This window comes from Prevotella veroralis (assembly GCF_018127765.1).
GTDB lineage: Bacteria > Bacteroidota > Bacteroidia > Bacteroidales > Bacteroidaceae > Prevotella > Prevotella veroralis.
This window is the reverse complement of record NZ_CP072331.1, coordinates 57,672-115,342: the sequence shown is the minus strand read 5'-3', so window position 1 is coordinate 115,342 and position 57,671 is coordinate 57,672. Positions and strand designations below refer to the sequence as shown.

At 39.9% G+C, this 57,671-nt stretch carries 39 protein-coding genes, 4 pseudogenes and 1 CRISPR repeat array (2 of these 44 cut by a window edge); of the genes and pseudogenes, 21 read left to right on the top strand and 22 right to left on the bottom strand.

Annotated elements, in window-relative coordinates; translation table 11 throughout:
- The 6 genes and pseudogenes from cas9 to J5A55_RS12365 form a co-directional block, all read left to right on the top strand.
- On the top strand, window positions 1-2,400 hold the 3' portion of the coding sequence (gene cas9, locus J5A55_RS08655; RefSeq protein WP_004383236.1) for a type II CRISPR RNA-guided endonuclease Cas9. The gene continues 2,091 nt to the left of window position 1, outside the view; the window shows 2,400 of its 4,491 coding nt (coding positions 2,092-4,491); the start codon falls outside the window, past its left edge; the stop codon is at window positions 2,398-2,400.
- Between the two features lie 18 nt (window positions 2,401-2,418).
- Window positions 2,419-3,351 carry a type II CRISPR-associated endonuclease Cas1 gene (cas1, locus tag J5A55_RS08650; RefSeq protein WP_004383237.1) on the top strand — a complete coding sequence of 311 codons (933 nt, stop codon included), beginning with the start codon at window positions 2,419-2,421 and terminating at the stop codon, window positions 3,349-3,351.
- A 12-nt stretch (window positions 3,352-3,363) separates the two neighbouring features.
- Window positions 3,364-3,705 carry a CRISPR-associated endonuclease Cas2 gene (gene cas2, locus J5A55_RS08645; protein ID WP_024985837.1) on the top strand — a complete coding sequence of 114 codons (342 nt, stop codon included), beginning with the start codon at window positions 3,364-3,366 and terminating at the stop codon, window positions 3,703-3,705.
- Window positions 3,706-3,847: 142 nt separating this feature from the next.
- Window positions 3,848-5,509: an IS1182 family transposase gene (locus tag J5A55_RS08640; RefSeq protein ID WP_211802951.1), complete on the top strand. Its 1,662-nt coding sequence runs from the start codon at window positions 3,848-3,850 to the stop codon at window positions 5,507-5,509.
- Between the two features lie 156 nt (window positions 5,510-5,665).
- Window positions 5,666-15,227: direct repeats of the CRISPR family, unit length 47 nt; unit sequence GTTGTTGTTGCTACCACAAAGGTACATATTTTCAAGCAAATCACAAC.
- A gap of 872 nt (window positions 15,228-16,099) precedes the next feature.
- On the top strand, window positions 16,100-16,306 hold the full coding sequence (locus J5A55_RS08635) for a helix-turn-helix domain-containing protein (protein ID WP_234396101.1): 207 nt from the start codon (window positions 16,100-16,102) through the stop codon (window positions 16,304-16,306).
- 283 nt (window positions 16,307-16,589) lie between these two features.
- A pseudogene (locus J5A55_RS12365) lies at window positions 16,590-16,881 on the top strand (transposase); the annotation flags it as partial.
- Window positions 16,882-17,425: 544 nt separating this feature from the next.
- Here the strand turns inward: J5A55_RS12365 and J5A55_RS08630 are convergent.
- The 9 genes from J5A55_RS08630 to J5A55_RS08590 all read right to left on the bottom strand — a co-directional run bounded on the left by J5A55_RS08630 (window position 17,426) and on the right by J5A55_RS08590 (window position 29,482).
- A complete protein-coding gene (locus tag J5A55_RS08630) occupies window positions 17,426-18,316 on the bottom strand; it encodes a helix-turn-helix domain-containing protein (protein ID WP_039851618.1) in 891 nt (296 codons plus the stop codon).
- A 75-nt stretch (window positions 18,317-18,391) separates the two neighbouring features.
- Window positions 18,392-19,588 (bottom strand): AGE family epimerase/isomerase, encoded by a 1,197-nt coding sequence (locus J5A55_RS08625; RefSeq protein ID WP_039851638.1) that lies wholly within the window; start codon window positions 19,586-19,588, stop codon window positions 18,392-18,394.
- Between the two features lie 2 nt (window positions 19,589-19,590).
- A complete protein-coding gene (locus J5A55_RS08620) occupies window positions 19,591-20,991 on the bottom strand; it encodes an MFS transporter (RefSeq protein WP_004384723.1) in 1,401 nt (466 codons plus the stop codon).
- Complete coding sequence (locus tag J5A55_RS08615) at window positions 20,988-22,151, bottom strand: glycoside hydrolase family 130 protein (protein WP_004384722.1); 1,164 nt, start codon at window positions 22,149-22,151, stop codon at window positions 20,988-20,990. The genes J5A55_RS08620 and J5A55_RS08615 overlap by 4 nt, the downstream gene beginning before the upstream one ends.
- A gap of 26 nt (window positions 22,152-22,177) precedes the next feature.
- Window positions 22,178-23,275 (bottom strand): glycoside hydrolase family 26 protein, encoded by a 1,098-nt coding sequence (locus J5A55_RS08610; RefSeq protein ID WP_039851614.1) that lies wholly within the window; start codon window positions 23,273-23,275, stop codon window positions 22,178-22,180.
- A gap of 1 nt (window position 23,276) precedes the next feature.
- Window positions 23,277-25,592 (bottom strand): glycoside hydrolase family 3 N-terminal domain-containing protein, encoded by a 2,316-nt coding sequence (locus tag J5A55_RS08605; RefSeq protein WP_004384720.1) that lies wholly within the window; start codon window positions 25,590-25,592, stop codon window positions 23,277-23,279.
- A 7-nt stretch (window positions 25,593-25,599) separates the two neighbouring features.
- Window positions 25,600-26,877, bottom strand: coding sequence for a glycoside hydrolase 5 family protein (locus J5A55_RS08600; RefSeq protein ID WP_004384719.1), 1,278 nt, complete (start codon window positions 26,875-26,877; stop codon window positions 25,600-25,602).
- Window positions 26,878-26,897: 20 nt separating this feature from the next.
- Complete coding sequence (locus J5A55_RS08595; protein ID WP_004384718.1) at window positions 26,898-28,181, bottom strand: acetylxylan esterase; 1,284 nt, start codon at window positions 28,179-28,181, stop codon at window positions 26,898-26,900.
- Between the two features lie 68 nt (window positions 28,182-28,249).
- Complete coding sequence (locus tag J5A55_RS08590) at window positions 28,250-29,482, bottom strand: glycoside hydrolase family 27 protein (protein WP_004384717.1); 1,233 nt, start codon at window positions 29,480-29,482, stop codon at window positions 28,250-28,252.
- Between the two features lie 648 nt (window positions 29,483-30,130).
- Between J5A55_RS08590 and tssD the strand changes: the two genes are divergently transcribed.
- The 7 genes and pseudogenes from tssD to J5A55_RS08555 all read left to right on the top strand — a co-directional run.
- Complete coding sequence (tssD, locus tag J5A55_RS08585) at window positions 30,131-30,529, top strand: type VI secretion system tube protein TssD (protein ID WP_004383461.1); 399 nt, start codon at window positions 30,131-30,133, stop codon at window positions 30,527-30,529.
- 175 nt (window positions 30,530-30,704) lie between these two features.
- The gene (locus tag J5A55_RS08580) at window positions 30,705-32,561 is read left to right on the top strand and encodes a type VI secretion system Vgr family protein (protein WP_004384714.1); all 1,857 of its coding nucleotides are present in this window, start codon (window positions 30,705-30,707) and stop codon (window positions 32,559-32,561) included.
- A 72-nt stretch (window positions 32,562-32,633) separates the two neighbouring features.
- Complete coding sequence (locus tag J5A55_RS08575; protein WP_039851634.1) at window positions 32,634-33,704, top strand: DUF2931 family protein; 1,071 nt, start codon at window positions 32,634-32,636, stop codon at window positions 33,702-33,704.
- Window positions 33,705-33,708: 4 nt separating this feature from the next.
- Complete coding sequence (locus tag J5A55_RS08570) at window positions 33,709-35,154, top strand: T6SS phospholipase effector Tle1-like catalytic domain-containing protein (protein ID WP_004384712.1); 1,446 nt, start codon at window positions 33,709-33,711, stop codon at window positions 35,152-35,154.
- Window positions 35,155-35,199: 45 nt separating this feature from the next.
- Entirely contained in the window at window positions 35,200-35,940 is a 741-nt protein-coding gene (locus tag J5A55_RS08565; protein WP_004384711.1) for a hypothetical protein, read from the top strand.
- Complete coding sequence (locus tag J5A55_RS08560) at window positions 35,922-36,347, top strand: PAAR-like protein (RefSeq protein ID WP_004384710.1); 426 nt, start codon at window positions 35,922-35,924, stop codon at window positions 36,345-36,347. Before J5A55_RS08565 ends, J5A55_RS08560 begins: the two co-directional genes overlap by 19 nt.
- 16 nt (window positions 36,348-36,363) lie before the next feature.
- A pseudogene (locus J5A55_RS08555) lies at window positions 36,364-36,800 on the top strand (phage baseplate assembly protein V); the annotation flags it as partial.
- Window positions 36,801-37,290: 490 nt separating this feature from the next.
- Here J5A55_RS08555 and J5A55_RS08550 read toward each other — a convergent pair.
- From J5A55_RS08550 to J5A55_RS08530, 5 genes are all read right to left on the bottom strand, one after another.
- Window positions 37,291-38,352: a relaxase/mobilization nuclease domain-containing protein gene (locus J5A55_RS08550; RefSeq protein WP_004384708.1), complete on the bottom strand. Its 1,062-nt coding sequence runs from the start codon at window positions 38,350-38,352 to the stop codon at window positions 37,291-37,293.
- The gene (locus tag J5A55_RS08545) at window positions 38,336-38,767 is read right to left on the bottom strand and encodes a plasmid mobilization protein (protein WP_004384707.1); all 432 of its coding nucleotides are present in this window, start codon (window positions 38,765-38,767) and stop codon (window positions 38,336-38,338) included. Before J5A55_RS08545 ends, J5A55_RS08550 begins: the two co-directional genes overlap by 17 nt.
- Before the next feature lie 361 nt (window positions 38,768-39,128).
- Window positions 39,129-39,587 (bottom strand): DUF3408 domain-containing protein, encoded by a 459-nt coding sequence (locus J5A55_RS08540; protein WP_004384706.1) that lies wholly within the window; start codon window positions 39,585-39,587, stop codon window positions 39,129-39,131.
- A 4-nt stretch (window positions 39,588-39,591) separates the two neighbouring features.
- Window positions 39,592-40,572, bottom strand: coding sequence for a toprim domain-containing protein (locus tag J5A55_RS08535; protein WP_004384705.1), 981 nt, complete (start codon window positions 40,570-40,572; stop codon window positions 39,592-39,594).
- Between the two features lie 211 nt (window positions 40,573-40,783).
- Complete coding sequence (locus tag J5A55_RS08530) at window positions 40,784-42,148, bottom strand: virulence-associated E family protein (protein WP_004384704.1); 1,365 nt, start codon at window positions 42,146-42,148, stop codon at window positions 40,784-40,786.
- A gap of 352 nt (window positions 42,149-42,500) precedes the next feature.
- Here J5A55_RS08530 and J5A55_RS08525 point away from each other — a divergent pair, with 352 nt between their 5' ends.
- From J5A55_RS08525 to J5A55_RS08505, 5 genes and pseudogenes are all read left to right on the top strand, one after another.
- Window positions 42,501-42,788 carry a helix-turn-helix domain-containing protein gene (locus J5A55_RS08525; protein WP_025067269.1) on the top strand — a complete coding sequence of 96 codons (288 nt, stop codon included), beginning with the start codon at window positions 42,501-42,503 and terminating at the stop codon, window positions 42,786-42,788.
- 12 nt (window positions 42,789-42,800) lie between these two features.
- The gene (locus tag J5A55_RS08520) at window positions 42,801-43,091 is read left to right on the top strand and encodes a helix-turn-helix domain-containing protein (protein WP_004384701.1); all 291 of its coding nucleotides are present in this window, start codon (window positions 42,801-42,803) and stop codon (window positions 43,089-43,091) included.
- Window positions 43,092-43,303: 212 nt separating this feature from the next.
- Window positions 43,304-44,974 (top strand): helix-turn-helix transcriptional regulator, encoded by a 1,671-nt coding sequence (locus J5A55_RS08515; protein WP_004384700.1) that lies wholly within the window; start codon window positions 43,304-43,306, stop codon window positions 44,972-44,974.
- A 213-nt stretch (window positions 44,975-45,187) separates the two neighbouring features.
- Entirely contained in the window at window positions 45,188-47,497 is a 2,310-nt protein-coding gene (locus J5A55_RS08510) for a TonB-dependent receptor domain-containing protein (RefSeq protein WP_394357758.1), read from the top strand.
- A 51-nt stretch (window positions 47,498-47,548) separates the two neighbouring features.
- Window positions 47,549-47,913 (top strand): annotated as a pseudogene (locus tag J5A55_RS08505) (HlyD family secretion protein); the annotation flags it as partial.
- A 174-nt stretch (window positions 47,914-48,087) separates the two neighbouring features.
- On the opposite strand, the gene J5A55_RS08500 reads toward J5A55_RS08505, so the two are convergent.
- Complete coding sequence (locus tag J5A55_RS08500; RefSeq protein ID WP_025067267.1) at window positions 48,088-48,504, bottom strand: hypothetical protein; 417 nt, start codon at window positions 48,502-48,504, stop codon at window positions 48,088-48,090.
- 277 nt (window positions 48,505-48,781) lie between these two features.
- Here J5A55_RS08500 and J5A55_RS08495 point away from each other — a divergent pair.
- A pseudogene (locus J5A55_RS08495) lies at window positions 48,782-49,546 on the top strand (IS982 family transposase); the annotation flags it as partial.
- 11 nt (window positions 49,547-49,557) lie between these two features.
- Here the strand turns inward: J5A55_RS08495 and J5A55_RS12565 are convergent.
- Entirely contained in the window at window positions 49,558-49,746 is a 189-nt protein-coding gene (locus J5A55_RS12565; RefSeq protein WP_026284626.1) for a DUF6734 family protein, read from the bottom strand.
- Between the two features lie 11 nt (window positions 49,747-49,757).
- Complete coding sequence (locus J5A55_RS08490) at window positions 49,758-52,094, bottom strand: TonB-dependent receptor domain-containing protein (RefSeq protein WP_249118611.1); 2,337 nt, start codon at window positions 52,092-52,094, stop codon at window positions 49,758-49,760.
- Between the two features lie 451 nt (window positions 52,095-52,545).
- Between J5A55_RS08490 and J5A55_RS08485 the strand changes: the two genes are divergently transcribed.
- Both J5A55_RS08485 and J5A55_RS12360 read left to right on the top strand, forming a co-directional pair.
- Entirely contained in the window at window positions 52,546-53,223 is a 678-nt protein-coding gene (locus tag J5A55_RS08485) for a transposase (RefSeq protein WP_004384694.1), read from the top strand.
- Window positions 53,224-53,309: 86 nt separating this feature from the next.
- On the top strand, window positions 53,310-53,471 hold the full coding sequence (locus J5A55_RS12360; protein WP_004384693.1) for a hypothetical protein: 162 nt from the start codon (window positions 53,310-53,312) through the stop codon (window positions 53,469-53,471).
- 220 nt (window positions 53,472-53,691) lie between these two features.
- On the opposite strand, the gene metK is transcribed toward J5A55_RS12360, so the two are convergent.
- The 5 genes in view from metK to J5A55_RS08460 are tightly spaced (at most 23 nt apart) and all read right to left on the bottom strand, a layout consistent with a single transcriptional unit that may run on beyond the window.
- Window positions 53,692-54,951, bottom strand: a complete 1,260-nt coding sequence (gene metK / locus J5A55_RS08480) for a methionine adenosyltransferase (protein WP_004384692.1) — start codon at window positions 54,949-54,951, stop codon at window positions 53,692-53,694.
- Between the two features lie 19 nt (window positions 54,952-54,970).
- Window positions 54,971-55,588, bottom strand: coding sequence for a GTP cyclohydrolase II (gene ribA / locus J5A55_RS08475; protein ID WP_004384691.1), 618 nt, complete (start codon window positions 55,586-55,588; stop codon window positions 54,971-54,973).
- A gap of 8 nt (window positions 55,589-55,596) precedes the next feature.
- Window positions 55,597-56,673, bottom strand: coding sequence for a radical SAM protein (locus J5A55_RS08470; RefSeq protein WP_004384690.1), 1,077 nt, complete (start codon window positions 56,671-56,673; stop codon window positions 55,597-55,599).
- A 20-nt stretch (window positions 56,674-56,693) separates the two neighbouring features.
- Window positions 56,694-57,476, bottom strand: coding sequence for a HesA/MoeB/ThiF family protein (locus J5A55_RS08465; RefSeq protein WP_004384689.1), 783 nt, complete (start codon window positions 57,474-57,476; stop codon window positions 56,694-56,696).
- A gap of 23 nt (window positions 57,477-57,499) precedes the next feature.
- Window positions 57,500-57,671, bottom strand: the final stretch of a protein-coding gene (locus J5A55_RS08460) for a hypothetical protein (RefSeq protein ID WP_004384688.1). The gene runs 521 nt beyond the window's last position; the window shows 172 of its 693 coding nt (coding positions 522-693); its start codon lies off the right edge, out of view; its stop codon occupies window positions 57,500-57,502.

The following is a 57,671-nucleotide window of genomic DNA, read 5'->3' as shown; positions in this document are numbered from 1 at the left end:
AATGGCTTTAAACAGCATTCTCTTCGTAATCCGATAGTTGAACAGTGTATTTTAGAGACGCTTCGAACAGTACACGATATTTGGAAAGAAGTAGGACATATAGATGAGATTCATGTGGAATTAGGTCGAAATATGAAGAGCACTGCCGACCAACGTGCCCGTATCTCTGAGAATGTTCTGCGTAATGAGAATACGAATCTCCGAATTAAAAGTCTACTATTGGAGTTGAAAAATGATCCTAATATTAAAGATGTGCGCCCTTATTCCCCAATGCAACAGGAGAAGTTGCGTATCTATGAAGAGGGAGTTTTACAGGAATTGACCAAGGATGATAAGGACTTTACAGAGATAACAAAGATATCAACCATGGCTCAACCTTCTGCGAAGGAACTCCAACGATATAAGTTATGGCTTGAACAGAAGTATCGTTCACCTTATACAGGTAAGTCGATTTCTCTTACAAAACTTTTTACTTCAGCATATCAAATAGAACATGTTATTCCACAAAGTCGTTATTTTGATGACTCCTTTAGCAATAAAGTTATTTGTGAATCAGAGGTAAATAGTCTGAAAGATAACATGTTAGGATATGAATTCATAAAGAATCATGGTGGAGAGATCATTCATTGTACAATGTTGGGTGATGTAAAGGTTCTCAGTGAAAGTGAATATAAGGCTTTTGTAAATGACCATTATGCGCACAATAAACGTAAAAGAGAGAATCTTCTACTGGAGGATATACCACAAGAATTCCTTAATCGCCAGATGAATGACAGTAGATATATAAGTAAGGTGGTAAAGGCTTTGCTCTCTAATATTGTTCGCGCAGAAGGAGAAGAAGAAGCAACATCAAAGTTTGTCGTGTCTTGTTCGGGAGGTATTACAGATAGATTGAAGAAAGACTGGGGATTAAATGATGTTTGGAACAAAATAGTATATCCTCGTTTTGAGCGTTTAAATAGACTTACGGGTACGGAGGCTTTTGGACAATGGGAGAATAAGGATGGTAAAAGAGTCTTCCAAACAGCTGTTCCATTAGAGCTACAACGTGGGTTTAATAAGAAACGTATCGATCATCGTCATCATGCAATGGATGCGCTTGTGATTGCGTGTACCTCTCGCAACATAATAAACTATCTAAATAATGAGTCTGCAAACAATCCTAAGAAGCGTGAGGACTTGCGGCAAAAACTTTGTGATAAGAACAGAACTATTCGTAAACCTTGGGAAACATTCACACAAGATGCTACTGCAGCATTAGAAGATGTGATAGTTAGTTTCAAGAATTATGTTCGTATTATTAATAAAGCAACGAATTATTATGAGCGATATGACGTAGAAGGAAAGAAGGTTATAGCAGAGCAGAGAGGCGATGATATGTGGGCAATAAGGAAGCCTATGCACGAAGCAACATATTATGGGCGCGTTAATTTGAGACGGAAGAAGAAAGTTAATTTGAGAGTTGCCTTGGAGAATATATCCTCTATCTGTGATAATAAATTGCGAATATATATAAATGGTTTAGTAGAAAAAGGATTTAACACAAAGCAAATATTGGACAAATTTAAGAATACGAACGACCATTTTTCTATGCAAAAGATAGACAAAGTAGAGATATGGCAGTTTACCAATGAAGAAGAAAAATTAGTTGCAACAAGAAAACCTCTTGATACATCATTTGATACTAAAAAGATCGCATCAATTACTGATACTGGCATTCAGACCATCCTACTGAACTATCTCGAAACAAAAGGTGGAGATTCTACTATTGCTTTCACACCAGAAGGAATTGTTGAGATGAACCAGAATATCTCTAAATATAATAATGGGAAAGAACATATGCCAATATTAAAAGTTAGGTTATATACTAAACTTGGAAAAAAGATCCCTGTTGGACAGACTGGGTGCAAAGCTAAACAATTTGTTATCGCAGAGGCTGGAACGAATCTTTATTTCGCAATCTATGAAGATGAAGAAGGAAAACGTAGTTATAGAACGATACCTCTAAATGAAGTTGTTGAACGCTTGAAGCAAGGGCTTAGTCCTGTTCCAGAGAAGAATGACAAGGATGTACATCTTAAGTTTTACCTTTCACCGAATGACCTTGTATACGTGCCAATAGAAGACGAGCATGAGAGCTTAGCTAAGGATCATATATATAAATTTGTTGATTCTAGTGGCACAACAGCCAACTTTATTCCTCACAGATCCGCGAATGTCATTTTTGAACTGAATAAAAAAGATGCTGAAAAGTTTTGTAGTGGCTCTATTATTCAAAATGAGTATGGTGTAGGGAGTTCTCAGTCTAAGAATCAAAAAGCAATAACAGGTGAGATGATCAAGGCTGTCTGCAGGAAACTTGAGGTAGATCGTTTAGGGAATGTCATCAAAGTTATTTAGTAACAATCTTATTTGCTTATGATAAAGAAAACGCTTTGTTTCAGTAACCCTATCTATCTGAGTCTCCGTAATGAGCAGTTAGTATTGCATCTACCAGAAGTAGAAGTTAACGGAAATTTGCCCGAAGTTATGAAGAAGAAAGCTGAGCGCACCATCCCGATAGAAGATATCGGGGTGGTGATACTTGATAATCGGCGTATAACAGTTACCTCTGGTGTACTTGATGCTCTCTTGGAGAATAATTGTGCTGTAATAACATGTGATTCAAAAAGTATGCCTGTTGGATTACTACTTCCTTTATGTGGTCATAAAACTCAAAATGAACGATTCCGTTCCCAACTTGACTCTTCACTTCCATTGCGTAAACAGTTATGGCAACAGACTGTGAAGCAGAAGATCCTTAATCAAGAATGTGTCTTACGAACTAATACTAACAAGGAAACGAATTGTATGTGTGTATGGGCAAATGATGTGCGTAGTGGTGATCCTGACAATCTTGAAGCAAGAGCTGCCGCTTATTACTGGCGTAATCTTTTTCTTGACTTTCCTGATTTTGTACGTGATAGAGAGGGGACTCCACCCAACAACCTCTTGAATTACGGGTATGCCATTCTACGGGCTGTTATTGCAAGGTCTTTAGTTGGGAGTGGATTATTACCGACTCTGGGTATACACCATCATAATCGTTACAATGCCTATTGTCTTGCTGATGATATTATGGAGCCTTACCGTCCTTATGTTGATCAACTGGTTATTGATATTCTTCATCGATTTGACAATGTCTCTTCTCTTTCAAAAGAGTTAAAGATGGAGTTATTGAGTATCCCAATGATAGATGTTGTCGTGAATGGTAAACGTAGCCCATTGATGATAGCAGCTCAGCAAACTACAGCTTCGCTTGCTAAATGCTTTTCTGGGGAGACTCGTCGTATTAGTTATCCAGAGATGTAACATTTATTTATTATGGTCAGCTTTTACCGCTTTAGTGAATATCGAATTATGTGGATTCTCGTATTCTTCGATTTACCAACAGAAACAAAGAAAGAAAAGAAAGCATATATTGACTTCCGTAAATCATTGATGAAAGATGGTTTTACAATGTTTCAATTCTCCATTTATGTCCGTCATTGTGCAAGTGTGGAGAATGCAGAGGTGCATATAAAGCGTGTGAAAGCTTGCCTCCCTAAACACGGAAAAGTCGGAATATTGTGTATTACTGATAAGCAATTTGCTAATATCCAACTTTTCTATGGTGAGAAGCCTAAACCACCCAATGCTCCAGGACAACAGCTAGAACTATTCTAATACAGAATTTATAGAAAACGAACGAGGGTGTGTCAAAATAGCCACACACTCTTTTTTATGCACAAAGCCCCGACTTTCTCAAGCCAGGGCTTTGCTATTTCCTAAAGTTTTTGTACCTTTAGGCATACAAAAAAATCTCATTATGACAAAGGTACACTTTCGTTCTTACATACACAAGAAAATGATTCTTTTTCCTCAAAGAATCGATAAGGATATCGCAGAAGATGATCCTGTTCGTCTTTTAGACGCCTTGGTGGATAATCTTATGTTGGATAATGTCTACAAGCTTTATAAGCCCAGTGGTCGCAAGCCTTATCATCCACAAATGATGCTCAAGGTGATTCTTTACGCCTATATGAATAATATCTATTCCTGCCGTCGTATAGAGTCGCTTCTCAAGCGTGACATTCATTTCATCTATCTGGCAGGATATGAGCAGCCTGATTTTATTACCATCAATCGTTTTCGTAATCGTGTGAAAAAGGAAATCAACAATATCTTCACACAAGTGGTATTAGTACTTGCAGCCAAAGGTTTGATAAGTCTTGACGTTGAATATATTGACGGCACAAAAATAGAATCGAAAGCCAACAAGTATACCTTCGTTTGGAAGAGAACCGTGGAAAAGAACCGCGCCAAGTTGCAGGAACAAATACGCACACTCTTGCTCCAGATTGATGATGTCATAGCGCAGGACAATGCTGCTAAAACAGAAGGTGTCGAGTTTACTGCAGCTCTGCTCGATGAGATATCCGAGGAATTGAACAAGTCTTTGGAATCAGCCCCTGAGCCTAAGACAAAAGAAGAGAAGCAGGCTGTTAGAACCAAGAAAAAACAGCTTAAAGAGCTTGAGAAGAAACGTAATAAACTCCAGGAGTATGACCAACACCTTGAGATTATGGGAGAGAGAAACTCCTACAGCAAGACCGACCCTGATGCCACGTTTATGCACATGAAGGAGGATGCTATGCAGAACGGACAGACTAAGCCTGGATATAATCTGCAGATAGCAACTGAGAACCAGTTTATCACCAACTTTGCACTCTATGCTAACCGTACAGACACGCTCGCACTTCCTTCTTTCTTGGAGTCTTTCAAATTACGCTATCATCGTTATGCCAAGACAGTCGTAGCCGATTCAGAGTATGGCTCCGAGGAGAACTATCTGTTCATGGACGTACATAATATGGAAGCCTATGTGAAGTATAATTACTTCCATAAAGAGCAGCGTCCACGCTACACACCTAACCCATTCAGTCCTGCAAGCCTTTATTATAATAAGGAACAGGATTTCTACGTCTGCCCTATGGGACAGCATATGAAGCGTATAGGCATGAAGCGTTCCCTAACCTCTAATGGATTCGTTACTTACAGTGTACGTTATCAGGCAGAACGCTGTGATGGTTGTCCGTTGAGAGGCTCATGTTTTAAGGCAAGAGGGAACAGAATTATAGAAGTAAACCACCAACTACAGTACTATAAACAAAAGGCACGGGAACTACTGACCTCGGAAGAAGGCATCAAGCATCGAGGACGAAGGTGCATAGAACCTGAAGCTGTTTTTGGACAAACAAAATACAATAAAGCCTACAAGAGGTTTAGGCATTTTGGAAAAGACAAGGTCAATATGGATTTTGCCTTCTTTGCTATTGCCTTTAACATAGGAAAAATGTGCAAAAAAAATAATCTCAAGGAGCTAAAAGCTATTATGGAGGTACTTTTAGTCACCTTCAGATGCTCTATAGAAGTTTATATAAGCTATTGGAAGCCCAACAAATCATTTTATATGAAATTAGCGGCATAGCTGCAGTAAATAACGAATTATGCGGTAGATGAAGTAAAGAGGAGTAGAAAAGAGGATGTGTCCATTTTGACACACCCTCTTTGTTTTGTGGTATTACTTTTATTTTCTTCTAACAACTAACGATCTTATTGATATTCAGAAACTTATGAATAGTCTGTTGTTGTTGCTACCACAAAGGTACATATTTTCAAGCAAATCACAACGACAAATAGCGTGGTTCATTATAAGAAACGGTTGTTGTTGCTACCACAAAGGTACATATTTTCAAGCAAATCACAACTGATGTCCATTCTGGTATTAGAGACTTTCCGTTGTTGTTGCTACCACAAAGGTACATATTTTCAAGCAAATCACAACTGGTCTGAAGTATAAGAAAAATCTACTTAAGTTGTTGTTGCTACCACAAAGGTACATATTTTCAAGCAAATCACAACCTGCTTTTGAGGCACTCATTAGTCATCAAAGTTGTTGTTGCTACCACAAAGGTACATATTTTCAAGCAAATCACAACGATTGGTTAGTGTGTACGGTAATTATACCGTTGTTGTTGCTACCACAAAGGTACATATTTTCAAGCAAATCACAACGAAACAAGCAAGGAAGTAGATTGCGACAAGGTTGTTGTTGCTACCACAAAGGTACATATTTTCAAGCAAATCACAACCATAGTTCACGTTATGAGCCTATCGCATAGTTGTTGTTGCTACCACAAAGGTACATATTTTCAAGCAAATCACAACGCTCGACCCACTAAATAGTAATCGTGTGTGTTGTTGTTGCTACCACAAAGGTACATATTTTCAAGCAAATCACAACCATTTTGAACGGGTTAATACTATCTCCATAGTTGTTGTTGCTACCACAAAGGTACATATTTTCAAGCAAATCACAACCAGTTATTCAAATTAAAAATTAAATACTTAGTTGTTGTTGCTACCACAAAGGTACATATTTTCAAGCAAATCACAACTTCGTGGAGAATACACCGGGAAAGAATTAGGTTGTTGTTGCTACCACAAAGGTACATATTTTCAAGCAAATCACAACGTGTCGCGTTGCCTACTGCACTTCAGTTCGGTTGTTGTTGCTACCACAAAGGTACATATTTTCAAGCAAATCACAACGGATTCCACCTCGATAGGCTAATTACCGAGTTGTTGTTGCTACCACAAAGGTACATATTTTCAAGCAAATCACAACTCACCTTTCGGCAATGTAGTACAGCATGCAGTTGTTGTTGCTACCACAAAGGTACATATTTTCAAGCAAATCACAACCGGTCAACGACTTGCCATTTTAATGTTAAGTTGTTGTTGCTACCACAAAGGTACATATTTTCAAGCAAATCACAACAATGTATTATAATCATCCTTGACAGATTCGGTTGTTGTTGCTACCACAAAGGTACATATTTTCAAGCAAATCACAACACACAGGAGACGCTAAAGGAAGTTGACCAGTTGTTGTTGCTACCACAAAGGTACATATTTTCAAGCAAATCACAACCTTGGTAAGGAAGGCTGGGATTTGTCTCCTGTTGTTGTTGCTACCACAAAGGTACATATTTTCAAGCAAATCACAACCAAAGGATGGTAGTGTAGATGTCGTGGCTAGTTGTTGTTGCTACCACAAAGGTACATATTTTCAAGCAAATCACAACAAGTTTATGGTCAACATCATTCACAATTTTGTTGTTGTTGCTACCACAAAGGTACATATTTTCAAGCAAATCACAACTCAATCGCTTAAAAACTCGCTTCTCACGTGTTGTTGTTGCTACCACAAAGGTACATATTTTCAAGCAAATCACAACCTAATGTATTGTATTGTGTACGCTTAAATGTTGTTGTTGCTACCACAAAGGTACATATTTTCAAGCAAATCACAACAAGATGCAATATGATAAGTTAAAGCAAGAGTTGTTGTTGCTACCACAAGGTACATATTTTCAAGCAAATCACAACCTAATTTTGCCACGCCGAACTCAAATGTTGTTGTTGTTGCTACCACAAAGGTACATATTTTCAAGCAAATCACAACAATGCAGGTGTTAATGCTGCTGGTGTTGCTGTTGTTGTTGCTACCACAAAGGTACATATTTTCAAGCAAATCACAACTACTAAAGGTGATCATTATGATCAACAGAGGTTGTTGTTGCTACCACAAAGGTACATATTTTCAAGCAAATCACAACGCAAAACCTCGTAAAGCTACTAAGCGTGAGTTGTTGTTGCTACCACAAAGGTACATATTTTCAAGCAAATCACAACAAATCTTCTGACCCGTCCTTTCTGTCTAAAGTTGTTGTTGCTACCACAAAGGTACATATTTTCAAGCAAATCACAACAGCCTTTTTGCTATTCCATTTTGCACTATCGTTGTTGTTGCTACCACAAAGGTACATATTTTCAAGCAAATCACAACCCTATTCACCAAACAAAAGTACTGGTGCAGTTGTTGTTGCTACCACAAAGGTACATATTTTCAAGCAAATCACAACGATCTCTTACGATAAAGGTTTTGTTGACGAGTTGTTGTTGCTACCACAAAGGTACATATTTTCAAGCAAATCACAACTAAAAGTAAAACCAATTATTATAATTTTATGTTGTTGTTGCTACCACAAAGGTACATATTTTCAAGCAAATCACAACCTAATTTTGCCACGCCAAATTCAAATGTTGGTTGTTGTTGCTACCACAAAGGTACATATTTTCAAGCAAATCACAACCTAATATATTGTATTGCGTACGCTTAAATGGTTGTTGTTGCTACCACAAAGGTACATATTTTCAAGCAAATCACAACCTGCATCTGCGGATTTTCGTTTCACAAGCAGTTGTTGTTGCTACCACAAAGGTACATATTTTCAAGCAAATCACAACTTCAGGAAGAAAGAGAAAATAAGTAAAACAGTTGTTGTTGCTACCACAAAGGTACATATTTTCAAGCAAATCACAACGAGGCGCAAACTCATAAAGCAGAAGAAGATGTTGTTGTTGCTACCACAAAGGTACATATTTTCAAGCAAATCACAACCTGCTTCTGCGGACTTTCGGTTCACAAGCAAGTTGTTGTTGCTACCACAAAGGTACATATTTTCAAGCAAATCACAACAGTACCTTTCTCCAAACGATACGGCAAAAAGTTGTTGTTGCTACCACAAAGGTACATATTTTCAAGCAAATCACAACCTAACTTTGCATCGCCAAATTCAAATGTTGGTTGTTGTTGCTACCACAAAGGTACATATTTTCAAGCAAATCACAACCGATGTGTGCTTACCCTCCTTTGTCAATCCGTTGTTGTTGCTACCACAAAGGTACATATTTTCAAGCAAATCACAACTGAATCAAGGACAAGTACTTGATGACAAGCGTTGTTGTTGCTACCACAAAGGTACATATTTTCAAGCAAATCACAACCCGCTGGGAGGTTGCCGAGTATATGCGGAGTTGTTGTTGCTACCACAAAGGTACATATTTTCAAGCAAATCACAACAATCTTTCAATATCTCTTTTTAATCTCCTTGTTGTTGTTGCTACCACAAAGGTACATATTTTCAAGCAAATCACAACCCCTGATAAAGCTACCGGTGCTGACGGTAAGTTGTTGTTGCTACCACAAAGGTACATATTTTCAAGCAAATCACAACAATCAAGGTAATGTGTTCAATGATGATAACGTTGTTGTTGCTACCACAAAGGTACATATTTTCAAGCAAATCACAACTCAGAACTCGTAGCCGTGTACGGTAATTATGTTGTTGTTGCTACCACAAAGGTACATATTTTCAAGCAAATCACAACCTGTACTGGACTTAAGCGAATGTCAAAAGGGTTGTTGTTGCTACCACAAAGGTACATATTTTCAAGCAAATCACAACATATTATATTAATTACAAGCTTAATTCGCTGTTGTTGTTGCTACCACAAAGGTACATATTTTCAAGCAAATCACAACTGCCTCTGAGCATCGTTCTGTAACCGCTGGTTGTTGTTGCTACCACAAAGGTACATATTTTCAAGCAAATCACAACGATTTGTCTGTTGTTAATGCTGAAAAGACTGTTGTTGTTGCTACCACAAAGGTACATATTTTCAAGCAAATCACAACTGGATTAAAGTATAAAAAGAATCTACTCAAGTTGTTGTTGCTACCACAAAGGTACATATTTTCAAGCAAATCACAACCTGCTTCTGCGGATTTTCGTTTCACGGCTAGTTGTTGTTGCTACCACAAAGGTACATATTTTCAAGCAAATCACAACGACTTCCGAAATCTCAAAATGACAAACTAGTTGTTGTTGCTACCACAAAGGTACATATTTTCAAGCAAATCACAACCATGCTCTGACATTTTTCCCGCATTCGAGGTTGTTGTTGCTACCACAAAGGTACATATTTTCAAGCAAATCACAACACGGTGATAGGGGAAGTATATATCTTCGTGTTGTTGTTGCTACCACAAAGGTACATATTTTCAAGCAAATCACAACTGGTCTGAAGTATAAAAAGAACTTACTCAAGTTGTTGTTGCTACCACAAAGGTACATATTTTCAAGCAAATCACAACTATGACTTTTATGACTGGACAAATTCCGTTGTTGTTGTTGCTACCACAAAGGTACATATTTTCAAGCAAATCACAACGTATCTTAGCCCAAATGATACCGCAAAGAGTTGTTGTTGCTACCACAAAGGTACATATTTTCAAGCAAATCACAACTGAATCAGGGACAAGTACTTGATGATAAACGTTGTTGTTGCTACCACAAAGGTACATATTTTCAAGCAAATCACAACCTAATTTTGCTACTCCTAACTCAAATGTTAGTTGTTGTTGCTACCACAAAGGTACATATTTTCAAGCAAATCACAACTGGATTAAAGTATAAAAAGAATCTACTCAAGTTGTTGTTGCTACCACAAAGGTACATATTTTCAAGCAAATCACAACCTGCTTCTGCGGATTTTCGTTTCACGGCTAGTTGTTGTTGCTACCACAAAGGTACATATTTTCAAGCAAATCACAACGACTTCCGAAATCTCAAAATGACAAACTAGTTGTTGTTGCTACCACAAAGGTACATATTTTCAAGCAAATCACAACCATGCTCTGACATTTTTCCCGCATTCGAGGTTGTTGTTGCTACCACAAAGGTACATATTTTCAAGCAAATCACAACACGGTGATAGGGGAAGTATATATCTTCGTGTTGTTGTTGCTACCACAAAGGTACATATTTTCAAGCAAATCACAACTGGTCTGAAGTATAAAAAGAACTTACTCAAGTTGTTGTTGCTACCACAAAGGTACATATTTTCAAGCAAATCACAACTATGACTTTTATGACTGGACAAATTCCGTTGTTGTTGTTGCTACCACAAAGGTACATATTTTCAAGCAAATCACAACGTATCTTAGCCCAAATGATACCGCAAAGAGTTGTTGTTGCTACCACAAAGGTACATATTTTCAAGCAAATCACAACTGAATCAGGGACAAGTACTTGATGATAAACGTTGTTGTTGCTACCACAAAGGTACATATTTTCAAGCAAATCACAACCTAATTTTGCTACTCCTAACTCAAATGTTAGTTGTTGTTGCTACCACAAAGGTACATATTTTCAAGCAAATCACAACTGAATCAGGGACAAGTACTTGATGATAAACGTTGTTGTTGCTACCACAAAGGTACATATTTTCAAGCAAATCACAACCTAATTTTGCTACTCCTAACTCAAATGTTAGTTGTTGTTGCTACCACAAAGGTACATATTTTCAAGCAAATCACAACAATCGTTTAAAGGTGTTGTTTTCCCGTGCGGTTGTTGTTGCTACCACAAAGGTACATATTTTCAAGCAAATCACAACATTGTCTGTCGCATCTATTGCGGTAGTCTCGTTGTTGTTGCTACCACAAAGGTACATATTTTCAAGCAAATCACAACCTGCTGGTTGAATGCACGGCGGGATGCGTTGTTGTTGTTGCTACCACAAAGGTACATATTTTCAAGCAAATCACAACTTATAATCAGAAACAAATTGTTCATTCATAGTTGTTGTTGCTACCACAAAGGTACATATTTTCAAGCAAATCACAACTATTATTAGGAATAAAGAAAAAGTAGATAAGTTGTTGTTGCTACCACAAAGGTACATATTTTCAAGCAAATCACAACGAAATGCTGTTATGCCCTCGCCTACATTCGTTGTTGTTGCTACCACAAAGGTACATATTTTCAAGCAAATCACAACGTCGTATAGCTCATATAGCACTCTGGCGGGTTGTTGTTGCTACCACAAAGGTACATATTTTCAAGCAAATCACAACTGCCAGTAGATACAATTAGCACGCGACTAGTTGTTGTTGCTACCACAAAGGTACATATTTTCAAGCAAATCACAACTGCCAGTAGATACAATTAGTACACGACTACGTTGTTGTTGCTACCACAAAGGTACATATTTTCAAGCAAATCACAACTACATTCCAAGCTGATAAGTTTGGCTATTTGTTGTTGTTGCTACCACAAAGGTACATATTTTCAAGCAAATCACAACTTTTAGTCACCGTGTACGGTAACTATACCGTTGTTGTTGCTACCACAAAGGTACATATTTTCAAGCAAATCACAACGAAGGATTGGCTTACTTCTATAAAGCCTACGTTGTTGTTGCTACCACAAAGGTACATATTTTCAAGCAAATCACAACACATCCTCATCATAGGTATCGAATGACATAGTTGTTGTTGCTACCACAAAGGTACATATTTTCAAGCAAATCACAACGCACCATTTGGCAACGTGGTTCAACACGCAGTTGTTGTTGCTACCACAAAGGTACATATTTTCAAGCAAATCACAACAAAGGATTGGTTAACTTCTATCAAGCCTAGTTGTTGTTGCTACCACAAAGGTACATATTTTCAAGCAAATCACAACAAGTAGATGATGTGATAGATGATAACTTCAGTTGTTGTTGCTACCACAAAGGTACATATTTTCAAGCAAATCACAACCGTCGATTAAATGTAACCCCGTTAATGGTGTTGTTGTTGCTACCACAAAGGTACATATTTTCAAGCAAATCACAACTGATGTACATTCTGGTATTAAGGATTTTCCGTTGTTGTTGCTACCACAAAGGTACATATTTTCAAGCAAATCACAACACAGCAGATGTGCTTTATGAAGAACTTATGGTTGTTGTTGCTACCACAAAGGTACATATTTTCAAGCAAATCACAACCGATATACAGCAGAATATCCGTCAAAGTGAGTTGTTGTTGCTACCACAAAGGTACATATTTTCAAGCAAATCACAACATCGGCATGTGTGCTATATATCCTAACTCGTTGTTGTTGCTACCACAAAGGTACATATTTTCAAGCAAATCACAACTCAAAATTAGTAGCCGTGTACGGAAATTATGTTGTTGTTGCTACCACAAAGGTACATATTTTCAAGCAAATCACAACCCTGATTTCGGACTTCAGACCGCAAGCAAGTTGTTGTTGCTACCACAAAGGTACATATTTTCAAGCAAATCACAACTGTCTAAAGGTGTTGATTTGTCAAAATTTAGTTGTTGTTGCTACCACAAAGGTACATATTTTCAAGCAAATCACAACTGATGTTCATTCTGGTATTAAGGATTTTCCGTTGTTGTTGCTACCACAAAGGTACATATTTTCAAGCAAATCACAACTTCTCGAATAGTGACCGTGTACGGTAACTAGTTGTTGTTGCTACCACAAAGGTACATATTTTCAAGCAAATCACAACATATACGTTTAATCGTATTTATGAGCAATCGTTGTTGTTGCTACCACAAAGGTACATATTTTCAAGCAAATCACAACAATAACTCTTGAGCCTTTGCATCCTCTTCTGTTGTTGTTGCTACCACAAAGGTACATATTTTCAAGCAAATCACAACTATACCACGTGTGGTTGGGAATGCTGACGGGTTGTTGTTGCTACCACAAAGGTACATATTTTCAAGCAAATCACAACAACAATCAGATATATAATTACAGCACGAAAGTTGTTGTTGCTACCACAAAGGTACATATTTTCAAGCAAATCACAACTGGGTTGAAGTATAAAAAGAATCTCCTTAAGTTGTTGTTGCTACCACAAAGGTACATATTTTCAAGCAAATCACAACAGAACTGAATATACCTGCACGTTCCACCTGGTTGTTGTTGCTACCACAAAGGTACATATTTTCAAGCAAATCACAACGCACCCTTTGGCAACGTGGTACAGCACGCAGTTGTTGTTGCTACCACAAAGGTACATATTTTCAAGCAAATCACAACCTAAGATTAAGACGGCTATGCAAAAAGACCGTTGTTGTTGCTACCACAAAGGTACATATTTTCAAGCAAATCACAACTGCTACTCCAGCCATTCCACCCATAACATCGTTGTTGTTGCTACCACAAAGGTACATATTTTCAAGCAAATCACAACACGAGGAAGTAGATAACAATTCTACTACTAGTTGTTGTTGCTACCACAAAGGTACATATTTTCAAGCAAATCACAACGCCCCATTCGGCAACGTGGTACAGCATGCTGTTGTTGTTGCTACCACAAAGGTACATATTTTCAAGCAAATCACAACCGGACAACGACTTGCCATTATAATGTTAATGTTGTTGTTGCTACCACAAAGGTACATATTTTCAAGCAAATCACAACCTGCTTTTGAGTCGTTAATTAGTCACCAAAGTTGTTGTTGCTACCACAAAGGTACATATTTTCAAGCAAATCACAACACGTCCTCATCATAAGTATCAAATGACATAGTTGTTGTTGCTACCACAAAGGTACATATTTTCAAGCAAATCACAACGCCATCATTCGTAAACCCAGACAATAACGAGTTGTTGTTGCTACCACAAAGGTACATATTTTCAAGCAAATCACAACTGCTAATTTCGCGTCGCCAAATTCAAATGTGTTGTTGTTGCTACCACAAAGGTACATATTTTCAAGCAAATCACAACGGAATGTAGGACGGTAGGACGCTAAAAACCGTTGTTGTTGCTACCACAAAGGTACATATTTTCAAGCAAATCACAACTGTTGTGAATACGGTAAGAATACTAAACGGTTGTTGTTGCTACCACAAAGGTACATATTTTCAAGCAAATCACAACCAAATGCTATAGTATTTATATCATCTTTATGTTGTTGTTGCTACCACAAAGGTACATATTTTCAAGCAAATCACAACTACTCCTGCTGCTCAACGTCAAAGATATGAGTTGTTGTTGCTACCACAAAGGTACATATTTTCAAGCAAATCACAACAATTTATTATGTGATATGAAAAAATTTGATGTTGTTGTTGCTACCACAAAGGTACATATTTTCAAGCAAATCACAACCATTACTTAGGTTATGGTATTAATGCTGATGTTGTTGTTGCTACCACAAAGGTACATATTTTCAAGCAAATCACAACCATTCAGATACTCTTGAGAACTCTCGTGAAGTTGTTGTTGCTACCACAAAGGTACATATTTTCAAGCAAATCACAACAAATAGGAAAATTTATCAACTTTAAAACCGTTGTTGTTGCTACCACAAAGGTACATATTTTCAAGCAAATCACAACTCAATAGCCTGCCATGCTTCACCGTCCGTGTTGTTGTTGCTACCACAAAGGTACATATTTTCAAGCAAATCACAACTAGAACTCACCACGAATCATATTACCCATTTTCACGCTCTTAATTCTCTCTATATCTTCATGCGTATAACCAGTTCCATCGGTTGAAGTACGAACGTAAGATAACTCTGGTCTACGAGAGGGGTCGACTAAATCAAGTCCTATTCCATGCTTTGGATAAATAGCTGGGAAAAGTGCAGGGTTGAAATCCTCTTCCCATGACGGCAACGGCTGCTGCTCTGTCTTTACTGAAGCCAATTTCTTCCTATCCTTTCTATTCCAAATATTTTGCGCCCATGCAGACATTTTTTTAAGGATCTCCAGAGCAAATTCGGGGTCGGCTTCTTTACTACCAGGCTTTAGTTCGTCCATACAACCACGCAACTCTAGATAAGCGTTTAAGCCAGGAATCTTTGCCACTGGGCGCGGTTCGTCAAACTCCTCGTCATATACACGTCCAAGGATAACTTCCACATACGTGCGCACCGACATATTTCTCTTTGCAGCCTCTTTTCCGTTCTCTATAGCTAGCAAACGTTGACGCAAATATTCCAATCGTGCCTGCTCGTCTCTTTCCGAAAGTCGTTCGTTGTTAGATTGTGTTTTAAAAGCTACGAAACGTGCAACAAAACGTGGGTACGTCGTATTGATAATATTACTTCCTAAATCTGTCCTAGGCATATCTTTCGTAACGATGAAGGGATAATTTTCCTGCATATTGTCGTTAAACTTTGCTTTAGTCTCAGGAATCCAAAGCGACAAAGCCTGTACCAATGTATCATTTCTATAAGGCATAATAAATAGCCCGTCATGCCGATAGCACAGCTTTTAGTTTAATCAAGGGGCAAAGTCAGAAACTTATTGTTGTTGTTACCACAAAGGTACATATTTTCTTTGAATTTCGCAAGTGTTGTTATAGATAGAGTGGTGTGTCATCGCCCTATTAACACACAAATAGCTTTGTTGATAGCAAAGGCTTTGGACATTGCTGCCGACCCCTTGCTTCGGTTACAAGCAAGGTATGAAATTATCATGTCTAAGCGTAACCACTCTTATATGGAACGCATGGATAAGATTAGGAAGATTGTGGCAGTGCTCTGATAAGGGCTAAGGATTTGGTGGCGAAAAGACTAAGTAAGGCAATGCTAGTTTGAAAGTTGCTGTCACTACGGTCATATTTTTAATGGATACAATATGCTGTTTATAAGGGAGTTGTCGTAAATGTTAAAAGTGACAGCAACTGTAACAAAAACTAAATTACAGTATTAGAGAGGGATAGAGAGTGTGTGTTTATGACTTCCAGAAACCTCGAAATCCAACAAATCGACCATGCTATGGAATGTAAATATACAAGTATACGTGAGTTCGGTTTAAGAAAATTCTTCTAAAAGAAAGTCTGTTCAGTCAAGGTATTCAACTTGTTCATTGTCTTAAAGCAAAGAAGAAGCTTATGCCTATGTGGATAAGATTATGCTAAGGAAAAGAATATCATCGAGTGCATTAATGAACTGCTAAAGAAAAAAGCGAACCTCGTACATTCACGACATCGATCGGTACATAACTTTATCATGAACTTATGTTCAGCCCTTACGGCATATTGCTTTTTTGAGAATAAGCCAGAGGCACTACCTGTATATGTAGAAAAATCACGACAGGTAGAACTATTTTCATACTAAACTGACAGGTTCGCCCAGTTTTTCTCACCTGTTTGCGAATCGTTTTCCACCTGTTCCAGCATTCTTTCTCACCTATTCCCCATTCCTTTCTAACGTGTTGCGCATCATTTACACACGCATATAATGTTAGTCTCATCGTGATGAGACACAAGTTTCATCGTGAAGAGACACTGGTTTCATCACGATGAGACACTGGTTTCATCATGATGAGACTAATAAAAGATACGGATAAGAAAGACACAAGAAGCATGAAAAAGGAATGAGGAACTGGTGAGAAAGAATGCGGAAACCTATTAGACAAAGAGTGCGAACGGGGATAATATTATTCTAACACAAGAGGTAATATATGGCTTCCATTCTATTAAAAAAAGTACTATGTTGGGGAGCTGGGGGGCATCCTTTGCCTTTTAGCATTTGTTTTTAATATTGAGGAACTTGGCAATTTTGAGCCTTATAAGCAAGTATGCTACACATGTGCGTTTAATGTAAAAGTAACTTTTCATTATTTTCTAATCACGACTTTGGAGTGATTAGAAACATATAACTAAATTATGATTTTTATCTTGTGTTGATTATTACGGAACTCAGTGGGAGAGCAACCCTTTTTTCTTCTAAAAATACGGTTAAAGTTACTCAAGTTGTTATATCCACATTTAAAACTTATCTCAGATATGGTGTCTGTTGTATCTATCAGCATACGCGTGGCATATCCTAAGCGAATATCTATGATATAATCACTTAATCTACGCCCAGTATGCAACTTAAAAAAGCGACAGAATGCACCCTCACTCATATTTGCTAAGTCAGCTAATGTCTTTAAACGGAGTTCATATTTATAGTTCTCAAGGATGTACTTCTTTACACGTAGAATACGCTTACTATCGTCCTCAACATTTACCCGTGCATAGCTTGTTGTGGCAAGTGTTCGTGCACCAGTAGTCAAGGAAAGGGTATGCAAAATATTAATAAATTCCATCAACGCAGTGAATCGGTCGTTGATTTGACTAAGTTCGCTCAACCTTTCATACACTTTCATGATTGCAGAAACAGGGAAAGCCAGTCCCATTCTCGCTTCTTTCATCATGCGTCTGATACTTTCAAACGGGGTCTTCCCAAAGAATTGGTCGTAAGCATTTGTCCCTTCTCCGAAATTAAACTGAATGGTTATCTCCCGAATATCTGTGCTTTTACATTCATGTTGTAGCCATGCATGTTCAAGTGTAGGATTAGTGATGAGCACTAAGTCATAGTCACTAATCACTTCATTACTGTCTCCAACTATTCTTTCCACCCCAGCGGCATTCTCTACGAAGTTTAGTTCGAAAGCCTCATGATTATGCACAGGATAAGAAAAGCTCCCTTTACGCCTATCTGCAATATAAAGGGCATCCGTCTCCATCAAAGGTGTAATTTCGTGTAACACACATGTATCCATAAGAATTATTTTTTTAGATAACGACTCGGTGTAATACTTTATTGCACGTACCACACTGTGGAAGAAAGAAGAGATTTATGCCTTGTTGATTAGTGCTTCTCGCTCTATTATCTCTAAACACATTCTTGTATTATGATATGGACATTTCCAAAAGCCTGCCTTATCGTCTATTATGTTTGGATGTGTGTTCTCGTCACAGCCCCAAAACCATTCTCCTTGTTTATGGTCGACGATATACCGCTTAGTATAGTCCCAGCATCTTTGTGCGATACAGAGAGATTCTGTATTACCAAAATATTGATAAAGGTCGACATGCCCAATGATACACTCGCACATCACCCACCATTGACGTTGGTTGTCAACTTTTGCTGTGTCGGTCCATCGTTCATATATCATAGAACCATCATCTTGTAGACCTTCATCAGCAGCTATCGCAATACGTTTTATAGCAGTCTCCACTTTTGTCAGCAACTGTCTTTCACCTAACTCCAATGCAGCCTCATGCAAAAGCCATACAGCTTCAATATCATGACCAAAGCTTTGTATGTTACGCTTGCCTTCCCACTCATCATTAAAGAAGAGGTCTAAATGGTTTGTCTTGGGGTTATACAACCGTTGTAAGAATATACTAATTAGATTCTTAATGCGTTCAGCCAGTTCTGGGGATTTCCACACACGATAGAGATTTGTGTAAGGTTCAAGAATATGCAAATGTGTGTTCATTGTTCGTGAACCATTCTCATCTTTATCACTCAGTCGCATGTCAGCAATAGGCTGCCAGTTACGTGTTAAAGCTTCAACATACCCATTGTTTATAGAGTCAAAAGCATGTTGCTCAATGTCATTATACAGTTGTTTTGCATACATCAAGCATTCTTCATCACCCGTTGCACGTGCAAATTCGCTTAATCCGTAGATAGCAAATCCAATAGCATAAGTCTGTTTCTTGCTATCAAGTATATTCCCTTTCGCATCTAAGCTCCAGAATACACCTCCCTCTTGCTTGTCGATGAAATGAGAAATAAAATAGTCCTTCGCCCTTATTGCACCTTCAAGATACTCTGGCTTATGTAGTACTCTATATGCGGCAGCAAAAGCCCAAAGGATACGAGCATTTAGTACGGCTCCTTTTTCGGCTGTAGGTATGGGATTACCATTCCCATCTATTCTACCCAGAAAACCGCCATTATGTTCATCAACCATCTTATTCAACCAGAAAGGGAGAATATTCTCTGTAAGTTCGCTTTGTAACTCTTTCTTCAGTTTATACATAATCATTTTCTTTTTTCTTGTAGTTCAGTAGTTATTGATTTCATCTTTGTTTCTGAAAGAGGATAGAAGAAGATAAAAGCTAATGATAACAAAGCTCCAATAGCAGGCAAAATAGAGAGGAACATTTTTATACCTTGTATCGTTTCAGCCGACTGAACAGCATTAGCTTGAAATCCAAACTGCGCAAGCATCCAGCCTGTTATAGCTGTACCAAAAGCCCAACCGAATTTCTGACTCATCGAAGAAGAAGAGAATATCAGCCCCGTTGCCCGATTCCCTGTTTTCAGTTCACTATAATCAGCACAGTCAGCATACATGCTCCAAAGCAATGGGAAGATACTACCCGCACAGATGCTGATAAGCGTTTGTAGCAAGAAAATAAGGAAGAGTTGATCCTTATTAAGCCAAAAGAAGCCAATACTCAGTAAAGCAGCAATAGCCATTGCTCCCATAAAGGTGTGTCTTTTTCCTATACGATTACTGATAGGAGCTGCAAGAATTATTCCTAATATATTGGCAGCTTGTCCAACAGCTAAGTAAAGTCCACTAAGAACAAACGGAAGCCCTAAAAACGTAATACTACCAACAGAAGTCTCGTCAACATAATACTTAAAATAATAAACGGTGGCTCCATCACGTATAGAATTAAAGACCAGCGAGGCAACACCTGCACCAAGCAGAATCCACCATGGTCGGTTATGCAATAGGTCGCAAATATCAGTCTTCAAGGATGTTTTCTCTTTCTTTACAGATTTCACACGTTCCCTTGTCAGTGCAAAACAACCTAAGAAAAGCAGAATGCACACAATAGCAATTACTACAACAGCCATTAGCCAACCAAACTGTGGTGCAGTAAGCCAGCCATACACAGAGCTATGGCTATCATTACCGCTGAAAGCGTTTACCAATGGCATAAAGAGTAATAAAGCTAAGAACGAGCCTATATAAGCAAATGTCATGCGATAAGTGGCTAACGTGTTTCGGTCGGCAGAATCAGGACTCATTACTCCCAACAATGAGGCATAAGGCACATTGATAGCCGAATAGACCATCATCATTAGTGCATAGGTAATAAAGGCATATACTATCTTTCCTGTCTCGCCAAATGGAGGAGTCAGAAAAGTCAATATGCCAATCAACCCGAATGGCAAAGCAAGATAGAGCAGATAAGGTCGAAAATGTCCCCAACGTGATGTGGTTCGATCAGCCATAACGCCAACAATGGGATCAAAAAAAGAGTCCCATACACGCGTAATGGCGAACATGGTTCCAACGACTGCTGCCGAGATACCAAACACATCAGTATAAAAAATCATAAGATAAGCTCCAAACAGTTTCCAGAACATGGATGACGACATATCGCCCAGTCCATAGCCTATCTTTTCGCTAAGATGTATCTTCATAATGAACGATTTTTAGCAATGAGTTTCTTAATTGTTTCTACACTTGCTGCTGTAGTAAAGCCATCTTGCGGTGTGTGTAAACAGTAATCAACTAATTTTTCCACAGTTGATGTTGCCACGTGCATACGTGTATCAGAAGAAGCATAATAGATAAACACACGCCCATCCTCATCAGCAATCCAGCCATTTGAGAAGACTACATTCATGACGTCACCTATATATTCGCCCCCCTCGGGTACAAGGAGATAACCTCCTGGCTGTGCTATCACACGTGTAGGATCATCCAAAGCAGTCATATACATATAGAGAACATAGCGCAATCCACTGGCGCAACCTCTCACGCCATGTGCAAGATGCAACCATCCTTGTGGAGTCTTAATAGGGTGGGGACCTTCACCATTTTTTTGTTCCATGATGGTGTGGTAATGGCGTGCATTAATAATTTTCTCTTCACGCACAACAGCATGTGTAATATCATCAACTAAAGCCCAACCAATGCCACCGCCAGAACCAGTATCAATAAATCCATCTTGCGGGCGTGTATAGAAAGCATACTTCCCATCTACAAACTCAGGATGAAGTACAACATTACGTTGCTGGCTCGGTGAGATAAGATCTGGTAAACGTTCCCATGTTTTCAAATCCTTTGTACGTGCTATTCCTGCTGTAGCGGTAGCTGCAGAAAGATCACCAGGCTGACTATCATCGTGTCTCTCTGCGCAGAACACACCATAGATATATCCGTCCTCATGCTGTGTTAGACGCATATCGTAGATATTTGTCGCAGGTGTCTCCGTATCAGGCATAGTGATTGGTTTCTCCCAAAAGCGAAAATTATCCACACCATTCGGACTTTCTGCCACAGCAAAGAAACTCTTGCGATCAGCCCCTTCCACTCTGACGACCAATAGGTACTTATCTCCCCATTTCATAGCTCCAGCGTTGAGAGTTGCATTTATCATGATGCGTTGCATCAGGAAGGGGTTAGTTTTCTCGTCCATATCATATCGCCATTCCAGCGGTGTATGCTCTGCGGTTAGAATGGGATTAGTATAACGCTCGTAAATACCATTACCATTCTCTATCATGTGGTTTGGCATAGACAGTAAAGATTCATGTCTATCCTTAATCTCTTTTAATTTTGAATTAAATATTGACATATTCGTTTTGATTATTTTTGTGACTATTACATTTCCTTTTTTTCAGTGTATTTCTCCAAATGACTACGAAATAGGAATGCACCTTGTTTATAGATCTCTTTAAAATCTTTTGCACATGCCTTCTCTGGAGCTGGTCCGAAATTCTCCTCTGCATTATCCCACGCATTTCGCCAAAGTAGAACATAACATGGTTTGAATCCCTTAATACCTGGTAAGAGCGTTGATGTGTACCACTTCTCATCAGGTGTATTCCGGTAGCCAGCCTCTGTTAATGCATACAGCTTATTATGACTCTTTGCATAGGCTGACATAATTTGCATCTCATTCTGACATTGGTTTATAAAGTCTTGTCTGCCATTATTCTGATATAAATCAACACCTAACACATCAACATATTTATCGCCTGGATAAAATCGGAAATAATGTTCAGCGGTGTCATCAGCCTGTGCATTGGGCGAATAACTCCAAACAATGTTAGACAGACCAGCTTGTCTCATCGTGTTATACGTAAGTTGATATAAAGCCTTATACTGTTCAGGGGTGCATTGTTGATATCCCCACCAAAACCAGCTGCCACTCATCTCATGCCATGGACGGAAAATAACAGGGATGCTATTACCCTTATTATCCTTAAGTGACTTAAAGAAAGAGGCTAATCGTTTATGCCACAACTTCATCTTCACATTCTCCTTACCCCCAGGAAGAACAGCTACCACAGCATCACCCTCTGTGTTCCAAGCATTCTGTCCTGTTACAGGGTTATAAGGATGCCAGCTGATGGTGATAATGCCTCCTTTCTTGTAATGTTCTATAATTTGTTGGCGCATTTTAGCGAATGGGACACCGTCCAAATTCTTCTCATTGCCCAACTCCAATCCTCCCAGTTCACAACCGAGTACTGCTGGATAATCACCACAAACATCATTTACATCGCTTCTTCCATACTCCCATTTCCATGTTGTTCCATAGAAAAGAGCATCTTGATGACCAAACATTATACCATACTTTCTAAGTTGTTGTAGACATTCGATAAGTTGTTCTGCTGGTGTCTTCTGCATATTCTTGCGCGCTACTGCATTAATTGTTAGCAAAGCTATTGCTATAATAAGGATAACTTTTCTCATTTCACTGAATTGTAAAGGTTGCTTTTTGTAAATCTTCATCACGACTACTTCCACCTATCATAACCTCAAACTCACCAGCTTCTACTATTGGGTTCATATTGAGATCATAGAAAGCCAGTTTATCTGGTGTAATAGTAAACTCAACAGTGCGCTTCTCTCCTGCCTTTAATTCCACACGTAGGAAATCCTTTAACTCTTTCACAGGACGAGAGACCGATGATACAAGATCGTTAATATACAATTGACAAATCTCCACACCATCACGTTGACCAGTATTCTCAATGGTCACACTCGCTATTATCTGAGTTTTACCATCGTTTGGAATAATTTGTTTGCTAAGTTTCAAATTACTATATCGGAAACTTGTATAACTCAGTCCATATCCAAAAGGATAGAGCGGCTTATTATCTGTACACACAGCGGGATGGAAGAAAGCAGAACGTTTATGGTTATACCATGTTGATATTTGTCCTGCACTTCGTGGTATAGTCATAGCAAGTTTAGCCGAGGGATTTACCTTACCATATATTATCTCTGCAATCGCCTGTCCTCCAAACTGTCCAGGTTCCCACGCATTGATAATAGCAGGAACATGCTCTGCTGCATAACGAAGGCTGAGTGGTCTACCACTGATAATAACAACAATAGTAGGTTTTCCTGTTTCATTCAATCGTTGTATCAGTTGATTTTGTAGTCCTACAAGGTCAAGATTGTCACGATCAGTGTCTTCTCCTGAAGTACGTTCATTCCAGCGGAAGCGCATCATATATTCACCACAACAAACAATATTAAGGTCACAGTCTTTGGCTGCAGCTACAGCTGCATTAACTTGTGCTTGCGACATGTTGCGTGGATCCCAGCCTTGATCAACGAACTTGAAATCCGTAGTTGGTGAGACACTTTTCAATCCGCGTAAGACAGTCCAAACCTGATCCTCTGGTTGAAGTTCACTCCAATCACCCATAATATTTTGGTCGTTAGCATTGATACCAGTCACCAATACTTTTTTATATTTCTGTGCATCGAGTGGTAATAGGTCATTCTCATTCTTTAACAAGACGATACTATTACGTGATGCTTCCAAAGCTGTGCGTTTGTGTTCAGGGTCGGTGATAACACGGTCACGTGTTTTTGCATCACTATAAGGGTGTTCAAAGAGTCCCAGTCTAAATTTCACAGTCAATATTCGTCTGACGCTTTCATCTATTCTGCTTTCAGGTATTCTACCCTCTTTCACTAATTCAACTACAGCTGTTTGCCATTCTGGTCCATGCATGTGCATATCCATTCCTGCCATAATACTCTGATAAAAAGCCTCTTTATTGTTGGCAGCAGTGCGATGTTGGTCCACACAATGCTCAATATCCATCCAGTCACTTACAATGAAACCTCTGAATCCCCATTCTTTACGCAAGACATCAGTCATAAGCCAACTATTTGTATGGCAAGGTACACCATTCAAATCATTATGTGACATCATCACATTCCAGTCTCCTCCTTGTTGAATAGCTGCCTTGAAAGGTGGGAAGAATACTTCCCGTAAGGTGCGCTCAGAGACTTCACATGGTGCACCATTTGTTCCATTGATAGAATATGACCCTCCTACGAAATGTTTTACACAACCTAATACGTCCTGTACATTATCTAAATTACGCTGATAACCTTTGTTTGTTGCTACCCCCATTAAGGTTACCAGATAAGGGTCTTCACCAAAGGTTTCACCACAACGTCCCCATCGTGCATCACGAGCCACTTCAACATTCGGGTTGAAATTCCAATGCATATTCATTGCACGCATCTCTTCAGCTGTTTGTCGAGCTATTTTATAAGCCATATCCACATCAAACGATGATGCCAATCCAATATTTGTTGGATAAACAGTATTGCCTTTACATTTTGCATTACCATGAATTGCATCAATACCGATGAGAAGAGGTATTTGTAAACGGCTTTGCATACTGAGTTTCTGTAAGTAGTTTGCCTCTTCCATGGTTAACACATGTAAGAACGATGAAACAAGTCCACGTCGTGTCCAATCCTCCATGTCCTTTACTGTAACGCCAGGATAGAAGGCACTTGCTGTGTTTGTTGCCAACTCTTCTGCCGTCATTGAGGCTGAATTCTGCTTAAAATGCTCAATACCCACAAGCTGATTCATCTGTCCTACTTTCTCTTCGAGCGTCATTCTGCTCAAGAGGTCATTGACACGTTGCTCAATACTTGCTTTCGGGTTCTTATAAATAGGTTGTTCCTTTATTCCTGCCATTGCATTCATTGTTATTGCCATAATGGCTATTGTCAATAGTTGTCTCATCATTCATTGATTATTTAGATTGATTTGTAATTGCTGTTTTGATGACTTTAAGTGTACTCTTATCCGTAGAGAATACCGAGTTAAGTCCTTGGGGTTCTTGTGCAGGGTCACCAGTATAGTCGTCACCAGCCTGCCATTGTTCATGCCGTGGCTGTGCATGTCCACCCCAACCCCAGAAATTACAACCAGCAAAGTATCCACTTCTTGAAATATCAGCTTTCATCAGTGAGAAAATGAAGTTATAATAGGCGTCACGTGCCGTCGTACTTGATTTTTTTGAGAAAGAAAACCTATCTCTTGGATATCCAAACTCTTCCACCACAAGGGGTTTATTCAGTTGCCTGCAGATTGCCAAGTGCCGTTCAATATACTCTTTTGACATTGCTTCAGCATTCTTCAGATGTTGCGTTAGCGAATCTTGTTTTGCCCACCCCCAATTATAGGGCCATATATGTATGTTACAATAATCGATATTTGGATCTGAGCAGATTCGCTGCCAAGCATCGTAATCATCTTCACAACCCCATGCACCTTCTGACCCGACACTTACCAAGTGGTTCTTATCAAGGCTCTTTATCAAAGCTGCAGCCTTAGAAAGCCAACCTTCAAAAGCAGGGAGGAGTGCCTTATCAAAAGCACGAGGCTCATTCCCTATCTGCCATGACATGATGGATGGATCATCAATGTATCGTTTACCAGTATAACGATTGATACGACAGACAATAAACTTCACATGATTGAAGAATAGTTCTTGTGCTTTGGAGTTAGTGGCAAATTGTGAGGCATATTTCATATAAGCTGGATATCCGGCTACATTAGGTTGCACTGCCTTCCCTGCACCAGCATTTTCCAGATAGAAGCCATAGCCGCCACTCCACTCCCATGAATTATTCAGGTAGAGAACAGCTACCATATTGCGAGCCTGTAGCTGTAGCATAAGATAATCAAGTCCTGCAAGGAGAGAGTCATTATACACACCTGGTGCTGTCTGAAGAACTGGCTTAACTTTCCATTTCGAGTCATCATCCCCATCACTACCCACTAAAATACGGAGGTTTGTGATGCCAAGCCGTTTCAATTCATCAAGTTCTTTATTTAGTCTTCTCCGATTTCCGCCCTTTCCTGTTGAACCTAAAATAGCTGCATACCAATAGTTTGCACCTATGAAAGTATAGGGCTTATCATTACAACAAAACCTTCCGTTCTCAACAGTGACAAAAGACTGTGCCTTTATAGAAACTGCACAAAGAAGACAAATGACTAAAAGGAAATATCTTACACTTCGCATAACTTCTTGAAGTTACATGATTATAGTTTCAATTCTTTGGCTATCCACTCCTCCCATTCGTCCCATTGTTCTTGGAACCAATAATGACCTGTCTCCTGATAAACACTTAACGTCTTCATACTCTTTATAACGTTATAAGTGGCATAGGTAGTGTTCGGTGGGACAACCTCATCGTTATATCCAAATGAAATCCAGCATGGAACTTTCAGCCTACGTGCAAAATTTACTCCATCAAAGTACCCACTATTAACTACTTTCTTACTGTCAGGATTCTTCTGACCATAGAAATAATGTGGCCAACCGCAAGCCTTACCATGTAGAGAGGCTGTATGGTCGCACATGGCAGCATGAACAGCACCTATAAAACTGACCTTTGGGTGCAGGGCTCCACATACCAATGATAACATTCCACCTTGGCTTGAGCCTGTTACACCTAACGTTTTCCCATCCCATTCAGGTAACTGGGTAAGATAATCTACAGCTCTCAATGCTCCAATAAATATACGTCTATATGGCATTTGATACAAGTTATCAAGATTAGCTTCCCAATAACCATTTAATGCACCATGCAGGAGATCATCGTACACCTGCTGCTGCATCGTGACAGGTATGCCATGAACACCTATTTCGAGTGTAATAGCTCCGCGGTCAGCCATATATATATCACCTTGATAAGGTCTAACACCTGCCCCAGGTACACGAAGTAGTGCAGGACGTGGTTCCTTGAATGCTGTTGGAATACAAAGGATACCATAGATTCGGCTACCAGAATTAATCCCATTGAAACTTACTTCATAAACCGTTACACGATCGGTGCAGCGCTCAGGTAAAAGACGACGATGAGCATCAAGTGGATATTGACTTGCCTCTTGATATGTTTTTGTCCAGAATTGATCAAAGTCTGCAGGACAGTTGTCTGTTGGCTGGAGCGTCTCTGGTGCAAAACCAACTGTACACAAGCCTTCATGTGTCTTATTACCGATGTGCGCCACAACTTTCAGCCGATAGAAACCAGCTGTCTTCATAGACGCTTTCCAAGTAGTCGTGCCATCCCGCAAGACAACATCCTTTTGTTTTACATCAGGATACATAACTGGTCCAGCCTCTATATCAACTTTCGCTTGGGGGAGAGGACAGCCCTCTTTCAGTACAGTTACCTTAAAGATAGCATTCTCCCCTAAACGATAGTTCCAACTTGCATGATCGGGTTGAACCATTACTGCAATCTCACTTCCGCGTATCTGTGCACAGAGATTAAAACTTATCAGCAATAGAAAGCTGAAGATAAATATTAACCGTTTCATTATCTTTATTAGTTGTGTAGGTTATGAATGTGGAGAGAAAAAACATAAATGCTTCTCTCAGACTTAAACTATTGTTTTATTAAACGATAAGTTATCACATCTTGTGCAGGAACTGACACTTTACGTTCAATTTTTGATTTGAGCGTTGTTTTCCCTTCCATTCGTCCAGTCCATAAATTCTTTATCTTATAAACATGCTGATCAAAGGCTGTACTTCTCTTGCTTACTTCTTTATCTGTAAGATTGAAGTCTTGCCAATTGAGTGAACAAGAGAGCGATTGACGTGTAGGATTAAAGATGGTCATTGCCCAATCTCCATTGGATAAAGGCTTGAACCAATATTCGAGTCCCTCACGAATGAGGAAACGAAGTCCCTGTACTCCAAGTTTATCTTGATCAATAGCAATAAGGTCTCTATTAGTTAAGATAGCTTTCGTCTCATCACTCATATTGCGTACATCATTTCCAAGAATAAGTGGACTCGCCATCATACACCACATAGTGAAGTGTGCACGGTCTTGATTGACTGATAAACCATTTCCTACTTCTAACATGTCTGGGTCGTTCCAATGTCCAGGTCCTGCATAGCTCCGCAGGCTGTCATTACGATTGATACAGTCTATGATGCTACATTGTATATACGTTGGGAATACGTGCGTAGAATCAAACGAACACCAAATATCTGGTCCTATACGCCATGAGTCGCCAATACCCTTTGCCCAGCGCCAAGGGTGGTTATCGCCCCACTCACACATAGAGAAGAAAATAGGTCGACCAGCAGCCTGAATGGCATCACGCATTAGTTGGTAAGCACCTTGTGCATTAACATTGGTTGTATTACACCAGTCATACTTCAGATAATCAATCCCCCAACGGGCATATTGCAAAGCATCTTGATACTCATGACCTAATGAACCTGGACGACCTGCACATGTTTCAGAACCGGCATCGCTATAGATACCTAACTTTAGTCCACGTGAGTGAACATAGTCGGCAAGAGCCTTTATTCCATGTGGAAAATGCTTAGGGTCAGCCTGTATAAATCCATCAGCATCACGTTTACCATGCCAGCAATCGTCTATATTTATATATGTATAACCAGCATCTTTTAGTCCGCTTGCCACCATGGCATCGGCTATGCTCTTTATAATATCTTCATTAATGTTGCCTTGAAAATTGTTCCATGAGCTCCACCCCATCTGTGGTGTCAGTGATAGACTCTCTCTTGTTTGTGCTCTTCCAATTACAGGGAGAAGTAGAAGTAATAGGATTGTTAAAAGGAATCTTCTATTCATCTTCATTTATCAATTTTAGTTTTTAGATATTTACGATGCAAAGATAAGACTTAAAAGACGAAACTAATCATACTATCTTAACCAAAACTGACACTTTATGAGATTATCGGAACACTGGCTCTTTATTTCATTTTGCGAGAAAGATGTTTATATTCATCTTCCGTTCTAACTATTTGTTTTTTCTTGTCTCACGATCTCCTGTTGAATAAACAAGCCTCTTTGGGCGTGGAAGATACCATCTCTTGACGTGCTATTAAGCATAAATGGAAATATAGAAGGTCGAAAATTATTTACAGTTCTATGAGGATAGAAAAATGGATTAGTAAACAGACTGATGAGTTGCCAAGTTTATTCTTATTATAATTAGGTATTCCCTCTACTTTCGAAGTAAGGTGAGGATTTTGCTTATTAGATGTTAAACCCATGTTATTTTATGTTTTTCTTTTGCTTTTATAAAAATATCTTTCTACTTTTGGCATCGTAAAACAACAGATTGCAAATCTTCCTCTTCTTCCAAGAGCAAGACTGTTTAACAGCCGTACAGAGGGGACTTCAAGAAGTTGTTGAGGTTTTCTCTTTTTTGTTTTCTGGTAAAGGAGATGATAAGGGTGCCTCGTTTATCATTTTTTTCTAACAACTTAAAACTTTTCAATTATGAGTTCATTTAGAGCAACTTTGGAATTGGGTGGTAAGGAGTATGACGTACTCTATTCTAACTACGAGTTTAGCCGTACAACTGACAAGAAGGGTCAGCCTGCATCAAGCATCTCTGGCGGTCGTATCAGTGTAACTATCGAGTCTACTGATGACACTTCTACTATCGAGGCTATGCTTAACAGCCAGTTCAAGCCTGTTGAGGGTAAGATCGTTTACAAGAAGAGCGAAGAGGATGCTAAAATGAAGGAGATTTCTTTCAAGAATGCTTACATCGTTCACTACAAGGAAACACTCGACGTTAACAACGAGGCTCCTATGACCATCGCTATGACTTTCTCTGCTGAGAATATCACCGTGGGCAATGCTGAGCTTGACAACCGTTGGCCTCGCACATAAGTCTGAGAAACATCAGGACTATGCTGAGCCTTCGTACTCGGCATAGTCCTTTTTCGTTTCTTACTCAAGCGAGGGGGAACTTTACTATCCTACATACTCCGATTGCTTTCCCTTGAGATTCTAAATGTAATGCCGTATAAGCCAATTAGCTTTTAATTTTCAAAACAAACAACCCATGTCAATTCCTTTCAACCCCATTACTATCAGCATAGGAAAGAAGTCTCTTTCTTCTTTTATTTCTCTACAAATCGAACAAAACATAGGTACACATCATCGATTCCAAATGTCTGTTGAATTGGAAACGGGTAGTAATAGATATGTACATAATATCAATAGCAGCAAGGACTGGCTCGGAGAAAGCATCGTTGTGAAGGCTGCAAATACTCCTATCTTCGTAGGTGTGGTGACAAATGTACAATTACACCGAGAGGGAAGTGACTTTGGATGTATCATCGTTTCTGGCTACTCTGCTACTTACAGAATGGAAACGGCTCATAGCTGCTTCTCATGGAATGATAGAACCATTGGGGATGTAGTGAAAAAGCTGTGCGAACAAGCTAAGGTGCAATTAGAGTTGAATCCTGCATTCAAGGAAACCAAAGACTTTATCTGCCAGTATGAAGAGTCTGACTTCGACTTTATCCGTCGTCTTGCTCATCAGTATCAAGAGTGGATGTATTTCGATGGAACTAAACTCATCTTTGGTAAACCAAGGAAATTGGCTGACCCTATAATATTGGAATATGGAACAACACTGTCCTCACTTGACATTGGTTTACAGACCCTCGCACGCTCTGAGCAGGTGTTCTCTTATCACTCTGGTGCTGACCGTGAGATGCAACGTATGACGCCAGACTTGGCATATGGTCATGACAAACTTGCGGGTGAGGCTTTCCGTGCATCATTAGGTATGTTCTCAAAACCCGCACGACAGCATGCACTGCCACGTGTCAGCAATGAGACGGAGCTTATTAACTACATGGGGCGTAAGCAAGCGGCTGAGACTGCAGAGACACATTATATCACAGCTGAGAGTCAGGTGCCAACCCTGCGTGTAGGTTCCGTTATAAGTCTCTACAGCTCATTCTTGGAACGTGTAGGAAATATATCTAAGGAGAGTTTAGGTAACTTTATCATCATCGAGATAACACACGAGGTGAGCCAAGGAAGTTATTACAAAAACCGCTTCAAGGCTATCCCTGCAACGATAAAAGTACTGCCAAGTCCAAAGGTTCGTATGCCATTAGCTGAAACACAGATGGCAACTGTGCTCAGCAATGCTGACCCACAGGGCAAGGGTCGTGTGCGCGTGCGTATGAATTGGCAGACGGATGGTATGCAGACAGGCTGGGTACGTGTGATGACACCAGATGGCGGTAGCAGTAGTGACGTAAAGAGCAACCGTGGTTTTGTATTTATCCCAGAAGTAGGCGACCAAGTCCTCCTCGGTTTCCGTCATGGAGACCCTGCAAGACCATACGTTATGGGTAGCCTCTTTAACGGAGTTACAGGTAGTGGAGGCTTTGCTGCCAACCACAAGAAAAGCCTTACCACCCGAAGCGGCTCGACCGTCACCTTTGACGATACTGCCCATACCATCCTCCTACAGACAACCCGTGCCAACAAAATCTTCATTGATGAATTAAATGGCACCATCACCATATCTTCTGCCGAAGAAGTAAATGTCAACACAAAGAATGTCAACATCAACGCATCAGAGAATATGAATGTAAATGTGGGCAAGAACTTTACAATGCAGGTGGGAGAGGATTCTAATGTAGCAATAGGTGGTAATAGCTCCATCGGAGTTGATGGTAATGCTACTGTACAAGTTCAAGAAAATCTATCTACAAAAGTGGTTGGCGACGTTACCCACCGCATTGAAGGTTCTATGAATCAGGAAATAGTAAATGAATCGTATTTGCTTTCTCATGGGAATCTGAGTATAGAAAGTGATGACATTATTAAGATAAAATCTATAAAAAAGATGAATCTTACCAGTAAAGATAAAGTTTACATAGCAAAAGATTAAATAGTGGTGAAGAGTTTTTGTTTTTCCATTTTATTTTTTTTATTGAGTATGACAATGTTTTCTTGTAATGAAATGAGAAATAGTACAAGGACAGAATTTCCTTGGGAGGCTTGCGGTGCAGCACCAAAAAACTATCCTGTAGAAACTAAAGATGTTTGGGTTAAATTTGGTAAGGAAGGGTATGAGCAGGATGTGATGGAGAGCAATATGCACAACGGAATAGGTTACCCCAGTGCTGGTAGAGGTGTGTTAGAAAGCGACCCTGGATTAGGAATGCCTACTCATGTTCGTGCTATATGGCTTTCATTTACAGAACAAAAGTTTTATGAAATTGATACACAGATTCCAGACACGGTACAGAAACGTATATTGCAATTATTCAGGCAAGGTTTCATGACTTCAGATCACGGTTCCTCCACTTTCTATCATACGACCTATCGTAATTTCGTTGTAAATTTTCTTCCCCATGGCAATGTATGGCTTTCCTTGTTCGGCATAGGTAATAGTAGCATCGTTGTATGTGACAGCTTGAAGGGAAAGGAAATCAATATGTCATTAAAGGAGTTTGACGAAGATGCATATAATGCCTTTGGCTCTTTGGATAATTATTGTAAGGCTGCGCTAAAAGAATATGAGGGAGTTAGCGAAAATCTAAAAGAACATGGTGTACCCGATGAAAGCTTATGGAATAGCTATAAAGAACGCTTCAGATATGACTTTGAATTTAACTTTGAGGACAAACAGACAAAACCTGGTGGTTTTTTATACTATGAATATACAAATGGAGAATTTGGTAAACTTACTGATGGTTATAACTTTAGCATGCGAAGTCGACCAAAGGAGATAGCGTTTGATTGGAAGGTCGGAGATGTCTATTATGACACTAAATTTTACTTTGATGAAGACGAGGTTCTTGATGTCTTCAAGACGGCTTATAGTGGTAATCGGGACAAGAAAGGAATTATGGTTATCAATATAAGTAAGTATAATAATCGGTTTGATATTTATTTGTCGGTAAATGGGAAGAAATACGCATTAAAGAAGACACAGATACTGGTATATAAGAAAAAGCCTGGCGATGAAGCACGTTTGTTATATGACAACAGCCCTAAGGAAGATATAAGAATGTTTATAGGAGAATAAAGATATGAAAGAATATAAAGCGACGAGAAAGTGTTTAGTGAAACCAGAAAAAAAAGATAACAACAAGAATTATAAATATATAGATGTTGTTATAGGAGTATTTTTTGATGGTACAAACAACAACAAGTATAACATTGCATATGGTAAAGATAAAAGCCACGCAAAAGAGGTAAAAGAATGGCAAAAAAAAGAAACTCATGACAGTTATACCTCAGACTATACAAATATAAAGCATCTCTGGAAAGCTTATCCTCAGAACTTATCTAAATACATTGATAAAGTTTATATAGAAGGTGTAGGAACCTATAAACCCGAGGAGAATGGATTATCTTCAGGGAAGGATGATAGTGGCATGGCTGCAGCAACAGGTCGTGATGGTTTTAGCAACACAGGAATAGATGCAAAAATAAAAAGAGCACAGACCCTGATAAAAGCCAGTATTGACGCAATGATTAGCCAAAATAGTGATTCAAGAATAAAATCATTGACTTTAGATTTCTTTGGATTTAGTCGTGGGGCTACAACAGCTCGTAGTTTTATATATAAAATATGGTATTTCTATTCTTATTTCAACTTGAGAACAAATATACATGACAAGCCAATATTTGTTCCACGCCTCTACTACATGTTGGGAATTCCATATGCAGTAGAGATAAATGTTCGTTTCTTAGGTTTATTTGATACAGTCTCTTCATATGGCTTAAATCACAAAAATGATGTAGACTTCCTTAGATTAAAGATACCAACAGGTTTTGTGCGTAAGACTGTGCATTTAGTTGCTGCAGATGAATATCGTTCTAACTTTTCTTTAACCAACATAGCTTCTGCAGGCAAAAAAGGAACTGAAATTATACTTCCTGGAGCCCATAGCGATATAGGTGGCGGATATGCTCAAGAAGAACACGAGTATTTATATATGGGCTATATGCCATCAGGGTATGAACTAACTTATCGCCCAGTATTCAGAGGATACATGACATTCGAACGGTTACATAATGATAAATGGATAAATGATTACCTATATAATTATGCTTCTGATCAATATTGGCGTAGAAATCATTCTAAAGCATATAATTCTCCTCCTCCATATCGAAGAGTTAGGAATGATTATGCACGAATACCGCTTAAAATAATGTATAATTTAGCAAAAAATCAGATACCATTATTTGATCAACGCCTTATAATGAAAGAAACAATTTTAATAGATCCAAAACTGATTGAACTGGGGAAAAAATTAGAGACTATGGCAAATAATGGCAAAAACATCTATAAAATAGGCGCAGAATCAGGTATTTATTATAATGCTGACCCTAAAGGACCTATGAGAAAACTCATTTTAAGTATTAGAGCTAAATATCTCCACCTTTCTGCTCATAATAAAACGGTAATGGGCTTTATTCGACCACATACAGCTCCATTTAATCATAAACGTGATATTATCCAAGGATAAAAATTGTAATTGGATGAATAAAATACATGACATATAGATTTAATAATGATAGTTAATAAAAAATCTTATCAGTTATTTTCAGAGATGTTATTTCCAAATGGAGACAAATCAAGCTACCAAGATATTGTTACAATCTTTTATACTGGAAACTTAATTAAAACATCTTCTTTAGAAATAAATAAGAAGGGACAAAATCTGATAGATGGAGAATCTTCGCAAGAATTCGACTTTATAATGTCATGGTTGGGCAATGCGCTCTATCCTATGACAGTATGCATGGATGACTCGGGAGAAGCGAAAGGGATTGAGAATATTGACGAGGTGAGGGAGCGATATACTGCTGAGGGACAGAAAATCATAGATTACTATGAGCAGGATGCACTGGTTACAAAGTATGTCAAAGACTGTATTGAGAAAGTGCAAGACGAGAAAGAAGTACTGCAGTGCATTTCGCAGAGTAATATCTATCAACTTGCAACACTGTTCATGGCGATTACTGACCGTGAGTACAGATTGGTTGATTTCCCTTTCATAGGAGATGTAATAACCTTTTGCCTATCAATAGAGGACGAAGACGAACAAGAAATACTGTTGAGCATTCCAGAGATAAAAACAGAGCGGAAGGTTCTTTCGCATGTGGGGAAAGCATACGTACATAAAACAGAAAAAGGAATGTTCGACCATATCCAGATTATGTTAGAGGTTGAAATAGAAGACGAGGGGTATTACACGCGAAAACTTGAATTAAAACAAATCAACGAGGAAGAATGGAAGACGAATATGTAGTAAACAGAGCTATATGTAGCTGTCAGTTTGGAACAGCACCTGGCTTTCTGAAAGTTATGGACAATGATGCCGTATGCATGAACGGTAAGTTGGTTGCAACAGACAAGACGCTTGGTAACGTGTTTGAAGGTGTAGGTTTTACCATGTGTAACAAATCCTACCCACTAAAAACTTGTACACCACTTGTTACAAGTTGGTCAGGAGCATACGACGGAGTGAGTATCAATGGCTCGTCATCTCCTTTACTTGGAACTTGTAAGGGGACTTGTGCCTTGGGAATGAAAGATTGTATTACTTTCCAAACTACAGGACAGATTGCTATACCAAGCATCATGCAAATAAAACAAGCTGCCCTCTGCCTTCAATCAGATATTAACCCATTGGGGAGGAATATGATTGAAACCTAAATAAAACCTAAGCTATTACGAGGTGAGTCAAGGGAGCTACTACAAGAACCGCTTCAAGGCTATACCTGCTACAATTAAGGCACTGCCAAGTCCAAAGGTTCGTATGCCATTAGCTGAAACACAGATGGCAACTGTGCTCAGCAATGCTGACCCACAGGGTAAAGACCGTGTTCGTGTACGTATGAACTGGCAAACAGATGGAATGCAGACAGGTTGGGTGCGAGTGATGACACCTGATGGCGGTAGTAGTAAGGACGTAAGAAGCAACCGTGGATTTGTATTTATCCCAGAGGTAGGCGACCAAGTCCTCCTTGGTTTCCGTCATGGTGACCCAGCAAGACCATACGTTATGGGTAGTCTCTTTAACGGCACCACTGGTGGTGGTGGTCTTGAAGATAATCACAAAAAAGTTTAACAACCCAAAGTGAACATACCCTATCATTCAATGATAACGTAAATGCTGGTTGGAGTATTATCTTCAAAGATGTTGTTGGCAATCGTATTTGCTTAAACTCAGCCATATAGAACTTTGACCGTCTGCTATCTTGAAATATAATTACAACATAGATGAATAAAAGTCAGGTAAAGAGCAAGAAAACCTATACATTTGTAAGTCACTTTATATCAGCGTATTACAGGATTACAATGCAAAAGGTGCTTAATTAGCCGTCAAAAGGGCGTTAGTAAGGGGCTTAAAGGGCATCTTTAGCAAGACAAGATAATTCTTAAAATACAACTTATTGAAAATAAAGGAGTTACCTTGTTTGTACAACTAAACTGGTAACGATTTGGAAACGAGCGAGCTACTTGGCTTCGCTGTTTTCTGCCTAACAAAGAACGCTTGTTATTCTGTTTGCAAAGATAAGACTTTGTTACCGAATAACAAGCGTTTTTGATGAAATATTCTTCTTTCTGCATTTTTGATTGATTGTCTGGTTGTAGGTTATATTCCTCTTCCTCGTCTTTTCTTTCTATTGGCTTGGTATCTGAGTTTACGCTGCCATGCTGCTTCAGCATAGTCATTGCCCTGTGCGGTTGGTGTAATCAAATCGCCCAGCCCCGCCACCACTTCATCGGCTGCGCTAACGATGGTGCCTGCCACTGCACCAATGGGATTCTGCACTTGTGAGGTATCATTGTCTCGTGAGATAGAGGAGCGGCTTGGAGGTACAAGTTGGTAGCCTGTATCAGATTGTTCTTTCTTTTCTGTCGGCTCTTGTACTGTTAGATGTGGTTTCCTTGATTCTTCCTTGTTGGTTGTTTCAAAGTTCTTCTGCAAGGAATGGTAGCCGAACTCCCTGCCGATTTCGGAAGCCTTGAATGATAGTCCTCCGTATGAGAACTTCAAGCCATATACCTTGCCCTGCTTGTTCTTCATACGCTCTATGGAAATGCCGTTCTTGTGAAGTTCGTAGAGAAACATAGAGTGTCCCGTGATGCCTGTACCTTTGTATTTGTCAAGCAAGGCATAGCAGATTTGCTGTACCTGCTGTTTTGTTTGCTCTCTCGTGGGATTAGCCTTTGTCTTTTGGTGTTTCCTTTCTGCCTTGACCTCTTTTGCAATGGTCAAGCCTTTCTCCCTGCTGATTTCCTCTGCCACCCTTGCAGCCCTGTTGCTCACAAAAGTGGTATCATAGACCTCTCCATATAGGCTGATGCGGTTGGCAATGATATGAATGTGTCTGTTGTCGGTGTCCTTGTGCGTTACTGCCACCCATTGGTGGTTGTCAAGTCCCATTCGCTTGGCAAACAAATGAGCTATCCGCATCAGTTCGGATACAGGCAACTTTTTCTCGTCCCGCGGTGCAATGCCTATTTCGATACGGAGAAACTTGTTCCTGCAACGGTTGTTATAGTCGCTGACGACTTTCATTTCCTCATAGATGCTCTTTGGCTCCCTGCTGCAAAGATTGTGGAAGGCAAGCCGACTGCCGAGTTTGCCTTCTCTGAAAATATAGTCCAGAGCCGTACTTCCGTGTGCTATCGCCTTACATTTCCCTATCATCTCTTGTTAGATTTAAGACCTTATATACCTCATCATCCACACGAAAATGCGGGTCGTAAAACCGCTTAAATGCTTCTTTGGCACATAAGGAAAGGTTCTTTGTGATGAGTACCCATCTTTCGTCCTTGACCTTGATGAGATTGGAAACCTGCCCGTAGAATCTTCCTGTATGTTGGAGGATGGCAATGGCTTCCCTCTCATTGTCTGTCATCTTGGGAACGGCAGTCACTTCTCCATTAAGGAGTATCTCACGGCAATAATCGGAGAACTTCCGTTCCGTGCTTTCCGCCCTTGATTTGATACGCTGCTTCTCCTCTAAGGTGCATCTTACCTTGATGAACTCCGTTTTGTTCATCCGCTGTTCTTCTTTATCCTGTTGCTGCCATCGGGCAGCTTTTCCCTTGTATCTGCTCATATAAGTTTCCTTGAAAGTTTATCATTGTAGATGATTCATTGTTTCTTAATTCCTGAATACTGACCGATGAGAACGGAGTGATTACGGTCTAATCTCCCCGACAGTCTAACGAGGGGAGCAAGGGCAGTTTGTGGGTACAAACTGACGTCTTGCAATGTCAGCTAACGAAACGTTTACGCACAAGGCGTTTTGTAGTCAAAAAGTGAATGCCGTGCATTCTTTGACTCATTACGTTCGGGACACTCCGGTCATTCGGTATGTTCAGCAAATGTCTGTTGTCCTGTTCTCTGAAAAGGGTCGAGGGTTTTGAGTGAAAGGGGCGTCCATTTTCAGGAAAACCCTCGACCTTTTTCCTGTGGGTTCAAAGCTTCCTCCATTTCTCTATGTCCTCACCGTATTCCTCCAAATGGAGGCGTACGATGTTCTCCACAAAGCTTGAAAGGTTGCTGCCTCTGTCGCCCAACCTGCGCACGATGAAGTCGGCACGCTCCTGTGTCTCCCTGCTCAGATAGACCGCCTTACGGTTGTTCAGTCTTGTCGGAACAAGGTAGGCTTGCTTGTAGGCTTCGAGCGTCTCCTTTCTCATCTTGGCACTGATGCGCCTTTGAACGGTTGCATTCTCAGTATTCAGTACAGGTTCAGAGTGCGTGGTATTCTCTGTGTCCTGCTTGTTTGGGTCTTGAGTAAGTCTGGCTCTCCTTGCCCGAAGTCCGGCAATGAGATGTTCAGACGGACTTTCGATTTGGTTGAGTCCTAAATATTGCTTGGCGGAATGGATGGTATTCTCCATTCCCTCGTTACTGACTTTTTTCTTTTCCATATCTTTATCTCATTTTATGTTTGACTTGTTTTGATTTCTTACTTTCCTTTTGCTCCGTAACCGACATCCGTGTCCGTTCCTGCACTTTCTGCTGCTCCTGCTTACGCATACGGCTGACATGAAACTCGTTGAGGTCTTTGAAGCCCTTGTAATGTACGGACATATCCTCCACCTTGAAACCTGCCTTTACAAATTCTTGCACGGTTCTCCGTCCTGCATCGTCATTGTCAAGGAAGGCACGGATATGGGTCAGGTTGTGGTCGTTCAGATAGCGGACAGTTCTTGCCACATTGCTCACCGAGTTCATCACAAGGCAGTGGTTGATAATTTTCTCTTTCATTGAAAGGAAGGATAGGAAGTCCATGAAGCCTTCAAAGATACATACAGGCTCCGCTCTGTCCGTGAATATCGGAGTAATGTCTTTCGGGGCTACTGTTCCCTTGAACGATTGATTATCCCGAAGCTCGTACCCTCCCGATGAGTTGACAAAGCCGAAGGCTTGATATCGCCTGCCCTTTACCTCGTAACTGATACATTTGAGGAATGGCTTTGCATTTTCCAAGTTGATGCAGCGTACTTTTGTAAGGTACTCCTGTAAATGTGGCGGCAAGGTGTCTGATATACTTATCAGTTTCCTTGCCCCATTTGCAACCATTGAAGGTTGGAAATAGTTTGATGCGAAGTCGTTGCGAGAACTATATGCAGAATCATCGGGAGCGTTCCGTCCCAAATGACGGATGGCTTCCAATAGCGTGCAGCTCTCCAAGCGCATACAGAGGTCGATGATACTTCCGCCCCTGCCTTCGGCATAGTCTATCCAGAGGTTCTTCTCTGTGTCCACCTTGAAACTCGGATGTGTTTCCGCACGAAGCGGTGAACGGTACAGGGCATAGGCAGGTGTCCTGCGTACAGGCTTGATGCCTTTCCTTTCAAGATACTCCACGATAGAGTATCGCTTGATGAGTGATAAATCTTCTTCTTTCATTGTTCTGCCATTTTAATTGATTGAAATATTATGGTTTACTTAAATGCTATCAGGGAGCCAAATCGTATCAGCCAATGCTTCTACGATATTCCTCTTTCCAAACTTTTTCCTTTCCAAACTTTTTCATCTTTCTTCTTACTACATACTATTTTGTTGTAAGTTGTTGATAATCAACACTACATTGTAGTATATAACAATACTACACACCCTACTACATCAGACTACTACAACTATCAAGCAAAGGGCAGGGCAGTATCTTCCTTATTTTATACACATAGACAGGACTGCTGCCGTCACGCCTTTTGCTCACTTTTTCAAAGCCTGCCCTTTTAAGGGCTTCGCCCATAAGTTTGGAAGTCAGGGGATGTCGGGTATAGATACCCAGATAGGTAAGAATTTCCGTAGTGGTCATATAGGAGCAATGGGGATTATCCTCTGTCGGTTTTTCGAAGCAGCGCAACAGCAGTTCCATCTCTGCGGTCTGCACTTGAAAGTCCTCGCTCTCCCTGTATAGCTCCGCTATCTCTTCATCGTCAAACCAATAGCGGAAACCTGCGTTCAACAAGGCTTTGGCTTCCGCATAGACACTGTCCATAGAAATTGCCTTTGCCTTGTTGATGTCGATGGACAGCACCTCAAAGGGCAGGAATCGTCTGCTTCCTGTGGGGTCTGTAAGAAAGTCGTTGCCGTTCACCGATGCCACGAAACTTGCCAAGTGGGGATGTTCCTCCACATACTTGTCGTAGGGCATGCGGTACTTGACCATCGGGCAGGTGATGAGATTCTTGAGTTCGTTCTCGTCCCTCTTGTTGAGGGCCTTGAGCTGGTCGTCGATGTTCACAATGAGGTTCTGCCCGATATAGGTGAGCGTATCCTTCTCCTGAGGATATATCTTGCCCGTATAGCTGTAACCGTGCAGGGCAGGCGGACAGAGCAGGTCAAGGAAGGTGGTCTTGAACTTTCCCTGCTCGCCTGTCAGCACGAGGCAGGTATGGTTACAGCACTCACGGTCGTCCATTACGTTGGCGACCACTGCCACGAGCCATTTGGTGAGATACGGTAGCCATTTTTCGTGATTGCGCACCACAACGCAACTTGCCAAATCGGAAATGGCTTTCATTGAATGGGAAGAAGTATTGCTGCTGCCACAATCGCTGCCTATATCTATCAAGGGCAATGCCTTGAAATACTCCTGTATGGGATTGATACGTGGAGAAAAACTGCTCTCGATGATAGAGTATAGATTATCCGACGAGGTTATTATCCCGATGTCGTTGTCTATCTCCCTGCGGAGCGTGTTGATTTCATAGCGACCCACCTTTGTGAAATCGCTGTTTGCCCTGTTTCGGTATTCGGTTCTCCCCAATACCGTGTTGTATCTGAAGGTATAGTGCATGGAGAGGTAGGCTTCTATCTCCGAGTTCTTGGAGGAAGTCTTTCTCTGTCTGGACGTATTGTAGTAGCCCTCCGATTTTCCTTTATCTGCGTTCTTTTTCATTATATGCTTGTTTTTGTTTTCAAGAACGAAGTTATCAAGAGAATGGGTAAGTTCCAAGCATTCGGAGAGTGCTTGCATAATGTTGCGCTCATTGGCTGTGAATTTAGCACGGATTTCTGACAGAAAACAGCAGAAAAACAAGGATTTAAGCCAAGAGCAAGAGGATAGGTATAGAAAATGGGTAAGAAAAGTACGTGTTTATCTGCTCTAATCTGCGAAGTATTGCATTGACTAAAACGGATGTAGAAAATGAAAAACCAGACACGGAAAAAAGATAAGAAAGAGAACCGTTTTTCTTTCGGTTTCCCTATTCTTCCTCGCTGTTCCCCACTGCTTTGCAGATGGGAAAGAACCGCATACTTTTGCACGCAGAAATATGCGACGGAAAGCAAATCGCAAAAGGAAAATATAAATAAATCAATATAACACTATGGGATATTTTATCATTACCGATAAGCAATGGGCAATGCTGAGGGACGAGATACTTGCCCTTGCCCAGACCTGCCACAGGGCATTTGGAGAACAGAGTAAACATACCGAATGGCTGCACAACGGAGATGTGTGCCAACTGCTCAACATCAGCAAGCGCACCTTGCAGCATTACCGTGATACGGGCATACTGCCGTTTACCCAAATCGGGCACAAGTGCTATTACAGGGCTGAGGACGTGGAACGGTTATTACAAACGAAATCTGTGAGATCAAAAAATAACAAATAAACTGAAAAGGCAATGGAATCAGTAAGAGATTTGAATATGGATGCGGACGAGATGCAAGTAGTGTTGTCCGCCATCAGCAGTGTGAGCAAACGAATAAAGGAAGTGGCACAGACACACAAGCCGCTCTTTGGCGGTGAGCATTTCCTTACAGGCAAGGAAGTGTGTGAAAGATTGTATATCAGCCCTCGTACCTTGCAGGACTATCGAGACAGAAAGATTATCCCCTACACGCAGTTTGCAGGGAAGATTCTCTATAAGGCTTCAGATTTGATAAAGTTACTGGAAGAGAGTTACAGGAAATAGGACAGTATAAATAGTTTTATGATATTACAGCTTTATGCATTTTTACTTTCTTCTCTGTTATGCAGGATAAGATAGGTACATAAATGTTTGATATAACTATCCTTTACGGCATGCCACAGCAATATTTTCTTCATTATTTGGATTTCTTCTCCAAAAGAAGTACTTTTGTGGGAGCTTAATAGTGGCTAAATAGCTTAGCAGTACTTCTTAATATGAAAATAATTATACGACTCTTATATCTTTTCTGCCTGCAGTCCCTACTTTCCTGTTCTGTTCGCAACGAGCAGAAAACATTGGCAATTACAGACTCGCTGCTTACAACTCGTCCGGACAGTGCTTTGAAATTGTTGGATGAAATGGAGAATGTAGGACAGATGAGTGAGGCCGGTGTAATGCATTATGCGTGGAATCATGCTATGGCGCACTATCTGATGGGAATTTCGTTGGTTGAAGATAGTCTAGTATCTCATGTCGTGGATTATTATAGGCAGCAGGGGGATGTGGCAAAGTTACTTGACGGTTATCTGCTAAAAGCCTCCTATCTGCAGTGGACAAGGCAAGACAGGGCTGCATTGAAGGAGCTAGAGGAGGGTATTAAGATTGCTCATGAGCAAAGTAATGCTGGAAAATGGGCGCAGTTGGTAGAGCAGAAGGTTCTTTTGTTGAATCACTCTGGCAATTACGCTAAAGCTGCCAAGACAGCACAAATGGTGCTCAATGGGCATTACAGTCTAGATAGAAATATGCGAGGACGGTTACTCTACGCTCTTGGCATCAGTCTGTCTCATGTTGGCGACATGGCAAGTGACTCATGTTTTAAGGAAAGCATCAGTCTGTCTATGGAAGGTGGCGAAGAAGAAAAAGCTGCGGAACGTATCCTTAGTTATGCTGATGTGCTGGCTGCTCGTGGCGATTACGTGCAGTCTAATCGTTACTTGTTCCATTGTCAGAGGTTTGTTCCGAAGTACGCAGATTCTTCTGCCATCTATGTTTCGCTTGCCAACAATTATATAAATCTGCACCAGTTGGATTCAGCACAGATATACCTTGGCAGAGCTGAAACGAATAATCGTGGAGTAAGATGGACAAAACAGGGTAACCTCAGCCATAAGGCAAGCATAGAGCAGCTGCGTAACATTCTGAATTTCGGAAGCGGGAAGCCTGTTTCGTCACATGCTTTTCAACATTACTGCGACTCTGTTACAACAGTTATGATAGAAAATGAGAATCTTTCTCTGCGCCGCTTGGAAGCACGGAATCGCTTGCAGGCTGCTAATTACGAGTTGCATCGCTCCCGACTTCTGATGCTTTTGGGTGTTGTTCTCCTATTCTTGGTCTTATTGGGTGGTATAGGACTTGCTTATTGGCTCTATCGACGGAAGTACCAGCGTTTAGCTGAGGCAGAGGAGCGTATCGGCATCCTTACTGATATGCTTGACAAGGCGCAACAACTGCCATCAACAGAAAGAGGTGATGAGAACGATGAGGTGTTATTTAGAAAGGTACTGTTGCAGCAACTGGGCATCATTCGCCTGGTTGCCAGTACACCAACTCAACAGAATCAAGCTTTGCTCAAACGTATTTCTGCCATCAGTGGTGGTGAAATTCCTACGCACGACTTGTTGGTCTGGCCAGACCTTTATCCTGTTATAGACCGACTCTATAATCAGTTTTATACTCGCCTAATGCACCACTATGGCAATCTGCTCACGGAAAAGGAGACACAGATATGCTGTCTGCTCTGCGCCGGCTTCTCGACCAAGGAGATTAGTGTTGTTACCCAGCAGACGAGCGCGACTATTTATGTCCGCAAAACTTCTATTCGGAAGAAGATAGGTGTGCCGGAAGGGGAGGATATTATTGCATTCATCAATGTTGTTTAGTCCGTATTAAGAGACAGCAGGTTCTGATTAAGACTTTTTAGAAGCGTAACCATTGATAGTCTGATGGTTACGCTTCTTCTATTAAGACTTTTTTATTAGCTGTTAAGTCGTCATAAGATGTCTCTTATGACTAACTTTGTGCTGCTGATAGAGGAGTAGAACGACCTACTCTTGAGTTTTAATTTAAATAGTTGATAAAAGATGAAACAAAAGATGAAACAGAAAATAACTGCATGTATAGCAGTTGCGTGTTTTCTTTCTATCTCAGTAAATGCACAAATTTTCAAAGGTAAAACTATCAATGCCTTTGGAGAACCTTTACCCTATGCAAATGTTTGCCTTCTGAATCACGCTGACTCTTCTTTTATACAAGGTGCTGTTAGTAATGACAAGGGAGAATTTGTCATCAACTCTGAACAGAGAGAAGCTATCCTTAAAGTCTCATTAATAGGTTATCAGACCATCTATAAAAAATGTACTGATGGTCATGTCGGTACCATACTCATGGTTGAGGATACGACCATGCTTGGAGAAGTGATAGTGAAAAGTTCCCGTCCCATAACTCAACTCAAAAACGACGCTTTAGTTACTCATGTTCAAGGATCATCATTAGCCCATTCTGGCAGTGCAAGGGATGTGTTAGGTAAAACACCTGGTGTGATTAAGTCAAATGATGGGATAGAAGTGTTGGGAAAAGGAGCACCAATCATTTACATTAATGGAAGATTGATGAGAAATCAAGCAGAGCTGGATCAATTAACTTCCGATAAAATTAAGGATGTAGAGGTAGTCACCACTCCTGGTGCAGAATACGATGCCTCGGTAAATGCAGTCATTCGTATCAAAACGCTCAAACCTGTTGGAGAAGGCTTTAGTATGGATAGCCGTACCCAAATGGGACTGACACATTATTTATATGGCAAAGAAGAGCTAAACTTCAACTATCGCCTTCATGGGTTAGATATATTTGGTATGGTAGGGTATGACCGTAACAAGTTCCGTCAGCAAAATATCTCGCAGCAATATACCTATGCCCCGTCAAATTTGTTATATCAAACGACTGATGCAAAACGTTATGCAAAATCCAACATGCTTACTGGAAAATTAGGTCTCAATTATGTGTTCAACGAAAATCATTCTGTTGGTATTCTCTACGACTTTTCGTATCTGCCTTCAAAGACGAGGAATAATTCCTTTACAGCTTTGGAAGTCGACAAGATTTTAAATAATGAGCTTAGTACCGAAAGTGAGGAAAAATCTCATAACAGAAGACATTTAGTATCTGGATATTATTCGGGCAAGATGGGTAAATGGGGAATTGCCCTCAATATGGATGCTCTTTGGAATAACGCAGATACACACCAGCATGTAGCAGAAAAGGCAACTTCGCTTGAAAACCGCACAATATCCACTCAAAATGACATTAATAACAAGTTGTATGCAGCAAAAGCCGTTGCTACCTATCCTGTTTGGAAAGGACAGCTTGCTTTTGGAGCGGAGTGGAGTTTTCTTCATCGAACGGACGAATATGAGAGCGGAGTAGAATATATCAATGATTTCCACTCGAAAATCAAAGAAACTAATGGCGCCGGCTTTGCGGAGATACGACAAACTTTGGGCAAGCTTAATGTATCTGCTGGATTACGCTATGAGTATGTGGTAAGTAATTATTTTGAGAATGGAGTGAAGATGGACGAACAAAGTAGAGAGTATCATCATTTTTTCCCTTCGGCCATGCTGTCCATGCCCATTGGACACGTGCGTACACGGTTATCATATTCTCGCAAGATTACTCGCCCAGCTTTCAGTCAGTTGAGTAGCAATGTCCAATATATCAACAGATACACCTATCAGTCAGGCAATCCGAACTTGCGTCCTTCTATTCGTGACTATGTGGAATTAATGGCTAACTATAAATGGCTTACATTGATGGCAAACTATACACACGTGAAGGATTATATGATGTCCGTATATAACCAATATGGTGAAAGCCCTGAAATAGCTTTGATACAGAAGCAAAATGTTAATGGATATAGTGAACTCTCTGGAATGATTAACGTGTCTCCTTCTTTTGGAAAATACCATCCCAGCTTGATGGTAGCCGTCAGGCAGCAATTTCTCTCCATCAAGTACCGAGGTGAGGATTTGAAGTTGAATAAGCCTATGGGCATCCTCAGATTCAACAATGCCTATAATCTTCCCTTCGACGCTTGGCTGAATGCAGACTTTTCATGGCGTACCAGTGGTAATGCGGAAAACATGTATATAGGTAACACATGGCAGTGTGACCTTGGTTTGTATAAAGCATTCGCACATGATAAATGGAGTATAAAATTGCAATGCGAAGATTTGCTCAATACAGCAAAATCTACTATGACTCTTAAAAACGACATTCGTGAAATGTCATTGAGAAAATTCTTAAATACTCGTAAATTCTCTATTACAGTTACCTATAAGATAAATGCTACCCACAGCAACTACAAGGGGACAGGTGCTGGAGAGGACGTTAAGAATCGACTATAACAATGTGGCATTTTCCATATTATAAACAACATGATTCTATGGAGTGTGGAACTGCTAGTAGGTGCATACTTTATTCATACCCAAAAACAATTAGCGCAAAAGCGCAGATAACAAATGCCCATCAGGGCACGATAGACATTCCCTATAAATACGTGAATACAATAGCGAGAGGAATGACTGCAAACATCGAAGTTGAGGGCTACTATGCAGGAACATACGGAGCAGCCAATGGTATTATAACAGCTACATTGCATACACCCCGACAAACGGCAGCAGGCAGCGTGTTCACGGCACAGGTAAGGACAACGGATTGCAGGTATAAAATTATCTGCGGAATGGCGGGCACGGCATATATACTTGTAAGCAATGAAAGCGTGCTTCAGAGGATAGTCAGGCAAATAACAAATAGCATATAATTCCCTTTTTAACCGTAATAAAGCGGTGAAAGAAGAAAGGCAAATGTAGTTATTGCGTAGTATAATTATTTTGAGCACCCAACTACACGTTAATCCTTTCTCTTTCACCGCTTTAACTCCTATTGTAGTAATGTAGTAAGATATAATCGGTGAAAGAAAAAGGAAATATATCCATCAGTTCTTGGTATTGCCCAACAGGAAGATTGGCGTTACAATGGCAGCCTCTGTCTGCAATCTTCTACTGATGTATTTTCTGAACAAATGCGCTTCCGTGCTGTCCAACAGAAAGGACAGGGCGATGATGACAGGAAGCGGATAGAGCGGTGCATAACCTTTGAGTTGTCCGTTGATTATGACTTCCTCCTCACCTGCAACTCTCTCATCGGGATGCAGGTCGGAGGTTTTTATTATTGTTTGCAGCCTATGGTTGAGTTTCCTCCATGTTACACCGAAGAACCTCACAAGTTCACTCTCTGTCATGGCAATCTCGCCTTTGCCCTTGCGGACAACCTGCATATTACTGCCCCAATCAAAGTAACTACGATGATTGTACGTGCTATTTTTGCTCTTTGAATTATTGCTTGCTCTCATGCCGTTTCCTCCATTTTACAGGTTGGTATATCCGAAAGTTCACAAGCCTCTCTCTCCGCTTTAGGTACTCTGAAATGAACATCAGAGAGAAATCTAAGAAAATCGTAAGTATCATAGCTACAAGTAGTTATGATACTTTTCTTTTATACCCATCCCAAATTTCAGAGTATGCACGGAGGGGGCAGAAACTCCCAAAATGCTCTAAAAAGGCTACAATCAGGCTACACATTTTCAAGGCAAAATAAAAATGTAGCCAAGAGTACATACAGAGTACATAATTATGCTGATAATAATCCTTTTCCACGATTCTGGTTATTGTTGCTTCAAACATTTCTATCTTGAAAAAGTATGCAAGCAGCTTCGCCATCTGTTTCCAAAAGTTGTTTCTTATAACCGTATAGTAGAATTGGAAAGGGATGTAGCCCTACCCTTAACCTTGTTTATCAAGAAGGTCCTGTTGGGCAAATGCACGGGTATAAGTTTCGTTGACAGCACACCACTGCGTGTCTGCAAAAACCAAAGAATACATATTCATAAGGTTTTCAAAGGCATAGCTCAAAGAGGAAAATGCTCTATGGGTTGGTTCTTTGGCTTCAAGTTGCATTTGATTTGCAATGAGAAAGGAGAACTTCTCAACTTTATGATAACGCCAGGAGATATTGATGACCGTAAGCCTTTGGAGTACAAAGCATTCATAGATTTTATATATGGTAAGCTATTCGGTGACAAGGGCTACATCAGCAAGAACCTTTTTCAAAGGCTTTTCGTTGACGGAATACAGCTTATTACCAAATTGAAAAGTAACATGAAAGGAGCGTTAATGAGTGTTTCAGAAAGACTTTTACTCAGAAAAAGAGCCATTATAGAGACGGTGAATGATGAACTAAAGAACATTGCGCAGGTGGAACACTCCAGACATAGGTGCTTTGACAATTTCATCGTCAACTTATTAGGAGCCATTGCCGCCTATTGTCTGTTTCCAAAGAAGCCTTGTATTAATAATGTACAAAGGACTATGGACACACAGCTTGCATTGTTCTGAATTCGTCGAACTCACGTTAATTTATTGATAAGGATATCATACCCCTGACGATCGGTTATTAATGTAACATCATCATAAAAACATCTTAGCTGATTGCTACTAATGATCCAACTTAAGTAATTAAAGATAGGGGAAAGCCAACCATAACTATCTTTAAGGCAATTTTTATTGCCAGTCCAAAAACTTTGAATAATTTTCATCTCTTTTATTTTTATTTCTTAATATCCGGCAGGCGATTCATTTCGCTGTTATTGATATTTACATCCGTTCGTTTGGCTTTATGCTTTCCAAAATTATACGTTAACCCTACACGTAACGAAGTATTGTCATTATCTATGTTATTTCTGAACATATAATCGTTGTATGCCACTCGGTTATGAGCTTTGGTACCTCCAAAGATATCCTGCGCCAGAACATTCAGCAAGAGCTTATTCTTTAGGAGATTAATTTTGCAGCCCAAACCTAAGCAATCGATATTCCCAGTATGAAAAGATTCTTCCACTCCCGGAAATACATGATAATAATTTGCAAAAATGGTCATAGCCTTGTAGCGATAACTAAGATTTGCAGAGAGAGTCGTGTTCAAACTCTTCAAATCCGAATCATCCAGTTCTTCTGCCATAGACTTGGCCTTCTGGTAGTACATAGAAGCACTTGTATACAAGTTGAATTTACCCCACGAGAAATTATAACTAACATCTCCGCCGTAGGTGTTTATGGTTAGGCAGTTCTTGGGATAATACTTGGTATATAAATCATCAACCACTTGTATCAGGCTCTGTATGGCATCAGAAGTGTGATAGTAGTACAAATCTACATTAAGGTTTCCCTTAAAGACATAGTTAAACTCTAAATTATCCATGATGGACGGAACAAGCCTGTCGTTTCCTTCCGAGTAAGAATAAGTGTCGCGATAAACCTTTGTGGGATTCATATTGTTCATACTTGGTCGGTCGATTCGCTTGCTATATCCTAAGGAGAAGGAATGGTCGTCGGAAGGATTATAGGAAAGCTCTGCGAACGGAAACCAATGATGATATTTATTGGAAACGGTTAAACCGCCAAGCGTTATCCCATTATTGCTTGTATGCTCATAGCGCAACCCTGCCTTGGCATAAAAAGGACCAAAGTTCCGGTGAACATCTGCATAGAGGGCCGTTATTGTTTCCTTGAACAAGAAACCATTGCTGCCTCCGTAATCCGAAATGTTGTTCGTTTTGAAATGGGAGTACTTGCCACCCACCTCAAAGTTCAGCCACGTAAAGGGAAGGTTTAAGTCTGCGCTGAGAGTATTCACCACATTGCTGTAATTGTCCCAACTGCTCGAAAAGGGGTGAGCCGAGCCAGAATCGTACACCTGGTTGACATCATCGCTTAAATGAATGTAATTATAATTCAGCGTTAGCTTCTTACCTATGCTGTCCAGCTTCCATTCCACATAAGGGGAAATTGTTTCCAAACGATACTTGTCGTGAGTCTGCTCCGAATAGGTGTTCGACGGATAAGAACCATCACTGAAGTTCATTTCGCCCTTGTGAAAGCCCTTATTACGGGAACGGTTGAGAGTGGAAAAGAATCCTATTTTTACATGCCCTATTTGATAGCTGCTATTAAGATTCTGGCTCAATATGTCATAGCGGTTAAGAGTATAATCGTTAGTAACACGTGTGTATGTCGGATAGATGTAAGAGCTTTTCATCTTCTGAGGGCGTTTCTCGTTGGAGTTGTCGACTTTGTACTCTACCGAAAAATTACCTGATGAGAACGACAAGTCAGCTCCCTCCTCGGCTGCAAAATGAGAGCGTTGTGTCAGCAAGGTGTGAATTTTTCCATCAAAACCTACCGGCTTGCTCTTTAGGATAATGTTCAGCACTCCGCTGTTACCCGTAGCATCAAATCCGGCTGAAGGATTTGTGATGAGTTCTATTTTACTAATGTTCTCAGAGGGTAACGTACGCAAATACATATCCAAATCCTTTCCCTCCAAATTAATCCTGTGTCCGTCCACCAATACAAGAACATTGCTCTTGCCTATTATCTTTATCTCTTCGCTTGTCGGGTCTATGCGAGGGATATTATGAAGTAAATCGCGTGTACTGAACCCCTGGGCAAAAGGACTGTTCTGAACTAAATATACAAGTTTTCCGGCTTTCTGACTAAGCATTCTGCGCTGAGAGGTAACCGTTACCTCCTTCATTGTGTATTTCTTTATTTCTAAAGGAATATCACCCAAATCGGTGTCGGCTTGCACATCGAGGGTGTCGGTCTTAAGAATATCGCCCAACTGTCGGTATCTGAACACATACTTGCCCGAAGAAAGCGAAAGAGCAAACCTGCCTTCTTCATCCGATAAGCTGCTGGAAGTGACATCCCCGCCAAGAGGGCTTACTAATATCTCAGCGGCATCCAAGGGAGTAGTCCTGTCGACCTTCTCCACCAGCCTCCCCCTCAGCTGCCATTGTTGGGCATACATAGGCTGGCTCGATAGTAAAAGAAATATAAAACTTATAGGTGTGAACTGCAAAATTGAATGTAAAGATTTTACCATTATCATATTACATAGTATTTAGGTTTATAATGTCTTTTCAAGATACAAATGCACAGCAAAGGTACAAAATAATTTCATTATTTCAAATAATCGGCGATCTTTTTTTGGTGTTTTTCGTTTTTACCATATACACCATATTCTTACATACAAGTATTCTTTATATCAATAGTCCGTTAAAATTTTGTGATTTGCGAATCTTTCGTCCCTAAGCTAACAGGTATTGTGGCAGAAAGAAAACATGACAGGTCTCTAAAAAAGAGATAATTAGATAACAAAATATAACATAATAAAATCGGCTATCTCGTTGAATTTCAGTAACTTTATAGATGTAAAAAGACAATAAAGTTTATGCTGATAACCAACTTGATTAGCCGATATATGAAGCTCTGCAAAGCAGCATTTAGTGCTGGAGATGGAGCAAAGTTAAACAAAAGTATTCAAAAAAAACGTCATGGAAATGCTTTTTCTTTTGATGGTCATCCCAAGGAAATGCAATTTCACGCAGATGGGACGCTATGGAAAGCGTGGCGAACAATGCTATCGGCAGACGGCAGAGCGCAGCGTGAACTGGCTCGAAATGAATATGTGGCTGAGTGCTTTCGCCTTCAAAGAGGGCAAGGGTCGCAATGCCATCGTTATTGATCCAAGCTTCATCAAGAAGGCTGGGAAGCATACCCCATACGTGGGTACGTTTTGGTCGGGCTGTGCAGGTGCTGTAAAGCACGGTCTTGAGATTCTCGGCATCGGTGTGATTGACGTGGACTTGCATGAGTGTATGATGCTGAAGGCTGTGCAGACCACATTGGAAAAAGACGAGGAGAAAAAAGAGATGAGCCTATACGACTGGTATGCCAAAGTATTGGAGGACGACAAGGTAACCTTACAGCGTATTGGCAAGGTTCTTGTCGCCGACTCAGCCTTCTCCAAAAGACCTTTCATCGACAAGGTAATGAAGATGGGCTTCCATGTTGTGAGCCGCTTGCGTCATGACGCAGCCTTGTTCTACACGTGGGACGGGGAACCTACAGGAAAGCCTGGCCGTCCTCGTGTCAAAGGTGATAAGATTGACGTAAGGAACATCGACGTTTCCAAGAGGAGTTTTGCTTTCGCGACGCAAAGCAGTTCCTAGGTCTTACCGATTGTCAGGCACGCGACAAGAGAAAACTTGAATTTGCTTTTAACTCTTCATTCACAGCACTCAATGTGGCGAAAATTATGTGCAAGGAACTTGGTACGTCCATCGGTCGCCTTAAAGCGAAGATGATCAATGCCTATTACGCGCAACGAATTATTGACGTGTTCGAGAAAAGCCCGAACACGCCATTAAATAAAGAAAGGATAAATGATATATTTAGTTTCGCTGATGATGCAGCATAATATTTAACGGTCTATTGTATATAGATAAATCTGATAAAAAAAAGACGAGAGGGAGGCTGTCACTATCTCTTTTCGTGAAGTGCATTCAGGGTGATATATACACTATATTCCTTCTTATTTCCACACCCAGAGAGGCAAAGAAATGCCACGGAGCCCACAAAAGCAATTCCAGAATGAGCAACATGACAGAGAGTCCCTTAGTCCTTATCATCGTCCCTAATTATTTTATGCGGAAACTATCTTTTATCGTATCCACCATGTCTAATTTCTCCCATGTAAACAATTCCACCTGAATGTTTTTTGTTCCATGATACCTGCTTGTAAATGTTTTGTTCATAACTTCATTTTTCCGTCCCATGTGACCATAGGCTGCCGTTTCCGTGTACATCGGCTGGTTTAGTTTAAGCTGCCTTTCAATGGCTTTAGGGCGCAGGTCGAACATTTCAAAAATCTTCTGTGCAATTTCTCCGTCCGACATACCAACATTATTGTGTCCATATGTATCAACCGATACGCTGACAGGAGCAGCCACACCGATGGCATAAGCCAGCTGCACAAGAATTTCGTCCGCAACCCCTGCTGCTACCATATTTTTGGCAATATATCGTGCCATATAAGCAGCACTGCGATCTACCTTGCTTGGATCCTTTCCAGAGAAAGCACCTCCACCGTGCGCTCCTCGCCCTCCGTATGTATCCACAATTATTTTGCGTCCAGTAAGCCCTGTATCCCCATGCGGACCTCCGATAACGAATTTCCCCGTTGGGTTTACAAGATACTTTATGTTACTGTTGAACAGCTTTTGTATCTTGGAGCCGCATTGAGAAATGACACGGGGCATCAGTATATTAATCACATCACTCTTAATCTTGTCCAGCATCTTCTTGTCGTCCTTGTCAAAATTGTCATGCTGAGTACTCACTACTATTGTATCAATGCGCAGAGGTTTCTTATCCTCAGTGTATTCTATTGTTACCTGACTTTTTGCATCTGGGCGTAAATAAGTCATTTCCTTGCCCTCCCTGCGTATATCAGAGAGTGTTCTCATGATGAGATGTGCCAAATCAAGAGAAACAGGCATATAATTTTCAGTTTCATTGGTAGCATAGCCGAACATCATTCCTTGGTCTCCTGCTCCCTGTTCATCCGTATCTTTATTGGAAATTCCTCTATTTATATCATCGCTTTGCTCATGAATAGCTGTGAGAATACCGCATGAATTACCATCAAACTGATATTCAGCCTTTGTATAACCAGCCTTGTTTATCATCTCACGGGCTACATTCTGAAAGTCGATATATGTATTGGAGCGAACTTCACCCATTATGACAACCTGTCCTGTCGTTACAAATGTTTCTATTGCACAGTGGGCTTTACCATCATAGGCAAGGAATTGATCTAGAAGTGCATCTGAAATTTGGTCTGAAACCTTATCGGGATGTCCTGCTGAAACCGATTCCGATGTAAATAAATGTCGCATATATTTTCTTGTTTTATCATTAAATATTACTCTTTGAAAGATGAAGGAGGTGTCCCATTCTCTTTTTTTTCGTCTCTAAATAGAATTTATTATATTTATTTGGACTCGTCTCTAAGGGAATTATCTTCCTTACATTTATTCCATTCCTTATTAAACCCTGAGACTTTAGCAGATTATTTGTCAACAGATCAATTTCTGAAATTCCTAGCAATTTAAGTATAGCTGCACCTATGGCATAATCCCTCTCATCAACAGAGTGCCCGATTTGCAAATTAGCATCAACAGTATCCACACCTTGCTCTTGCAATTTATAGGCTTTCATTTTATCCATAAGCCCAATACCACGCCCTTCTTGATTCAAATATATAAGGAGTCCTTCTCCTTTTTGTTCTATAAGTTTCAACGCTTTGTGTAATTGTTCGCCACAATCGCATCGTAATGACCCCAAAATATCTCCACTACTACAACTTGAATGAATACGGACAATTGGAATGTTTACGCTGTTTAAAACATTACCTTTGCCAACGACAAAGCAATCTTTTCCATCATCTTCGTTATGAAATGGAATCATAAAAAAGTCTCCCCAAATAGTTGGCATATGGACTTTTTCTCCCTTTACTACTTTTATATTGCTCATACCGAAACTTACTTGCTTGTTGAGGAGTCTGATTTAATAGATTTTTGTGCCTCATGCCAAATTCTATTAGTTTCCATTCGACCAGCACACATAGATCTATTGAATCCCTTCAGTTTGTCTTGCCAGTTGTTATCAATAAATCTATAATTCCAATTTCCATCATCATCAAAAATTTCCCCGATTTGGTATTTTTCCCCACTAACCATATTGCATGGGTAGATTTTACCTTCTGGATCCATATATAAAAAATCTAAATATTCCCATCTGCCTGCAAGACAAAACCTTTTACAGCGAGAAGCTTTTCTATAATGATCTTCATTATATGGATTCAGACCAAAAGCAGCCATTTTACTGAACTTAATCTTTTGTGTGTACTCGGAATCGTTTAACATCTGCCAATATTTCCAAAAACATTTTATGTCTTGTGGACTTAACACCTGACTAAACATATTGTTTTTTGGATCAATGCAGAAATAATACATGAAATAAATCTCATGCACTCCTAATTTTATAGCCTCTTCGACAAAACTGGGGATTGTATGAAGTGTACTTTTCATCACGACATAATTTAAAGTAACCCTAAAACCATCTTTTAGGGACAATTTTATTGCCTGAATTACATTCTCCCTTTTTCGCCCAGTAATATACTTATGGCATTCTTTTGGAAAAATCGTAAACTTGATATCCGATATATTATTTTCATGCAACAAAGGAAAAAACTCCTTATATCGACTTGTTATAAGAATACCATTTGTAGTAATTTCTGTTGAATGACATTTCTTCTTGATTCTTAGGAAATCCCAGTAATGAGGTAACCATTCATTAACTATAGGGTGTACGATATAACCATCTTTGAGAAATAAGTCAGTGACAGCATCTGCTTTTGCATAGTCCCATCCTCTTCCTCTGGGATCTCCCTTTTGATAACAGTGCTTGCATTTTGAGTTGCATTCTCTGGACATCCATATGGTTATGTATTTCTGATGAAAATTGTCCGGTAAATCTTCTGAACCTAAAAAGGAATAAGTTTCTTCAACAAATCCTTCTTGACGTCCGTCATAATTGAATTCATCTAAGTTTATCATAATTTGCACAATTATCTATTTTAATGATTGAGTTTTATTTCTTCAAAAAAAGGTTTATTTACCTGTTCTTTTTCAAATATATCTTCATGTTCAATTGCGCGATAAATAAGAAAGGTATTTGCCAATGTTTTTTTATTAGATACTCCAACCATCACTTTTATAAGTTCCACAATAGCAGTGGCACATACAATGGATATTATTGGCGCAAAATACGGTAAGTCCTGTTCTTCTGTGTCAAATTTTCCTTCATTAACATTTTTATCAAAACCTACGCTAATGGCGTTTTTTATTGTAGAAACGCTAATTCCAGGTATATATGTATACACAAAACCTTTATAGCCCAATTGTGCAATATGCACAGCAGGAATATTGTGATTTATACAGAAATTGTTTATCATATAATGCGCTTCAAACTTATCAACAGCAACAAATATTGAGAGATCTTTGTATCTGCTATACAAATCCTCTAAGATTTGATTACTTATTGGCTTTGAAATGGTTTCTATCTCAATAAATGGGTTTATCTTTCTTAACGCTATTTTAGCAGAAATCACTTTATCTATACCCAATGTTGAATGGCTATGTAAAAATTGTCTGCCAAGGTTTGATTCGCCTACGGTATCAAAATCACATAAAACCAATCTTCCAACATTAGCTGTCGCTAATTGTAAACTTGCAGAGCATCCGCCACCACCAAGACCAATAACGACCACAGTAGAGGCTTTTATTTTTCTCATACCATCTTTCCCCATAAAAGGGAGAATTTCTTGCTTACGAAATCTCAGAGATTCTTTTTCTTTCATTTTTTTTAAGTTTAAAGTATAAATTATTTTCCTAAGATAATTCTGTCTGCCCATAATTTACTATACATATTTGAAAGCTTTAGCATAGTATTGGAGAATTTGCAACATAGAAACATTTCTGCATTTTGATTGTTTATATTTGCAAGTTTGTAATATGGAGAATCTGACACAGGAACACAACCAGCAGTTTTGAAG

Coding starts and splice junctions, on each gene's coding strand:
- cas1 (WP_004383237.1), top strand. CDS start 2,419: ATGATAAAGAAAACGCTTTGTTTCAGTAACCCTATCTATCTGAGTCTC.
- cas2 (WP_024985837.1), top strand. CDS start 3,364: ATGGTCAGCTTTTACCGCTTTAGTGAATATCGAATTATGTGGATTCTC.
- J5A55_RS08640 (WP_211802951.1), top strand. CDS start 3,848: ATGACAAAGGTACACTTTCGTTCTTACATACACAAGAAAATGATTCTT.
- J5A55_RS08630 (WP_039851618.1), bottom strand. CDS start 18,316: ATGGATACATGTGTGTTACACGAAATTACACCTTTGATGGAGACGGAT.
- J5A55_RS08625 (WP_039851638.1), bottom strand. CDS start 19,588: ATGTATAAACTGAAGAAAGAGTTACAAAGCGAACTTACAGAGAATATT.
- J5A55_RS08620 (WP_004384723.1), bottom strand. CDS start 20,991: ATGAAGATACATCTTAGCGAAAAGATAGGCTATGGACTGGGCGATATG.
- J5A55_RS08615 (WP_004384722.1), bottom strand. CDS start 22,151: ATGTCAATATTTAATTCAAAATTAAAAGAGATTAAGGATAGACATGAA.
- J5A55_RS08610 (WP_039851614.1), bottom strand. CDS start 23,275: ATGAGAAAAGTTATCCTTATTATAGCAATAGCTTTGCTAACAATTAAT.
- J5A55_RS08605 (WP_004384720.1), bottom strand. CDS start 25,592: ATGATGAGACAACTATTGACAATAGCCATTATGGCAATAACAATGAAT.
- J5A55_RS08600 (WP_004384719.1), bottom strand. CDS start 26,877: ATGCGAAGTGTAAGATATTTCCTTTTAGTCATTTGTCTTCTTTGTGCA.
- J5A55_RS08595 (WP_004384718.1), bottom strand. CDS start 28,181: ATGAAACGGTTAATATTTATCTTCAGCTTTCTATTGCTGATAAGTTTT.
- J5A55_RS08590 (WP_004384717.1), bottom strand. CDS start 29,482: ATGAAGATGAATAGAAGATTCCTTTTAACAATCCTATTACTTCTACTT.
- tssD (WP_004383461.1), top strand. CDS start 30,131: ATGAGTTCATTTAGAGCAACTTTGGAATTGGGTGGTAAGGAGTATGAC.
- J5A55_RS08580 (WP_004384714.1), top strand. CDS start 30,705: ATGTCAATTCCTTTCAACCCCATTACTATCAGCATAGGAAAGAAGTCT.
- J5A55_RS08575 (WP_039851634.1), top strand. CDS start 32,634: ATGAGAAATAGTACAAGGACAGAATTTCCTTGGGAGGCTTGCGGTGCA.
- J5A55_RS08570 (WP_004384712.1), top strand. CDS start 33,709: ATGAAAGAATATAAAGCGACGAGAAAGTGTTTAGTGAAACCAGAAAAA.
- J5A55_RS08565 (WP_004384711.1), top strand. CDS start 35,200: ATGATAGTTAATAAAAAATCTTATCAGTTATTTTCAGAGATGTTATTT.
- J5A55_RS08560 (WP_004384710.1), top strand. CDS start 35,922: ATGGAAGACGAATATGTAGTAAACAGAGCTATATGTAGCTGTCAGTTT.
- J5A55_RS08550 (WP_004384708.1), bottom strand. CDS start 38,352: ATGATAGGGAAATGTAAGGCGATAGCACACGGAAGTACGGCTCTGGAC.
- J5A55_RS08545 (WP_004384707.1), bottom strand. CDS start 38,767: ATGAGCAGATACAAGGGAAAAGCTGCCCGATGGCAGCAACAGGATAAA.
- J5A55_RS08540 (WP_004384706.1), bottom strand. CDS start 39,587: ATGGAAAAGAAAAAAGTCAGTAACGAGGGAATGGAGAATACCATCCAT.
- J5A55_RS08535 (WP_004384705.1), bottom strand. CDS start 40,572: ATGAAAGAAGAAGATTTATCACTCATCAAGCGATACTCTATCGTGGAG.
- J5A55_RS08530 (WP_004384704.1), bottom strand. CDS start 42,148: ATGCAAGCACTCTCCGAATGCTTGGAACTTACCCATTCTCTTGATAAC.
- J5A55_RS08525 (WP_025067269.1), top strand. CDS start 42,501: ATGGGATATTTTATCATTACCGATAAGCAATGGGCAATGCTGAGGGAC.
- J5A55_RS08520 (WP_004384701.1), top strand. CDS start 42,801: ATGGAATCAGTAAGAGATTTGAATATGGATGCGGACGAGATGCAAGTA.
- J5A55_RS08515 (WP_004384700.1), top strand. CDS start 43,304: ATGAAAATAATTATACGACTCTTATATCTTTTCTGCCTGCAGTCCCTA.
- J5A55_RS08510 (WP_394357758.1), top strand. CDS start 45,188: ATGAAACAGAAAATAACTGCATGTATAGCAGTTGCGTGTTTTCTTTCT.
- J5A55_RS08500 (WP_025067267.1), bottom strand. CDS start 48,504: ATGAGAGCAAGCAATAATTCAAAGAGCAAAAATAGCACGTACAATCAT.
- J5A55_RS12565 (WP_026284626.1), bottom strand. CDS start 49,746: ATGAAAATTATTCAAAGTTTTTGGACTGGCAATAAAAATTGCCTTAAA.
- J5A55_RS08490 (WP_249118611.1), bottom strand. CDS start 52,094: ATGGTAAAATCTTTACATTCAATTTTGCAGTTCACACCTATAAGTTTT.
- J5A55_RS08485 (WP_004384694.1), top strand. CDS start 52,546: ATGGAAATGCTTTTTCTTTTGATGGTCATCCCAAGGAAATGCAATTTC.
- J5A55_RS12360 (WP_004384693.1), top strand. CDS start 53,310: ATGTGCAAGGAACTTGGTACGTCCATCGGTCGCCTTAAAGCGAAGATG.
- metK (WP_004384692.1), bottom strand. CDS start 54,951: ATGCGACATTTATTTACATCGGAATCGGTTTCAGCAGGACATCCCGAT.
- ribA (WP_004384691.1), bottom strand. CDS start 55,588: ATGAGCAATATAAAAGTAGTAAAGGGAGAAAAAGTCCATATGCCAACT.
- J5A55_RS08470 (WP_004384690.1), bottom strand. CDS start 56,673: ATGATAAACTTAGATGAATTCAATTATGACGGACGTCAAGAAGGATTT.
- J5A55_RS08465 (WP_004384689.1), bottom strand. CDS start 57,476: ATGAAAGAAAAAGAATCTCTGAGATTTCGTAAGCAAGAAATTCTCCCT.